Below are 57671 nucleotides of genomic sequence, written 5' to 3'. Positions count from 1 at the left end.
GCCCAGCGCCCACAGCTCGACCTTGGGCATGTCGTCACCGGCCAGCGGGAAGTGCGGATGGTCGAGCTGCGAGCCTTCGTCCGAACTGTCGGTTAGCAGCAGGGTGTTGGGGTCCAGGGCAAAGGTAAAGCTGTGCTGGCTTTCCGAGTACGCGCGAAGACGCAGGACGGTGTCGATCGCCAGCGGGTTTTCGAACAGTGCGATCGAGGAGATCGGCATTCGATTTTCCACGTTTTGCAGGATGTAGTCCGGCAATTGCGAGATATTGTTGGTACTCAAGTCCAGCAGTTCAAGCGGCAGCAGTTGCTCGCACCAACTCGGCCAGCTTTGCAGCCCCATGTTGCTGAGATTCAACGAGGTCAGGCCGCTGGCGAGGCTGGCGGGTACCTGGGTAATGACACCCGGTCGGTTACCGGAAACATCCAACGTCGTCAGTCGCGGGAGACGGCTAAGGGTTTCAACGACGGCCTGGTCGATCTCCAGCCCCAGGTTGCGAAACTCCAGGTGGGCCAGGCGTGGCAGGCGTAACAGGGCCGATGGCAGCGTGGACATTGCCGCCACGTGCGCATCGATGGTCAAGCGCGTGATATTGGGAAAACGGCTGAGCAAATGATCGAGTTGTGACGTGGAACCGCTCATGCGGATCAGGCTCAAGGCGCTCACACGCTCGGTGAAGAACGCTGGGAGGCGGCTGGGGAAATGATCGAGTGCGGCATCTTCCAATTGCAGGCGCAGGTACTGCAAGCCGCGCTCCTGGCTCAGCCAGAACCGGTTGATGGCCGATGCGATGCTTTCCCTGCCTTCGATCATGGCTTCAGTCAAGGGGGTGTTCGAACTCGAGGCATGCACCCAACCATCAACCGCCTCACGCAATAGCTGGCGTTCCCGGCTTATGCGATCGAGCCGTTCGACCAGCGCCGGTGAGCGGTCCACGCTGATGTGCGAAATCAGCCGGTTTTCGTTGAGCAACAGGCGCTGCAGGTGATCCTCGCTGAGGTCATTGCCCTCCAGCGAAATCACGGCGTGACGCAGCGCAACCTCGGTTTCGTTAAGCAAGAACGCGGGCAGCGAACGCAAGTTGTTATTGCGCAGCGAAACATGCGCGATCCGCTCCAGGGCATCGCTGCCCAGGCCGATGGGCCACTGACTCAGTTGCATGTTGTCCAGGCACAGGTAGTCCAGCGACAGCTCGTGGAGGCTGGGGCTGTTGTTCGGGGAAAAGCGGTTGCCTTGCAGGTCCAGCCGTCTGAGATCGGGAAGTCCGGCCAGTAAATTGATGTCGGTCGCAGTCAGCGCGATGTTCTGGTTGGCCATGGTCAACACGCGCAGGCTTGGCAGGTGCTCAGTGATCGTGGGCATGCTGAACAGGAAGGCCGAAGGGGTTGCCCGGGGGTTGTAGGGGCGATTGATTTCCAGCTCTTCGAGTTGCGCTAACTGGCGCAGTACGCGTTGCAGCAGACGCTCGTGCTGCGCCCAGCTGGCAAGGCTTTCCGGTGCCAGGTCGAGCAGGCGCAGCCTGCGCACACTGTGGGTAAAGAACTCGGGCAGGTTCAACGGAATATCAGCCAGGGACACCCGTTCGAGGCTCAGTACTGCGTTATGCTGATTGTCTTCATCCAGTGCGGTGTCGTACCAGTGTTGGGTAATGCCACTGCGCAAACGGTCGTGCTCACGCGCTGCCTGGTCCGACGCGGGCGACACTCCCTCACTCCAGTCTTCCAGCCTGCTTAGCAGGTCGTTGCGCTGCTCCAACAGCAGTTGTAGCCGTTCCAGCACTTGAAGCTGCGTGCGACCCCGGCTTGCGAGCGCCATCAGTATCTCGTCTGCCGTCCTGTTGGTGTGTTCGCTCAAGCCCGTGGCGGCCACCGCCTCAAGCAGCGCCTGGCGCGAGACGGGAGGGCTCGCGTGCTGGCCGCTACTCAGTGGGTAGCCCAGGCGGCCATCGGCGAGGCGCATGGGCGAGCGATAGCCGGGCCGAACCGCTTGCATGCCCAATGCCTTGCGCAAGTGGGGTCGTGGCAGAAGCGGGCGTTGTTGCAGCACTTGGCGCAATTGGCTTGCATGGGTGATGCCCAGTTGTTGCATTGTTTCGGGCAGTGCGCTGTACACGGCTGCATGAAGCGTAGGGTAGAGCATGACGGGGGTGTCTGCCTGGCCCGGGGCCTGGGCGATATAGCCCACATCGGCACGGGTGATGACGCTGTGCCGACCGGCCTGCGCTGACCCGATACTGGCGTGCTGGCTTGGCCAGTGCCGGCGTTCGCGCAGTTCGAGCCGGGTGTCCGCTGGCCAGCCGGGGAGCTGCTCCAGGGTATGGATGATCAGGCGATCGCTGTCCCAGCTCTGATTGGCGTCCAGGTAGAGCCCTTCGTAGGCGCGAGCCAGGCGAATCTGCTGCTGGTAGACGCGTATTTCTTCTGCCAGACGCAAGGACACTTTGCCTGTATTCAAAGTGATCAGTTCATCGCTGGCAGCGTTACGCAAGAGTTCATCGATGACCGTGCCGGGTAGTTGTGGATAGGCGATGCGTAGGCATACCGCCGCCGGTGCAATGCTCGAGGGCAGCTGCTGATAGCGCTTGAGGAATGCTGCGTGGCGAACCTTTGGCGATTCATGGGGCAATGTGCGGCTGACCTCCTGATCCAGCCTGAAACGCAGCAACATGTCCTCGAGGATCGCCGGCATTCGCTGGTTTTCAGCCAGTACCCGGCGTACAACGCCTTCCTCTATACCGCTGATGTCTAGGATTTGCCTGAGCGTTTGTTCGTCGAATGGATCGCTGAGTGGGCCAAGCCGGCGCAGCAAGCGGCTGCCCTGCCATTCCACGGGGCGGTCCAGATCATGCTGCCAGGCCCCGGCATCGTTGTGGCGCAGCCGCGGCTGATAACCACGCAGTCGGGTTGGGTGAACAATGCTGTAGTGACCGGCCGTGGCATTCCACTTGAGCGAATAGGTCTTGCCATCCAGGGTCAGCCAGAGCTTGCCAGCATGGCGATAAAGTCCAAGTTGATCCGGTTTGGCATCGGAGGGCAGGTAAACGTCGTGGGCGTATGGGGTCAGGTCGGGTTTCCAGAGACGCGTGCTGCCGTCGGGCAACTCGACCTCCACCAGCTCCTCAATGAACGAAGGCGTGTCGACCGACGGGGCAGCTGCCACGCCGGCCAATTCCGAATTGGCAACGTGTACCGTGGCCGCGCTGGCGGCGATGAGCGCCACGTTTTCCAGCACATCCAGCAGGTAGTCGAACGCCAGTTGCCGGTCGTCGTTGGCCCAGCTTTCGATCCCTTCGTAGACTTCATGGCCTAACTGCAGGACGGTCAGGGCCATCATCATGTAGCCGACTTCGGGTATCGCAAAGCCCACCAGGTTAAGGGCATTGATTGCCAGCGACTCGAAGTAGGCCAGCCGGTCATGGAAGGTCTTGGCGTCCATGGCCAGGGTAGGCACGGCGTGAAATCGGGCATCGTCGCGCAGGCGGGTAAATTGCTGATGGAGCACCTGTGCGCGAAAAGGGCGTTCGAAGGCCTGCGCGATGATCGGCAGCACGGCCGCCGGGTCTGCCACCCGTTCGTAGAGGTTCTTCAGGGTAAAGGTGAGAGGTAGCAGATGGTCTTGCAACTTGCCGAGCAGTTGCGCCTTGTGCGCATCGGGGATGTGCCCGGCAATGGCGGCCAGGTCGTTCTGGGTCGCATCTCTGAGGTAAAGCTTCATTGCTTCGAAAGACCCAAATTCCTTGAGCGACGCGTCACCGGCGTGGGGTGTATAGAGCACGACGGTCGGCATCTGCTTGAACTGGATCAGGACCATCCCCGTCAGTTCGATGCTCCACAGCCGTAGGAAACTGAATGTGGCGTGGCCGTGCTCGGGGTCAGGCAGGGTCTCGAGCGGCGTGATCGACAAGACGCCGTGCGCGTGGCTGCTGATGTTCGCGGTCAGCAACGCGGCGTGCAGTTGCTGCCTGAAGGCAGACAACTCGACCTCGCCGAGTGTGTCGAGCACCGGAGCCTGGGCTGCGAACCTGTCATGCCATGAAATCGGTGGGCCCGACTCAGCGGTTACGGACGGAAAGTAGATGCCATCGAGCAGTGCTTGGTATTGCCCGCCGATGTCCAGTTGGCGGCACAGGGCGGCGAATGCCGTTGGCTCGATCGCGACCACGTTGTCGAACGGTGGGCCATTGCCATAGCCGCGCTGATCGAGGATGACCGAGCGCATGTGGGGCGTGTCCACGTCCAGCCCTCCTGACTGCGTTGCCGATGCCTCGAAGTTCTGCAAGGCATGGTGCAGCAACGGCTTTACGAACTGTTCAGGGGCTGCTGCGCCCGCCTGACGACGATGGGCATAACCGACGGCATCGAAGAAATAGGTCTGGGCGACATCAAGATCGAGCTCAAACCTTTGCTTGATGCCTTCGCTCAACACGTGCGTGGCGAATGCCTGCAGAGCAGGCAAAGCGGAGAACAGGTTGGCTGCCTGCTTTTTGCTCGCCTGGAACTTGGCCTGTTCTTCGGCCAGCGTCTTGGCGGTACTGGGGTTCTCGAGGCAAGCTTTTGCAAGCGACGAAGGGGCTTGCCGGTGTGAGGTGCGCAGCGTGGCGAAGGTGGAGGGTGGAGCGTTGGTGATCCAGCTTGGCGCTTTGCCTTCGATCATCGTGTAGCGAGGGGAGAGCGTCGCTTGGGTGGTGGTCGGCATCTGCAGCTCCATGACGTAGGTAAGGGCCTTACTTTCGGCCGCTGCAGGCAGGGCAGGTGTTATCTATTTGTCCCGACAAGACATGGGGCATGCTCAAAGCGCAATTCAGGTTTATGATGGCCAACGGTCGAACCAAACCTCACACGGAGTGCGCAATGCAGACCCTGTACCCGCAGATCAAACCCTACGCCCGGCACGATCTGGCCGTGGAAGCGCCGCATGTGCTGTATGTCGATGAAAGCGGCTCGCCTGAAGGTTTGCCGGTTGTGTTCATCCATGGTGGGCCCGGCGCGGGTTGCGATGCCCAGAGCCGTTGCTATTTCGACCCCAACCTGTACCGCATTATCACCTTCGACCAGCGCGGCTGTGGCCGCTCCACACCGCATGCGAGCCTGGAGAACAACACTACCTGGCACCTGGTCGAAGACCTGGAGCGCATCCGCGAGCACCTTGGCATCGACAAGTGGGTGCTGTTCGGTGGTTCATGGGGCTCGACCCTGGCCCTGGCCTACGCCCAGACTCACCCCGAGCGGGTGCATGGCCTGATTCTGCGCGGCATTTTCCTGTGCCGCCCGCAAGAGATCGAGTGGTTCTATCAGGAGGGCGCCAGCCGCCTGTTCCCAGACTACTGGCAGGACTACATCGCGCCGATCCCGCCGGAGGAGCGAGGTGACCTGGTCAAGGCTTTCCACAAGCGCCTTACCGGTAATGACCAGATCGCCCAGATGCATGCCGCCAAGGCCTGGTCCACCTGGGAGGGGCGTACCGCCACCTTGCGTCCCAATCCGCTGGTGGTCGATCGTTTCTCCGAACCGCAGCGGGCGTTGTCGATCGCTCGCATCGAATGCCACTATTTCATGAACAATGCCTTCCTTGAGCCAGACCAACTGATCCGCGACCTGCCGAAGATCGCCCACCTGCCAGCGGTGATCGTGCATGGCCGTTACGACGTGATCTGCCCGTTGGACAACGCCTGGGCGCTGCACCAGGCTTGGCCGAACAGCGAGCTGAAGGTCATCCGCGACGCCGGCCACGCGGCCTCCGAGCCGGGCATCACCGATGCCCTGGTGCGTGCCGCCGACCAGATGGCCCGGCGCTTGCTTGATCTGCCCCTGGAAGAAGCATGAGGGGGCTGTTGCAGCGCGTGCGCGGCGCGCGGGTAGAAGTAGCCGGCGAGATCGTCGGCGCCGTCGACCAGGGTCTGTTGGTGCTGGTGGCCGTCGAGCCTGAAGATACCCGTGAACATGCCGATAAGCTGTTGCACAAGCTGCTCAACTATCGCGTGTTCAGCGATGAGCAGGGCAAGATGAACCTGTCGCTCAAGGATGTCGACGGCGGCTTGTTGCTGGTGTCCCAGTTCACCCTGGCGGCGGATACCCGCAGCGGCATGCGCCCGGGTTTTTCGACGGCCGCGCCGCCAGCACTGGGTGCCGAGTTGTTCGACTATCTTTTACAGCAGGCCCAGGGCCAACACCCCACGGTGGCGAGTGGGCGTTTCGGTGCGGACATGCAGGTCCATCTGGTCAATGATGGCCCCGTGACATTCTTGTTACAAATATGAGCAAAAAAACCCCTTGTTTATAGAGAAACAAGGGGTTTTGTACGATAAATAGTTGGTTCAGCCTGATGCGTTGTAACGCGACCTGCTGGATAATCGCGCGCTGCACGGACCTGCGTTCGTAGGTTCGTATTACTCTTACTCGAGCATTGTCTGACACCGTTTGGGGAATCATTACGCCCTCACGGGGTCCGAACAGTGCTCGCCAACCCGGCATTTGTCGCTGGCCGTTGGTTTCATGATCTGTTTTCGGCGAGGGTTGCTCGTGATTGTTAGTCCCCAAAAAGCATCAAGAATCCCCGGCACACGGCTACGCAAGGCCCTGATGGCCAGTGTGGCACTGGCAGGCCTGATGAGCGCGGGCCAGCTGTGGGCATTCAATCTTGACGATGTTGCAGCCAAGGCAAAGGATCTGGCCGGCCAGAAGTACGAAGCACCGAAAAGTAACCTGCCGGCGGTCTTCCGCGACATGAAGTTCGCCGACTACCAGAAGATTCACTTCCTGCAGGAAAAAGCCGAGTGGGCCAAGGACAAGACCCCCTTCAAGCTGTCCTTCTATCACCAGGGCATGCACTTCGACACGCCGGTTAAGATCAACGAAGTCACCGCCAGCAAGGTCGAGGAAATCAAGTACGACCCGAGCCGCTTCGAATTCGGTGACGTGCCGCACGATCCGGAGACCACCAAGAACCTCGGTTACGCCGGCTTCCGTGTGTTGTACCCGATCAACAAGGCCGACAAGCAGGATGAAATCATGACCCTGCTGGGGGCCAGCTATTTCCGCGTGGTCGGCAAGGGGCACGTGTATGGTCTGTCGGCCCGCGGCCTGGCCATCGACACCGCGTTGCCGTCGGGTGAAGAGTTCCCGCGCTTCACCGAGTTCTGGGTCGAGAAGCCCAAGCCGGCCGACAAGCACCTGGTGATCTATGCCCTGCTGGACTCGCCGCGCTCCACCGGTGCCTACAAGCTGATCCTGCGCCCGGGCAACGACACCGTGGTCGACGTGCAGTCGCGTGTATTCCTGCGTGACCATGTCAGCCGGCTGGGTGTTGCGCCGCTGACCAGCATGTACCTGTTCGGCCCTAATCAGCCGTCCAAGGTCATGAACTACCGTCCAGCCCTGCACGACTCCGAAGGCCTGTCGATCCATGCCGGCAACGGCGAGTGGATCTGGCGCCCGCTGAACAACCCGAAACACCTGGCCGTGAGCAACTTCAGCGTCGAAAACCCGCGTGGTTTTGGCCTGATGCAGCGTCATCGCGACTTCAAGGACTACGAAGACCTCGACGACAACTACCAGAAGCGCCCGAGCGCCTGGATCGAGCCTAAGGGCGACTGGGGCAAAGGCACCGTCGATCTGGTCGAGATCCCGACCGCCGACGAAACCAACGACAATATCGTTGCGTTCTGGAGCCCGGAAACCCTGCCGGAGCCAGGCAAGCCGTTCGAATACGCCTACCGCCTGCACTGGACCATCGACGAGGCCAAGTTCCAGGCCAAGGATGTGGGTTCGGTTACCCAGACCATGCGCTCTACCGGTGACGTCAAGCAATCCAACCTGATCCGCCAACCGGACGGCAGCGTGGCCTTCCTGGTCGATTTCGCCGGCCCAGCCCTGGCTGCCCTGCCAGAAGACGCTGCGGTACGCAGCCAGATCAGCGTGGGCGACAACGCCGAAGTGGTCGAGAACAACCTGCGCTACAACCCGGAGACCAAGGGCTGGCGCCTGACCCTGCGACTGAAGGTCAAGGAAGCCAACAAAGCCACCGAAATGCGCGCTGCGCTGGTGCGTGATGTGCCGGTCGAGCCGGCCAAGCCTGCCGAGGAAACCAAGCAGGACAAGGCCGCCGCCAAGCACGCCAAGCACGAAAAAACTGCCAAGGCACAGGAGCCAGCCAAGGCCGAACAACCTGCCGCCGACGCGGCGTCCACCAACGGGACCCCGGCCACCACCGAACAGGTGCTGACCGAGACCTGGAGCTATCAGTTGCCTGCCGATGAGTAACTCAAGCGTAAGGCCAGAATCGCTTGGCGAATACCTGGCCCACCTCCCACTGAGCGATGAGCAGCGCGCGGAACTCGCCAGTTGCTCCTCGTTCAGCGAGCTGCACCAACGCCTGGCGGCCAACCCGGCCGCCAACGCCGCCGAGGCCGTGCAGGCCTCGGTGGGCCCACGCCTGACCGTGGGCAGCGCCGCCGAGCTGGAGGACGCCGAGATGCTCGGCGTCGACGGCAGTGGCCGGCTGTGCCTGAAGATCGCTCCGCCGATCAAGCGTACCCGCGTGGTGCCTGAGCCGTGGCGCACCAACGTGCTGATTCGCATGTGGCGGCGCATGACCGGCCGTACCAATGCCCCGCAGCCCGAGAAACGTGAGCTGCCCAAAGCGCGCTGGCGCACGGTCGGTTCGATCCGCCGCTACATCCTGCTGACTCTGATGATCGGCCAGACCATCGTCGCCGGCTGGTACATGAAGGGCATTTTGCCGTACCAGGGCTGGTCGTTCGTCGACCTCAACGAAGTGGTCAACCAGCCGATCTGGGACACCGTGGTGCAGGTCTGGCCGTATGCCCTGCAGACGTCCATCCTGATCCTCTTCGGTATCCTCTTCTGCTGGGTCTCGGCAGGCTTCTGGACCGCACTGATGGGCTTCCTCGAGTTGCTCACCGGGCGTGACAAGTACCGTATCTCCGGCAGCAGTGCCGGCAGCGAGCCAATTGCACCCGAGGCGCGCACCGCCTTGGTGATGCCGATCTGCAACGAAGACGTGCCACGGGTGTTCGCCGGCCTGCGGGCGACGTTCGAGTCGGTCGCCGCCAGCGGCAACCTCGACCGTTTCGACTTCTTCGTGCTCAGCGACACCAACGACACCGACATCGCCGTGGCCGAGCAACAGGCCTGGCTGGACGTGTGCCGCGAAACCAAGGGCTTCGGCCGCATCTTCTACCGCCGTCGTCGCCGTCGTGTGAAGCGCAAGAGCGGCAACCTCGACGACTTCTGCCGTCGCTGGGGTGGCGAGTACAAGTACATGGTCGTGCTCGACGCCGACAGCGTCATGAGCGGCGAGTGCCTGAGCAGCCTGGTGCGCCTGATGGAGGCCAACCCGGACGCCGGCATCATCCAGACCGCGCCCAAGGCGTCGGGCATGGACACCCTGTATGCGCGCATGCAGCAGTTCGCCACCCGTGTGTACGGCCCACTGTTCACCGCCGGCCTGCACTTCTGGCAGCTGGGCGAGTCGCACTACTGGGGCCACAACGCGATCATCCGCATGAAGCCGTTCATCGAGCACTGCGCCTTGGCGCCGTTGCCGGGCAAGGGTGCGTTCGCCGGGGCCATCCTCTCCCACGACTTCGTCGAAGCCGCGCTGATGCGCCGTGCCGGCTGGGGCGTGTGGATCGCCTACGACCTGCCGGGCAGTTACGAAGAACTGCCGCCGAACCTGCTCGACGAGCTCAAGCGTGACCGCCGCTGGTGCCACGGCAACCTGATGAACTTCCGCCTGTTCCTGGTCAAGGGCATGCACCCGGTGCACCGTGCGGTGTTCCTCACCGGGGTGATGTCGTACCTGTCGGCGCCGTTGTGGTTCTTCTTCCTGGTACTGTCGACCGCGCTGCTGGCGACCAACACGCTGATGGAGCCGCAATACTTCATCGAGCCGTACCAGCTCTACCCGCTGTGGCCGCAGTGGCACCCGGAAAAGGCCGTCGCGCTGTTCTCCACCACCATCGTGCTGCTGTTCCTGCCCAAGCTGCTCAGCATCATCCTGATCTGGGCCAAGGGTGCGGTCGAGTTCGGCGGGCGCATCAAAGTCACCCTGTCGATGCTCATGGAGATGCTGTTCTCCATGCTGCTGGCGCCGGTGCGGATGATTTTCCACACCCGCTTCGTGCTGGCCGCGTTCCTCGGCTGGGCGGCGACCTGGAACTCGCCGCAGCGTGACGACGACTCCACGCCGTGGAGCGAGGCCGTGCGCCGTCATGGTCCGCAGACCTTGCTTGGCTTTGCCTGGGCCGCGCTGGTGGCCTGGCTGAACCCGAGCTTCCTGTGGTGGCTGGCGCCGATTGTCGGTTCGCTGGTGCTGTCGATCCCGGTGTCGGTGATCTCCAGCCGCACCCGTCTGGGCCTGGCGGCCAAGGACGAGAAGCTGTTCCTCATCCCCGAGGAGTACGCTACGCCGCAGGAACTGCTGGCCACCGACCAGTACACCCACGAGAACCGCTGGCACGCCCTGCACGACGGCTTCGTGCGGGCCGTGGTCGATCCGCGGCAGAACGCCCTGGCCTGTGCCATGGCCACTGCCCGTCATGGTCAAGCCGCACCGATCGAGGCATTGCGCGCCGAACGCGTGGCCAAGGCAATCGAGGTCGGGCCTAAAGGCCTGGACCTGAACACTCGCCTGGCCTTGCTCAGCGATCCGGTGGCGCTGGCACGCCTGCATGCGCAGGTTTGGGCCGAGCACAATGCCGCCTGGATCGACGTATGGCGTGCTTCGATCAACAACGACCCGCATTCGCCGTTGTTGCCGTTGCATCCGGAAAATGAAGGCCAGCCGGCACTCGTCGGCGCCTGACAGGGACTCTTCGCGGGGCAAGCCCGCTCCCACAGGTTAGCGCTATACCTGTGGGAGCGGGCTTGCCCCGCGAAGCTTTTAAAGGCCTATACCGATTTTGGCCAACAAAGTCCCCCCCGGCTCTAGGTCCCAGGGCCGCCATGCGTTAGCATCCCTCCCCGGTAAACCACGCCGGCCGCGAAGGCCGTGCCAACGATAAGATTCGCTACATTTCTTGCTAGGGGACTTGGTGATGATGAAGAAATACCTTTCGCGACTGCTGGTCGGCGTCACCGCGCTGGTTGCAGTGGCTTCGGCCCAGGCCGGCGCCATCGACGACGCGGTCAAGCGCGGCACACTGCGGGTGGGCATGGACCCAACCTACATGCCGTTCCAGATGACCAACAAGCGTGGCGAGATCATCGGCTTCGAAGTCGATATCCTCAAAGCCATGGCCAAATCCATGGGCGTCAAGTTCGAGGCTGTATCCACCGCCTACGACGGCATCATCCCGGCCCTGCTGACCGACAAGTTCGACATGATCGGCAGCGGCATGACCCTGACCCAGGAACGCAACCTGCGCCTGAACTTTAGCGAACCCTTCATCGTGGTCGGCCAGACCCTGCTGATCCGCAAGGAGCTGGCCGGCGAGATCAAGTCGTACAAGGACCTGAACAACGAGAAGTACCGCATCACTTCCAAGCTCGGCACCACCGGCGAGATGGTCTCCAAGAAGCTGATCGCCAAGGCCAAGTACCACGGCTACGACAACGAGCAGGAAGCGGTGATGGACGTGGTCAACGGCAAGGCTGACGCCTTCGTCTACGACGCGCCGTACAACGTGGTGGCGGTCGACAAGGCCGGTGCCGGCAAGCTGCTGTTCCTCGAAGAACCCTTCACCTACGAGCCGCTGGCCTTCGGCCTGAAGAAGGGTGACTACGACAGCATCAACTTCATCAACAACTTCCTGCACCAGATCAAGCATGACGGGACCTACGATCGTATCCACGACAAGTGGTTCAAGAACAAGGACTGGCTGAAGGAAATGGAATAAGCCCCAGGCCACAAGCCAAGGCTTTGACCCCGACGCGCAGGTAAACCCTGCGCGTTCGCATTTACGGAAGTACCCACGTGATCAAACACAAGAAAGCCCAGTGGCCCTGGCATGCGCTGACCGCGCTGGTCCTGGTCGGCCTGGCGATCAGCCTGTACTTCGCCACCTCGATGATGTCCTACGAGTGGCGCTGGAACCGCGTACCGCAATACTTCGCCTACCAGGCCGAGGAAGCGCAGCGCGCCAGCGGCTACGGCTCGGTGCAGGAAATCGTCGTTTCCGGCGACAACGCCCGCGTTACGCTGAAGGACGAGAACGGCGATGAGCAGGTGCTCGACGTGGCCAAGGACAGCCTGCAACTGAGCCGCGGTGACGACGTCGCCGAAGGCGACCAGATTGGCGTTACCCGTCACTGGGCAGCGGGCCCGCTGGCCTGGGGCCTGTGGACCACCTTGTGGCTGTCGGTGGTATCCGGTGCGCTGGGTCTGGTGATCGGCCTGTTCGCAGGCTTGTGCCGGCTGTCGAACAACCCGACGCTGCGCGACCTGTCGACCGTTTATGTCGAACTGGTACGCGGCACGCCGCTGCTGGTGCAGATCTTCATCTTCTACTTCTTCATCGGCACCGTGCTCAACCTGTCCCGTGAATTTGCCGGGGTGGCGGCGCTGGCGCTGTTCACCGGCGCCTACGTGGCCGAGATCGTGCGTGCCGGCGTGCAGTCGATTGCCAAGGGCCAGAACGAAGCGGCCCGCTCGCTGGGCCTGAATGCCGGCCAGTCGATGCGCCACGTGATCCTGCCGCAGGCCTTCAAGCGCGTGCTGCCACCGCTGGCCGGGCAGTTCATCAGCCTGGTCAAGGACACCTCGCTGGTCTCGGTGATCGCCATCACCGAACTGACCAAGAGCGGCCGCGAGGCCATCACCACCTCGTTCTCGACCTTCGAGATCTGGTTCTGCGTGGCAGGTCTGTACCTGCTGATCAACCTGCCGCTGTCGCACCTGGCCAGCCGGCTCGAGCGGAGGCTTGCGCAAAGTGATTGAAGTCCGTGACCTGCTGAAAGTCTTCGACACCCGTGGCCAAGTCGTGCGCGCGGTGGACAACGTCACCACCCAGGTAGCCAAGGGTGAAGTGGTGGTGGTGCTTGGTCCCTCGGGTTCAGGCAAGTCGACCTTCCTGCGCTGCCTCAATGGTCTGGAACATTTCGACCAAGGTTCTGTCGCCATCAACGGCGTGCAACTGGCCGACCCGAAGACCGATATCAACGCCTACCGCCGTGAAGTCGGCATGGTGTTCCAGCACTTCAACCTGTTTCCGCACATGACCGTGCTGGAAAACCTGTGCCTTGCGCAAAAGGTCGTGCGCAAGCGCGGTAAGGCCGAACGCGAGGCCAAGGCGCGGGCGCTGCTGGAGAAGGTGGGCATTTCGCAGAAGGCCAACGAGTACCCGTCGCGGTTGTCCGGTGGTCAGCAGCAGCGGGTGGCGATCGCCCGAGCGCTGGCGATGGAGCCCAAGGTGATGCTGTTCGACGAGCCGACCTCGGCGCTCGACCCGGAAATGGTCGGCGAGGTGCTGGACGTGATGAAGACCCTGGCCCAGGAAGGCATGACCATGGTCTGCGTGACCCACGAAATGGGCTTTGCCCGGGAAGTGGCGGACCGGGTGCTGTTCTTCGACCATGGCAAGCTGCTGGAAGACTCGGCGCCAGTGGCGTTCTTTGAATCGCCGAAGGATCCGCGGGCCCAGGCCTTCCTGCGCCAGGTGCTCTGACAGCGGTGACCCCTTCGCGGGGCGAGCCCGCTCCCACAAAGTATCCACATGCCTCAAGCCTGTGAAGTACCTGTGGGAGCGGGCTCGCCCCGCGAAGGGACCGCATAGCGGCCCTGACTATCTCAAAGTCTGAACCGCCCGACCAGGCCTTGCAGATGGGTGCCCAACCGAGCCAGTTCGACACTTGAACTCGCCGTTTCTTCACTCGCGGCCGAAGTCTGGTCGGAGATATCCCGCACATTCATCACGCTGCGGTTGATCTCTTCGGCTGTCGCGCTTTGTTGCTCGGCTGCGGTGGCGATCTGCTGGTTCATCGCCTGGATCGACGATACGGTGCGGGTGATGGTATCCAGCGAGCCACCGGCGCGGCGGGTCAGCTCGACACTGCTGTCGGTGAGCTGGCGGCTGGCGTCCATCACGCTGGCCACCCGCTGGGTACCGCTTTGCAGGCCGGCGATCAGCTCCTCGATCTCTTCGGTGGATTGCTGGGTACGCTGGGCCAGGCTGCGCACTTCGTCGGCGACCACGGCGAAGCCACGGCCGGCTTCACCGGCACGGGCCGCTTCGATGGCCGCGTTGAGCGCCAGCAGGTTGGTTTGCTGGGCCACCGACTTGATCACATCGAGCACGCTGCCGATCTTGTCGCTTTCGGCCTTGAGCTGGTTCATCGCTTCGCTGGAATTCACCACTTCGCGGGCCAGGCGCTCGATCTGCGTCACCGCCTCGCTGACCACCCGATCACCCTCGCGGGCTTGCTGGTCCGCCGCCAGCGCCGCTTCCGAGGCTTGCTCGGCGTTGCGCGCGACTTCATGCACGGTGGCGGTCATCTGGTTCATGGCGGTCGCCACCTGGTCGGTCTCAACCTTCTGATTGTTGACCCCGGCGCTGGTCTGTTCGGTCACGGCCGACAGCTCCTCGGCGGCGCTGGCGATCTGGGTGACGCCGTCGCCGATGCCGCCGATCAGTTCGCGCAGGCCTTGGGTCATGCGCTGCATGCTGGCTTGCAGCTGACCGAGCTCGTCGCGACGCGAGCTGTGCAGATCCTGGCGGAGGTCGCCGCTGGCGACCCGTTCTGCGGCTACCAACGTCTGGCGCAGGGGCAGGATGATCTGCCGAGTGATGACCCAGGCGGCGAGCAGGCCCAAAACCATGGCCAAGGCGGTTGCGCCGGCTAGCATGGCCTTGGCCTGGCTGGCGCCGGCGTCACGCACCTGGGTCTGCGAAGCGGTCATCGCCTGACTGGTCTGCAGCAGCACCGTGCCTTGGTCGGCCATGCGTTGCAGTGACTGTTCGACGGCGCCCTGCTTGAGCTCGTTGAACGCCTGGCGATAGAGGCGGATAGCCTCCATCTGTTGCTGTAGGCGCTGGTGGTCGGCAGGTTGTTCGATCTGACCGAGCATCAGCTGCACCTGACGCTCCAGCGTGCTGAGCGCCTGTTCCACCTCGTTGATTGCGCTTGGGTCCGGCTTACGCTCATAGTGCTGGCGGGCAATACGCAGGTCTTGGGTGTGTTGCTGGATGACAGAGATATTACCCAGCTTGTCGCCCCGTTCGATGATGCTATCCATGCCCATCCACCCGGTGAAGGTGATGGCCAAGGTCATCAGTAACACCAGGCCGAAGCCCAGCCCCAACTTGCGATTGACGCTTACATTCCCCAGCGATTGGGAAAACCATTGGTACATGTTCGACTCCCCGGCAACGTGGCAGCATGGCTTATTGTTGTGTTGCCATAACCATCGGCCTGCGCCGGGGAAACTTGATGGGTGAAAGCTGACCCGTTTGTCAGAAAATCCTTGAGAGCAGGGCAGTTACGGCAGTTTCCACCCGCAAGATGCGCTCGCCCAGCTGTACCGGCGCCAAGCCGGCCTTGCCCAGCAAGTCGACTTCGTAGGGGATCCAGCCACCCTCGGGTCCGATGGCCAGGGTTACGGGGCCTTCGACTGCACGCGGGCAGGCGGGGTAGGGGCCGGGGTGGCCGACCAGGCCGAGGGTGCCGTCGGCGATGGCGGGCAGGCGGTCTTCGACGAAGGGCTTGAAGCGCTTCTCGATGATCACCTCGGGCAACACCGTGTCGCGGGCCTGCTCAAGGCCCAGGATGAGGTTCTCGCGAATGCTTTCGGGGTTGAGAAACGGAGTCTGCCAGAAGCTTTTCTCGACCTTGTAGCTGTTGACCAGGATCAGTCGCTGCACACCCAAGGTGGCAACGGTCTGAAACAGCCGGCGCAGCATCTTCGGCCGTGGCACGGCCAGCACCAGGGTCAGTGGCAGCTTGGGCGGCGGCGGTTGGTCGAAGCCGACCTGCAGTTCGGCTTCGTGCTGTGCAAGGCGCATTACCGTGGCGCTGCCCATCAGGCCATTGATGCGGCCCACGCGCAGGCTGTCGCCCACCGCCACGCGGTGGATTTCCTGCATGTGGGTAAAGCGCCGATCGGCAAGGACGACGCGGTCGGCCGAGACGAAGTCGGCCTCTTCAAGAAGCAACAGGTTCACGATTGAGTCGCTGGCGGCTGGTCGTTGTGGTCGTTGGCCGCTTCATCGTCGCCGTGGCTGCGCTTGCGGATCAGGCTGCCACACAGCACGCCGATCTCGAACAACAACCACATGGGCACGGCAAGCAGGGTCTGCGAGAAGATGTCCGGCGGGGTGAGGATCATGCCGACCACGAAGCAGCCGATGATCACGTACGGGCGGATCTTCTTCAGGTACTGCACATCGACCACGCCGATCCACACCAGCAGCACCACCGCTACCGGGATCTCGAAGGCCACGCCGAAGGCGAAGAACAGGGTCATGACGAAGTCGAGGTAGTTGGCGATGTCGGTCATCATCGCCACGCCATCCGGGGTGGCCGCGGCGAAGAACTTGAACATCAGCGGGAACACCAGGAAATAGGCGAAGGCCATGCCGGCGTAGAACAGGAAGATGCTCGACACCAGCAGCGGGATGGCGATGCGCTTTTCGTGGCGGTACAGCCCGGGCGCGATGAAGCCCCAGATCTGCTGGAGGATGAATGGGATCGCCAGAAACAGCGAGACGATCATGGTCAGCTTGAACGGCGTCAGGAACGGCGAGGCCACGTCGGTGGCGATCATCGTCGCATTGGCCGGCAAGTGGTCGCGCAACGGCGCCGAAACCAACGTGTAGATCTGCTGGGCGAAGGAGAACAGCCCGGCGAAGATCAGGAAGATCGCGGCGACGCAGCGCAGCAGGCGGGTGCGCAGTTCGGTCAGGTGCGAGACCAGCGGCATCGGCTGGTCGTCTTGCGGTTTTTCGCTCATGGGGCTCGCGGCGGTTGAGGCGGGTCGGGCTGCTCAGGCGCTGGCGTGGCGGCAGGCTGTTCGGTGACCGCAGTGGCGGACGGCTGGGCCGGCGGCGTCAGCGGGTTGAGGATGCGCTTGGCTTCCTGTTCCATTTGCAGGATGTGCTCGTTGTGCAGCTGGCGGCGGATGTCGTCGGCACCAATTTCACGCTCGACCTCCATCTTGATCGCATTGAAGCTGCGCTTGAGCCGGCCGATCCACAGCCCCGCCGTACGCGCGGCGCCGGGCAGGCGCTCGGGGCCGAGCACCAGCAAGGCGACCAGGCCGACGAGTAGCAACTCACTGAAGCTGATGCCGAACATGGCTCAGTCTTTCCGCTGCGGCTCTTGGACCGGCTGGGCCTGGCCCTCGATGGTGTGGCCCTGCTGCGGCGCGGCGGCCTGCTGCTGGGTGGCCTGTACCGGCGGGACGGGCTGTGCAGGCGGCGGGGTTTGCTCGGCCGGCTTGGTCTCTTCGTCGTTCATGGCCTTGCGGAAGCCCTTGATCGATTCACCCAGGTCACCGCCCAGGTTCTTCAGCTTCTTGGTGCCGAATACCAGCACGACGACGACCAGCAGGACGATCCAGTGTTTCCAGTCAAAAATACCCATGGTGCTCTCCTAGAATTCTGTTTGCTCAAGCCGACGGCTGGCGCGCGGCCTTTTCATCGTGCCCGGAAAGGCCGAAACGGCGCTCCAGCTCGTCGAGCACGGCTTGTGGATGCTGGCCCAGTGCGCTGAGCATGACCAGGCTATGAAACCACAGGTCGGCGGTTTCATAGATGACATCGCTGTAATCCTTGCTGACCTCGGCATCCTTGGCAGCGATGATGGTCTCGACGGATTCTTCGCCGAGCTTTTCCAGAATCTTGTTCAGGCCCTTGTGGTACAGGCTGGCCACGTAGGAGCTGTCGGCGGCGGCGTGCTTGCGTTCTTCGAGCACTTCGGCCAGGCGGTTGAGGGTGTCGCTCATGTCAGTGTCCTGCGCTGTAGATGGCATCCGGGTCTTTCAACACCGGGTCGACGGTTTTCCACTGGCCGGCTTCGAAGACGCGGTAGAAGCAGCTTTCACGGCCGGTATGGCAGGCGATATGGCCCAGTTGCTCGACCATCAGGATGATCACGTCGGCATCGCAGTCCAGGCGCATCTCGTGCAGCTTCTGCACATGGCCCGATTCCTCGCCCTTGCGCCATAGCTTGCCACGCGAACGCGACCAGTAGATGGCACGTTGCTCGGCGGCAGTCAGCGCCAGCGATTCGCGGTTCATCCAGGCCATCATCAGCACGCGTCCGGTCTTGTGGTCCTGGGCGATCGCCGGTACCAGGCCATCGCTGTTCCACTTGATCTCGTCCAGCCAGTCTTTCATCGTCGACTCCAAAACCGGGCCCGCTTCAGTACCGGGCCCTTTGCGCTAGTGTGCCAGCCAGCCGCGCGGCTGGCTATTGGCGCACGATCAGGTACAGGCCGGCGGCCAACATCAGCCAGGCCGGCCACGCCGCCGGTGCGGCCAAGCTGGCGGCCCCGGCGGCGCTGGCGGCCAGCACCGCGCCGCCGCCGAGCAGGCTGGCACCGAGCAGGCGCAGCGGCCAGCGGTCGCCCTGGCGGCGGCGCTCAGGCAATTGCGGGTCGTGCAGGTGCGGTTGCGACAGGCGTTCGAGCAGGTCGCGGGTCATGCCAGCCAGGTGCGGCAGCTGCTCGGCCTGGCTGTAGATATTGCCCAGTACCGCCTTGGGGCTGTAACGCTCGCGCATCCAGCGTTCCAGGTAGGGCTGGGCGGTGCTCCACAGGTCAAGGTCGGGGTACAGCTGACGGCCCAGGCCTTCGATGTTGAGCAGGGTTTTCTGCAACAGTACGAGCTGCGGCTGCACTTCCATGTTGAAGCGCCGGGCGGTCTGGAACAGGCGCATCAGCACCTGGCCGAAGGAAATATCCTTTAACGGTTTTTCGAAGATCGGTTCGCACACGGTGCGGATCGCCGCTTCGAACTCGTTGACCTTGGTGTGCGCCGGCACCCAGCCGGAGTCGATGTGCAACTGCGCCACGCGGCGGTAATCACGCTTGAAGAACGCAAACAGGTTGCGCGCCAGGTAGTCCTGGTCTTCGGCGGTGAGGCTGCCGACGATGCCGCAGTCGATGGCAATGTATTGCGGGCTCCACGGCTTGACCGTGCTGACGAAGATGTTGCCGGGGTGCATGTCGGCATGGAAGAAGCTGTCGCGGAACACCTGGGTGAAGAACACCTCGACGCCGCGCTCGGCCAGCAGCTTCATGTCGGTGCGCTGGTCGGCGAGGGTTGCCATGTCGGTCACCGGCACGCCGTAGATGCGCTCCATCACCAGCACCTTGGGGCGGCACAGGTCCCAGTACACCTGGGGCACGTACATCAGCTCCGAGCCTTCGAAGTTGCGTCGCAGCTGGCTGGCGTTGGCCGCCTCGCGAAGCAGGTCGAGCTCGTCGTAGATGGTCTTTTCGTAGTCGCCGACGATTTCCACCGGGTGCAGGCGACGGGCATCGGCCGAGGCGCGCTCGGCGGCCTTGGCGATCAGGAACAGCCAGGCCAGGTCCTGAGCGATCACAGGCTTGAGGCCCGGGCGCACCACCTTGACCACCACCTCCTCACCGCTTTTAAGGCGTGCGGCATGCACCTGGGCCACCGAGGCGGAGGCCAGGGGTTCGACGTCGAAGCGGCTGAACACTTCACCGACCTTGGCACCCAGCTGTTCTTCGATCAGCGCCACCGCCTGCTGTGGGTCAAACGGCGGTACACGGTCCTGCAGCCCCATCAGCTCGTCGGCGATGTCGGTAGGCAGCAGGTCGCGGCGGGTCGACAACAGCTGGCCGAACTTGATGAAGATCGGCCCCAGGTCCTGCAGCGCCAGGCGCAGGCGGGCGCCGCGGGTCAGCTCGGACGGCTTGCGCGGCAGCCAGCGCCAAGGCATCAGCAGGCGCAGGCTGCGCAGCCACCAGGGCAGCGGCAGGTCGAACAGCAGGTCATCCAGGCGGTAGCGGATCACTACGCGCTGGATGCGGAAGAGACGGCGGACGGCGAGCAGCTTCATGCGTTATCGCTGGTATCGAGGGATCGGGAGAGGCGCTGTAGGCGCGCCACGAGGCGTTCTATGTCGACCTTCAGGCTGTCGAGCTCGCTGAAGGCGGCTTCGGCTTCGCGTTTACCCACCAGGGTGCGCGACTCTTCGGCCAGGTATTCGGAGAGGTTCTGGCTGAAGCGTGCCAGGCCCTGGCGGGTCCAGCGCGCGCGCAGGCGCACGTGGCCGGCGAGCAACGCCGTGGCAACCGGGCCGAGCCAGCGTTGCAGCTCGTGCTCCCAGTCCAGTTCCAGGTCCTGCACCACACCGAACAAATCGAGCAACACGGCGCTGTCGCCATGCAGCTCGACCTGCGGGCTGTGCAGCACGGCGCTCTTGTCCTTGGCCACGGCCAATTGCAACAGGCTCCCAGCTGGGGCGCGCAGGCTGCAGTCGACCTCGCCCTCCCAGTGGGCGGCGAGCATCAGGCCCTCTTCATCGGGCAGGATGAACACCTGCAGGGCCGGCTGGCGGCAGTCGATTTCAATGACCTTGCCTTCCAGCGCGGCCAGCCGCGGCAGCGCCGTGCTGTCCATGCGCAGGACGCGGTTCAGGCCATGTTCGACGCTGGCGAGCAGCCCTGCCAGCAGCATCAGGGCTTGATTCCCCGGTGCACGGCAACGATGCCGCTGGTCATATTGTGGTAGGTGACGCGGTCGAAACCGGCGTCGACCATCATGCTCTTGAGCGTTTCCTGGTCGGGGTGCATGCGGATCGACTCGGCGAGATAGCGATAGCTTTCGGAATCATTGGTGATCAGCTTGCCGGCCAGTGGCATGAAGGCGAACGAGTAAGCGTCGTAGGCCTTGGACATCAGTTTGTTGGTCGGCTTGGAGAATTCCAGGATCAACAGGCGGCCACCGGGCTTGAGCACGCGCAGCATCGAGCGGATGGCTTCGTCCTTGTGGGTGACGTTGCGCAGGCCGAAGGCGATGGTCACGCAGTCGAAGTGGTTGTCCGGGAACGGCAGTTTTTCAGCGTCGGCCTGGACGAACTCGATGTTGCCGGCCACGCCGCGGTCGAGCAGGCGGTCGCGGCCGACCTTGAGCATCGACTCGTTGATGTCGGCCAGCACCACCTGGCCGGTCGGGCCGACCAGGCGCGAGAACTTGGCGGCCAGGTCGCCGGTACCGCCGGCGATATCCAGCACGCGGTTGCCGCTGCGCACGCCCGACAGCTCGATGGTGAAGCGTTTCCACAGGCGGTGCATGCCGCCGGAGAGCACGTCGTTCATCAGGTCGTACTTGGCGGCCACCGAGTGGAACACTTCGGCGACTTTCTTCGCCTTCTGGCTCTCAGGCACGTCCTGATAGCCAAAATGCGTGGTGGGTTCGGCGTGTTCGCCTTTGCGCTGGTCGTTCATATCGCTTCACCGGAAAAAATTACCGCCATTCTAGGGCGAACCGGCGGATTTGTCTTGGCGGGGTGTGCCCTGCGGCAGGGGCGGGCATAATGACGATTATGTCTTCATACCCAGGATCACCCGCATGACCCAGATCAGCGTCGAACGCAAACATACCCTCGGCCGCGAGGCCGCCCGCGCCAAAGCCGAAGCGCTGGTGGACAAGCTGAGTCGCGAATACGACCTCAAGGCCACCTGGAACGGTGACCGTGTGGACGTGGCCCGCAGCGGCGCCAATGGCAGCGTGCACATTGGCGAAGACAGCATCCGCGTCGAACTGAAGCTGGGCATGATGCTGTCGATGATGGGCGCCAGCATCAAGAGCGAGATCGAGCGCGCGCTGGACAAGGCGCTGGCCTGAGTGGGGCGCGACGGTCAATCGGCCGGGAACGGAATGATGTCTGCCACCTCTTCAAGCTTGAGATCCCCCCGGTAGATCTGGATGCGTTCAGCGTTGGTGGCGCTCTTGAGCTGCGCTTCACGCTCCAGGCTGCGGGGCTCCCAGAACTTCAAGTGGCCTTTGATGAAGCTTCTGGCGTTTGCCTGTTTGTCGGGATAATGAAAATGCGCCTCCCAGAGCACTTCGGGGGCCTGCCTATCGCGGATTTCATACACATCCAGATAATCATCAGCGCGGCGCGTCGGCTTTCGCACCACGGTGCGCCTGATCTGCAGGCGTTGTTGGTCGTGCAGGTAACGCAGTGCAGTGCCATCGGGATGTCGCGTGCTGAAGTAGGCTTGGGTCAGCAGGCGTTTTTTTTCTGCTTCCACATAGCGCGCCGCGTCACCCAGCTCGCGGGTCAGTTCCCGCAGCCGGGGCGTGTCCTCGGCGGCCTTGATCTTAGTCGTGGTTTGCAGAATGTCCTGCGCATGCCAGTCCATGAGATCTGCCAGGGCGTTCGGTTCGTTGAGGTGACGAGCGGCCTTGGCGATGCGCACGTCTCGGTTGGCGAGCAGGTGGTTCGCGCGTTGGCGAAGTCCGGACAGATCGAGTGCTGTCGGACGCTCCGGGGCTGGCAGCTCGAACCACGTGCCGTCCCGCTGCTCGAAGGTACTGGCAGGTTGCTGGGTGACCGGGTCATGCTGAACCGCCTGATTGCTGCCTTGCGAGCGGCTCACCAACAGCCTGCGACCTTGTGCGGTCCTGATGACGGTGCTTTTGCGCGGTTGGACACGGTACATCACCGGCGCCGGCGCCGGGCTCGCGCCGCTGTCGAGGTTGGCGAGCGTGCGGGCCAATTGCGTTTCGGTGATGCGGGTCAACATCGACAAACCATCGACGTACGCCTGCAACAGGGGCTGGTCCAGGGCCGGGTCATCGAAGGACTGCAGGTACTGAGCCTTGCCGAGCGTGGCTTGATACTCGCGCAACGCGTCGCCAAGCAATTCCGCTTGCTCGGCTTGGGTCAGGTTTGCCGTTGCGATGCCATCGTGGGTCCAGATGATTTGAGAAAACTGCCTGTTGCTCAATGTCTGCTGCAAAGGCAACAGGTCGACGGCCGCCTGTTCGGTCAACCGCGTCTTGTCCAGCATCAGGTAGGCCTGGTCACTGAGTTTCTGTGCGCGAATGATCAGCGTCGAGTAGGGGCGTAGGGCCACGGCTTCTTCGACCTTGGTTTTCTTGTCCTTGGTTTGGAAGGCAATCTGCGGGTCATCGAGCGTTTCGGGCAGGAGGCTGTCGAGGCGTTCGCTGACATCCAGCAGGCGGCCCACGATGGCGAGCGTGTCGCTGATCGTTGCGCGGAAAGTCGTATGGCGTCGTACCTGCTCATCGGTGGTGGGTATCTGTTTCAGCCCCACCGCCTGCTGTTGAATGCCTTCGTTATCCAGTTGTTCCAGCAGGCGGCGGAGCAGGAGGATGTCCGTTTCCATCAATGTTTCGGTCCACAGCCCCATGCTGCGTCGGGCGCCACCTTGCTGGTCGAACTTGACGAAACGAGGCTCCATCAACTGACGGAAGAGCGCGACATTCTTCTGCAGCAGCGACGACTGTTTTTCCAGGCACAGCGATACCGTGCGCAGTTGCGGGCGTAGCACCAGGCGCTCGGCCGCCAGTTCCAGGCTCTGTTGCTTGAGCGAGTCGTCCATGGCCGCCACACCGCCCAGCCTGGCTAATGCCACCCCGAATGCACTCGCTTTGTCATCGTACCCTTGCAGCAACTGCTGGTTCGATTCCAGCAGCGGTTTGATCTTCTTGAGCTCGACGTGATTCGCATCCACGGCTTGGCGCAGGCTGTCGTACTGCTGACGGTTTTCTGCGGTGACCTGCTGCCGGGTCCTGGGCATGCCACCTGCCAACGCCAGGTCCACAACCCAGGCACCGTGCCTACGCGTCAGCCACGGGCCGTAACGGCGCTGACGGCCGATAATATGATAGCCATCCGGGTCGCCACCCCACTGGGTTTGCCACTCATCCGGGCCTTGCGGCGGGCCGATGATGCGCAGGCCGGTCTGGCTTTCCTGTACTTCATACACGCCATCTTGCAATTTCACGTAGTGGCGGCCGCCGATGGCATACAACCCGCGCAGGCGGCCTTGGCGCTGCGGCGCATGCCCCTCCAGAGCAAGGGTCGCCTGCAGTTGGCCAAGTGACTGGCGATTCTGTGGGGTAAGGTTGCCCACGCGCTGGTTATCATTCCAGTTCATGACCGTAAGGTGGGTCTGACGGTGGGCCGGCGCCTGCCAATCCCCTTGATTTGGCGCTTCGCGTAGAACCGCAGTAGCCGATGCCCGGGCTTGCAGGCCCTCAAGTGGGGGTAACGGACCCTGGCGCCGCACCGAGGGTGCCTCATGCGGCGCGCCAGCCCCGTCATGAATCAGCAACATGGCGATATTGGCCAGCAGGTCAGTGAGGGCCAGGGCCTGCTCCTGCAGAGTGCCCCCCGTGAGCGCGGACAGGTCATCCTTTGCTTCTGCCACGGCTGCAACCAGCCACGCCACGACTGCTGCAGGGCCGCGCAGCAAGGGGGTGGTGGCGTTGAACAGCATCCACCCCAGCCGGCAGGCGAGCGCCCAGCGCTGCTGTGAATTCGAGAGCGTCTGGCGGGAGGCGAGCAGCAACAGCGCCTGAACTCTGGCGGCGTGTACCTTACGGTCCAGGTCGCTGCGCCAAGGTTCATGCACAAGGGTCACCGGCGTTCGCAGGCGCTCCAGCGCAGCGTCTGTCCACTCTGCGCCGCCGCCCAGCAGATGCGCCAACTTCGACATGCGTGGGTGCAGGTGGGGCCGCAGGAAACCACCGTTGTGATAAACCGCGCGGTGCTCATCATCGATCCAGTCCAACACGTTTTCCTGCAATTGCGCGTTCGTGCGCAGCTCTACCATCAGTGCATCCAGGCTGGCGTGCTCGACCAACGGACGGTCGGCAAAAAATGGGCGGTAGAGCAGATAGCTGCCGGCCATCGGGACATGCAGCAGGAACATGCCATGCACCTGGTCGCCTTCGGTAGCGCCAGTGAAGGGTTGCAGCACCAGTGGAGAAAAGGTCAGCGGTTCGGTTGGCAATGCCTTGTCCAGGCAGAAATCAACGATGGTCTGACAGGCGAGCTCGCCGATGTGGCTGTCGATCTTGGCCTTGAGGGCGGTGAATGCGAGGTTGGCACGCCATTCTCTGGCGAAGCGCTGTACGCGCTCGGGCTCCTTGTCGAACGCCCGAAGCTCACGGGCAACATACACGGGGTACTGGCCACCAATATCGGTGTCTTTGAGCAGTGCTTGCAGGTAATCGAGGGTCATCCAGGCTGCGTCCGGCTTGCCGCCTTGGTAGGTCAGGGCCGATGCCACCTCATTGGAGCCGATGTGCAGGCGCGTTATGGCCAACTCGGTCAGGGAGATGCTTTTGAGATACTGCAGCTCGGAGGTGCCTTGCGACGACAGCTGGATAACCACGGAGATCTCGACAGTCAGCAGATCCGGGTCCAGTGGCGTCTGCCCTGGATGGTCGGCTTGCATCTGCTCGCGCAGACGGCGCCTGGTGTAAGCGTCCAGCGCTTCGATGTCGTCCAGTGAGCCCGTGCTGGCGGCTTGCGCCTGGCGTGCGCAAAGCTGCATCAAGGCAGCGCTGTAGTGCAGGCGGTCATCGGTTGCGGCCGAAGCTAGCCAGGCCGGTAGGGCGATGTCTGGTTGGTCAACATTGGGCAGCAACTGGTCAGAGATCTCGCAGGACGGATCCGTCAGCACGTCGAGTGTTTGCTCCAGCGCCTCGACGTTTGCACGCGAGGCGATAGCCACGCGGTCGAGCCGTTCCAGGACGCCATTGAGCAGGGCGCTGGCCTGGTGTTCGAAGGGGGCGATCGTCAATGGGCGATGCGCCCAACCGAAAGCGTCAAAACGATAAGCTTGCGCCAGCTCAGCGCGCAGGGCACTGGCAAACGTGGTCGCATCGTCAAAGCTGCGTACTTTGCCCGACGGGTTGCACCACAACACGCGTTCGGGGCTGATGAGCAGCAGGTCTGCAAGCGTGAACGACTGGGTAGTGCCCGAACTGCCCAGTGAGATCTGCAGTCCACTGACCGGGGGCATCCCCGCGCCGCCTTCGAGCAGGCGATAAAGCGTGTTTTTGGCAGGCTCATCCAGTCCTTGCCGTTCCACGCTGTTCAACAAGGACGCTTTCAGGATGTGCCCCAGCCAGCGCAGCGTGGAAACCTCGGACGTGCTTTCGCTGCCCGCCCAGAAGCTGATCTGAGCTTGCTGCAAGGCATCGTTCATGGCCGGCAGCAGCACGTCGAAATCGTGATTGAGGTGCGCCATGTTCAGTGTGATTCTCGGCTGCCTGGCGGGGTCGGCACCTTGCTCCTGTGCGTGGAATGGCTGTGGCGGGGCCAGGCTGAGCTGATCCTGAGCAGCCAGACTCATGGGTTGGCCGCTGAGCAGGTGCTCCAGCAGCAGTTGTACCAGCGGCTGCTGCGAGGGCTGTGCAGGTGCTGCTTTGAGCAGCGTGAAAGGGTCGAGGCTGTTCAGGTGTGGATAGTTGTCAACGATCCACGGGTAGCGATCGGTAAGCACGCTGAAGCCTTCGGTAGCCAGCAGCTGTCGTAGCGTGGGGCGTTCGGCGAAGCGGGTCGCCACAAGTTGGCGATAGGAAAGGGTGGGCGAGGTGGAAACCGTCATGTCAGTCGAGCTCCGGTTAGCAAATGAGCGCGAACGGTAGAAGCCACTGTGCTGCCTGGTGAGGTAAATAGGTCCTGAAGCGCGTTGTTAGGGTGAGGTTTCTAACTTTCTTCCCTACTTTAAGCATCAGCCCAGCTTTCATGGGCGCATCCTCCCTCCACTGATGAACATGAGGCACAGAGCATGGCCAAAGTGAATGTGAAGAAAAAGGACGACGCCCAGAGCGCGCTGGGTGAAGTGCGCGGTTACGCGCGCAAGATCTGGCTGGCTGGCATTGGCGCATACGCACGCGTCGGCCAGGAAGGTTCCGACTACTTCCAGGAACTGGTAAAAGCCGGTGAAGGTGTCGAGAAGCGTGGCAAGAAACGCATCGACAAAGAGCTCGACGCGGCCAACAACCAGATCGACGAAGCCACCGAAGAAGTCAGCCGCGTACGCGGCAAGGTCGAAGTTCAGCTCGACAAGATCGAAAAAGCTTTCGACGCGCGGGTCGGTCGCGCCTTGAATCGCCTCGGCATTCCGTCTAAACATGACGTTGAGGCGTTGTCCATCAAGCTTGAACAGCTGCATGAGCTGCTCGAGCGCGTCGCGCACAAACCATAAGGAGAGCAGGATGGCTGGCAAGAAGAATTCCGACAAAGAAAGCAGCTCCTGGATCGGCGGGATCGAGAAGTACTCCCGCAAGATCTGGCTGGCTGGGCTGGGTATCTATTCGAAAGTCGACCAGGACGGCCCGAAGCTGTTCGACTCTCTGGTAAAGGATGGTGAGAAGGCCGAGAAGCAGGCGAAGAAGACCGCTGAAGATGTGGCCGACAGCGCCAAGGCTTCGACCACTTCGCGCGTTTCGGGCGTGAAAGACCGCGCGCTGGGCAAGTGGAACGACCTCGAAGAGGCCTTCGACAAGCGCCTGAACAGCGCCATCTCGCGCCTTGGCGTGCCGAGCCGCAACGAGATCAAGGCCCTGCACCAGCAGGTCGATAGCCTGACCAAGCAGATCGAGAAACTGACCGGTGCATCGGTTACGCCGATCTCCTCGCGCGCTGCTGCCAAGCCGGCTGCGAGCAAGACTGCGGCCAAACCGCTGGCCAAGGCAGCCACCAAGCCTGCGGCTAAAACCGCTGCGGCCAAGCCTGCGGCCAAGACCGCTGCGGCCAAGCCTGCGGCCAAGACCGCTGCGGCCAAACCGGCAGCCAAGCCTGCCGCCAAACCCGTTGCCGCCAAGCCGGCAGCCAAACCTGCCGCGGCGAAAAAGCCTGCGGTGAAAAAGGCCCCGGCCAAACCCGCCGCTGCCAAACCGGCAGCACCAGCGGCCAGCGCCGCCCCGGCCGCTACCGCAGCGCCAGCGCCAAGCGCCGCGCCGGCCAGCAACGCGCCGTCGGCACCAGTGGCTACCGGCACACTGATCTGACAGCCGCATAGGGCCATTCGCGGGGCAAGCCCGCTCCCACAGGATTTTCATAGGCCTTCAGAGCTGTGTAAATCCTGTGGGAGCGGGCTTGCCCCGCGAAGAAGCCACCGCCGAAACTACAGACTTATCCCTCCAAGTACCGCACCGCCAACTGCTCCGCCGCCTCCCGCGCCGGTGTTTGCAGATGCGGCGCCACCAGCATCATCACCTGGTACACCACGATCCCCACGTCGCCCTCGCGCCCCAGCACCCGCTGGTAGTCCAGCGAGAACATCAGGGTCAGGGTGATCTGCTCCACCAGTTGCCCCAGTGCCTGGGTTTCGCTGACCACCTGGCCCTGGCCCTTGAGGCTGGCCAGCAATGCTGCGAGCGTGCGCTTGAGTGCATTGATCAGGCTGCGCATGCCGCGCGCCAGCTTCGGCAGGCGCCCGGTCAGGTTCGACAGATCCTGAAACAGGAAGCGGTACTGGGCCATGCGCTCGACGATCAGGTGCAGGAACAACCAGTAGTCCTCGGCGTCCAGGCGCACCTCCAGCGGCGGGTCGAGCAGCGGCATCAGTGCTTCTTCGAAGCGCTCGAACAGGCCAATGACCAGGGGCTCTTTGCCATGGAAGTGGTAGTACAAGTTGCCAGGGCTTATCCCCAGTTCGTTGGCGATTTCAAGCGTCGAGACATTCGGCTCGCCCTGCTGGTTGAACAGCTGCAGGGCGCATTCGAGGATACGGTCGCGGGTCTTCATCCAGTCGTGGTGCTCATCGGGTCAGGACATAGGTGCCTGGCGCGGGGCCCAGCGGTGGGTAGGTGGCGTTGCCCAGCGCCTCGCGCGGCGCCTTCAGCGGGCCGGAGCGCGGGGTGATCCAGTCGAGCCACAGCGGCCACCAGCTGCCGTCGTTGCGTGTGGCGTCGTGGAACCAGGCGCGTGGGTCGCTCGACAGTTTGGGGTTGTCCAGGTAGTAGGCCTTGGGGTTGCCGGGCGGGTTGATGATGCTCTGGATATGCCCGCTGTTGGCCAGCACGAAACGCCGCTCGCCACCCAGCAGCATCGCTGAGCGGTACACGGCATCCCACGGGGTGATGTGGTCGTTGCTGCCGGCCACGGTGAAGCTGTCCAAATCGACCTGCTTGAGGTCGATGGGGGTGCCGCAGACTTCCAGGCCGTTGGAATGGGTCAGCGGGTTGTGCTTGAAAAAATCCAGCAGGTCGCCATGCAGGGCGGCAGGCAGGCGGGTGCTGTCGGCGTTCCAGTAGAGGATGTCGAAGGCAGGTGGCGTCTTGCCGAGCAGGTAGTTGTTGACCCAGTAGTTCCAGATCAGGTCGTTGGGCCGCATCCAGGCGAAGATCCGCGCCACTTCGCCGCCATCGAGCACACCGCGTTGGTACGAGCGGCGTTTGGCCGCCTCGATGGTCTGTTCGTCGGCGAACAGGCTGGCGGGGCTGTCGAACTTGCTGTCGAGCAGGCTGACCAGGTAGGTGGCGCTGCGCACTCGACGCAGCTGGTGTTTGGCCTGCAGGTGGCCCTGCAGCGCGGCCATGGTCAGGCCACCTGCGCAGGCACCCATCAGGTTCGGGTCGCGGTTGCCGCTGATGCTGCGGCAGGCGTTCAATGCCTCTTCCAGGGCCTGCACGTAGCTGGACAGACCCCACTCGCGGTGGCGCGGGTCGGGGTTGCGCCAGCTGACCATGAACACCTGCAAGCCATTCTTGAGCATGTACTGGACGAAGCTGTTGTTCGCCTGCAGGTCGAAGATGTAGTACTTGTTGATCTGCGGCGGTACCACCAGCAACGGCCGGGCGTGCTGTTTCTCGCTCATCGGCGTGTACTGGATCAACTCCAGCAGCTCGTTGCGAAACACCACCGCGCCAGGGGTCGAGGCCAGGTTGCCGCCGACCTCGAAGGCGCGCTCATCCACCTGGCGCGGCAGGCCGTCGTTGTGGCGCAGGTCGTCGAGCAGATGGGCCACGCCCCGCACCAGGCTCTGTCCGCCGGTATTGAGCAGTTCCTTGACCGCCAAGGGGTTGAGCAGTGAGTTGCTCGGCGCCAAGGCGTCGTTGATCAGGTTGAACAGAAAATGCGCACGGGCCCGGTCATCATCGTCCAGGTGGCTTTCCTCGATCCACAGGCGGGTCTGCTTCTGCCAGGCCAGGTAGGCCTGCAAGCCACGGCGGTAGAACGGGTTCTGGCTCCACGTCGGGTCATTGAAACGCGCGTCGCGTGGGTTGGGTTGATAAGGTGTGTCTCCGAGCATCACCCGGCCCAGCTGGCCGCTCAGGGCCAGCAGGTGGCGGGCGGTGTGCAGCGGGTTGCGCAGGCCGTGGCGGCCGACGTTGCGCAGCGTGGAAATCAGGTCGCGACCGCGCAGGCCGAGGATGGCGTTCTGCACGTTCATGCTGGTGGCGGGAAGCGTTGTCGTTCCTTTGGCCGGTTTGTCTTTCATGGCAGCACTCCTTCGTCAGGCCATGGTCAGGTCGAAACGACAGCAAACTGCACCCTAGCCGCCGGAGGCTGGGCGGGGGTGCATGACTGCACGCTGACGTTCTTGCTGGAGGAACTTCATGATGATCGGGGCGACGGCCTCGGCCCGGGTGATCAGGAACAAATGGCCGTCGTCGATAATGTGTAGCTGGGCATTGGGAATCCGCCAGGCCAGCAGGCGCATGTTGATCAGCGGGATCAACGGGTCGTCGTCACCGGCCAGCACCAGGGTGGGCTGCTGGATCTTGTGCAGCCAATGGATGCTGGTCCAGCCGAGGCCGGCGAACAGCTGCCAGTAGTAGCCCATCTTGCCGCCGGAGCGCACTTTGGACGCGTGGTGCATGGCAAGGTCGGGATCGCGCCGAAAGCCACCGCCGTAGATCAGCGGGGCGATGCGGATCACATGCGAGGGTTGGATGTAGCGCCGCGGGCTGGCCATCATCCACAGCACCTTGGGCTTGCCTGGCACCATCACCGCACCAGCGGCGGTGGCGGCCAGCACCAGCTTCTTGCAGCGCTCCGGGTAGTCATGGGCGAACTGTTGGGCCAGGGCACCGCCCCAAGACACGCCGATGGCGTTCACCTGACCGTAGTCCAGGTAATCGAGCATGCGCGCGGTCAGCTTGGCCAGGCCGGGGAAGCGATAGGGATGGCGCGGGGTGGAAGAGCCGCCTACCCCCGGCACATCGAAGGCGATGACTTCCAGGTCTGGGTCCAGCGCCTCAATGAACGGGAACACCAGCTCCAGGTTGGCGCCGATGCCATTGAAAATCAGCAGCGGCGTGAGGTGCGGCTTGCCCGGCCGGACAGCAGTGCGGATGGACTGCTCGTCCAGTTCGACGGTCCTGAATATGTAGGGTAGCGGCATGCGCATGGCTCTGTGGTGAATGAAGCGCCGTGGCCCCTCCTTGGGTAACCACGGCGTTGCAACTCAACGTTCGTGAACGTAAGTCCCCGGGGCGGCCTCACCTGCGGCATAGGCCCGGTTGCCCAGGCGTGTCGGGGCCTTTTTCAAGTCACCGGCGCGCTCGCCCAGCCACTTCTGCCAGTGCAGCCACCAGGAGTCGGCATGCTTGTCGGCGTTCTCCTGCCAGGCCACCGGATCGCCTGGGCGGTCGGCACCGGTCATGAAGCGTGACTTGGGGTTTCCTGGCGGGTTGAGGATGCTCTGGATGTGGCCGCTGTTGGACAGCACGAACTCGATCTTGCCGCCAAACAGGTGCGCCGAGCGGTAGCACGATTGCCACGGGGTGATGTGGTCGTTGGTGCCGGCGACGCTGAAGATGTCGCACTGGACCTTCTTCAGGTCGATCGGGGTGCCGCACACTTCCAGTGCATCGGAGCGGGTCAGTGGGTTGTTCTTGAACATTTCGATCAGGTCGCCGTGGAAGGCCGCCGGCAGGCGTGTGGTGTCGTTGTTCCAGAACAGAATATCGAATACCGGCGGCTCATTTCCCAGCAGGTAATTGTTGACCCAGTAATTCCAGATCAGGTCGTTGGGGCGCATCCAGGCGAACACCTTGGCCATGTCGCTGCCTTCAAGCACACCGGCCTGATACGAGTGGCGCTTGGCCGATTCGAGGGTCTGCTCGTCGACGAACAACGCAACCTGGGTGTCCATGGTGGTGTCCAGCACGCTGACCAGCAGGGTCAGGGCATTGACCTTGTTCTCGCCGAGCGCGGCGTAGTGCCCGACCAGCGCGGTGCAGGTGATGCCGCCGGAGCAGGCACCGAGCATGTTCAGGTCCTTGCTGCCGGTAATCGCCAGCACCGCGTCGACTGCTTCCTTGAGCGCGTCGATGTAGGTCGAAAGGCCCCACTCGCGTTGGGTCTTGGTCGGGTTGCGCCAGCTGATGATGAAGGTCTGCTGCTGCGAACGCAGGCAGAAGCGCGCCAGGCTCTTTTCCGGGCTTAGGTCAAAGACGTAGAACTTGTTGATCTGTGGCGGCACCACCAGCAGCGGGCGGGCATGCACCTGCTCGGTGATGGGGCTGTACTGGATCAGCTCCAGCACATCGTTGCGGTAGACCACGGCGCCCTCGCTGGTGCCGAGGTTCTTGCCCACTTCGAACGCGTCCATGTTGACCTGGCTGGGCATGCCACCGTTGTTGACCATGTCCTTGGCCAGGTTGGACAGGCCGTCGAGCAGGCTCTTGCCACCGGTTTCGAAGAAACGTTTGACCGCTGCCGGGTTGGACAGGGTATTGGTCGGGGCCATGGCCTCGGTCATCAGGTTGATGACAAATTGGCCGCGGCTGATGTCCTGGGGTGACAGGTCGCTGTCGCCGATCCAGTCCTGCAGTTCCTTGCGCCAGGCCAGGTAGGTTTGCAGGTAACGGCGGTACAGCGGGTTCTTGCTCCAGGCCGGGTCGACGAAGCGACGGTCGTCGCCCTCGGGGGCCAGGCTCGACTTGCCCAGCAACACGTTCTTCAGCTCCAGGCCGAAATGCGCCACGTGCTTGGCGCTGTGCAGCGGCTGGCGCACGGCCTGACGCAGCACGGTACGCGCAGAGCTCAGCAGGTCCTTGCGGCGGATGCCGATGACCGGGTTCAGCCCCAGGGTGTTGTCCGAGGCTTGCCGCTGCAACTCATCGTTGTTCTTGTTACTCATCTACGACGCTCCGTTGTCCTGAGACGAGTACCGGTTCGACAGCCCGGTACTGCTACTCGGGTGACCAGTGATAAGGAACAGCGGTGCTGCGGGCCGGATGCATTCGGCGATGAGCTGCGGGGGAATCTGCGTGTGAAGACTGCCTGCTTTCGCTCGCGACCTCTACAAACCGGCCTGGTCCTGATTGCCTGAAAAGCAATGCAGGGAACTTGCCAGCCCCATTGGTAACCCGACTTCATGTAATGCGCAAGACAGCTCTGTGTCGAACTGTCTATCAGGCATTCAAACAGATGAGATTAGAAAATGCGCTCTAACTCTTGGATGGCTTGTACTAGAGCATCAGTTTGACCACGGATTCGGCAGGATCGCGGGCTTTTCCGGCCTTGTGCAGTTCGTCCAGATACTCAGCCCAGAGTTGTTCCTGGCGCAGGCACAGTTGCTCGAGGTATTCCCAGGTGAACAGGCCGCTGTCATGGCCGTCATCGAAGGTCAGTTTCAGTGCGTACTGGCCGGCGGGTTCTAGACCGACAAGGCCGACGTTGATCTTGCCGAATTGCAAGATGGGATTGCCGTGGCCCTGGACCTCGGCGGAGGGGGAATGCACGCGCAGGAACTCGGCGGGCAGGTGGTAGACCTCGCCGGGGGCGTAGGTGAGGCTGAGGGTCTTTGAGGCTTTGTGCAGGTTGATGGCGGTGGGCAGGCGGGCCATGGGCTGAATCTCTCAGGAGCTGATCAGCTAGCTTCGAGGTTCTCAGGCAGGTATTCAAGGGCCTCTTCGCGGGCAAGCCCGCTCCCACAGAATCAGCGCAACCTACGAAAGCTGCGTTGTATCAGTGGGAGCGGGCTTGCCCGCGAAGCGAACGACGCTGGTCTTACAGGATGTAACGCGACAGGTCTTCGTTCTGCGCCAGCTCACCCAGGTGGCTGTTCACATAGGCTGCATCGATCTGAATCGGCGTTTCATCATGGGCGCTGGCCAGGTCGCCGGCACTGAACGACACCTCTTCGAGCAGGCGCTCAAGCAGGGTGTGCAGGCGACGGGCACCGATGTTTTCAGTCTTCTCGTTGACCTGGTAGGCAATCTCGGCCAGGCGCTTGATGCCGTCGGCCTGGAACGCGATGTTCAGCCCTTCGGTCTTGAGCAGCTCGCGGTACTGTTCGGTCAGCGAAGCATGCGGCTCCTGCAGGATGCGCTCGAAGTCTTCCGGGGTCAGCGCCTTGAGCTCGACACGAATCGGCAAACGACCCTGCAGCTCTGGCACCAGGTCGCTCGGCTTGCTCAGGTGGAACGCGCCCGAGGCGATGAACAGGATGTGGTCGGTCTTGACCATGCCCAGCTTGGTATTCACGGTGCAGCCTTCGATCAGCGGCAGCAGGTCGCGCTGCACACCTTCGCGGGACACATCGGCGCCGCCGACGTTGCCACGCTTGGCCACCTTGTCGATTTCATCGATGAACACGATGCCATGCTGCTCAACCGCTTCCAGGGCCTTGGCCTTGAGCTCGTCGTCGTTGACCAGGCGGCTGGCTTCTTCGTCGCGCACCATCTTCAGCGCTTCCTTGACCTTGAGCTTGCGCGCCTTGCGCTTGCCTTTGCCCATGTTGGCGAACAGGCTCTGCAGCTGGTTGGTCATCTCTTCCATGCCGGGTGGCGCGGCGATTTCTACGCCCGCAGTGTCGGCTACTTCGATCTCGATTTCCTTGTCGTCCAGCTGGCCTTCACGCAGGCGCTTGCGGAACAGCTGACGGGTGTTGGAATCGCTGCTGGTCTGCGCGGCCTCTTCGCTGAAGCTGGTGACCCGCGCCTGCGGCAGCAGGGCGTCGAGAATGCGGTCTTCGGCTGCATCTTCGGCGCGGTGGCGCACGCGGATGATTTCCTGCTCGCGCAGCATCTTCAGTGCGGCATCGGCCAGGTCGCGAATGATCGATTCGACATCACGGCCGACGTAGCCCACTTCGGTGAACTTGGTCGCTTCCACTTTAAGGAACGGCGCGTTGGCCAGCTTGGCCAGGCGACGGGCGATTTCGGTCTTGCCGACGCCGGTCGGGCCGATCATCAGGATGTTCTTCGGGGTCACCTCGGCACGCAGCTCGGCCGGCAGCTGCATGCGCCGCCAGCGGTTGCGCAGGGCGATGGCCACGGCGCGCTTGGCGTCGTCCTGGCCGATGATGTGGCGGTTGAGTTCGTGGACGATTTCGCGGGGGGTCATGGACATGATTTATAGGGTCCTTTGGCAGATGAAGTCAGCGTGGGAAAGCCCCGCCACTGGAGCGGGGCGCCAGAACAGCTGATCAGTCGGCCAGGTCCTGCTCCTCGATGGTCAGGTTGTGGTTGGTGAACACGCAAATGTCACCCGCGATGTTCAGGGCGGTCTCGGCGATTTCACGGGCCGAGAGGTCGGTCTTGTTCAGCAGGGCGCGGGCTGCGGCCTGGGCGTAGGCGCCGCCGGAGCCCATGGCGATAAGGCCATCTTCTGGTTCGACCACATCACCGTTGCCGGTGATGATCAGGGATGCGTCCTTGTTGGCCACGGCCAGCATGGCTTCCAGGCGGCTCAGGGAGCGGTCGGTACGCCATTCCTTGGCCAGCTCGACGGCGGCGCGGACCAAGTGGCCCTGGTGTTTCTCCAGCTGGCCTTCGAAGCGCTCGAACAGGGTGAAGGCATCGGCGGTGGCACCGGCGAAGCCGGCGATGACCTGCCCGTGGTACAGGCGACGAACCTTCTTGGCGTTGCCTTTCATCACGGTGTTGCCGAGGGATACCTGGCCGTCGCCGCCCATGACGACTTTGCCGTTACGGCGGACAGAAACGATGGTGGTCAAGGGAGAGTCTCCACGCAGCGGGGCAAAATTGCCTGATGCAGACTCATATGGGGGTGGGGGGAAGGATTTCAACCTTGGAGGATCAGTGGTCGTGCTTGGCAGGTTATTTGTGTTGACCCCTTCACGGGGCAAGTCGGATCGCCGCACCGCCGCTCCCACATGGGGCCTGCATATGCCGACCCGTGTGGGAGCGGCGGTGCGGCGATCCGACTTGCCCCGCGAAGAAGGTTACTCAGCCCTCGTGGCAGACATGCCCATCCACCAGGGTATACCGCACCGCTCCAGGCAGGCAGTGGCCGATGAACGGGCAGTTGTCGCCACGCGAGAACCACTGTTCACCGGCAACGGTCGAGGCCTTGGCATCGAACAGCACCAGGTCGGCCGCGCCACCCACCTTCAGCTCACCCGCCGGTAGGCGCATGGCAGAGGCCGGGCCGCTGGTCAGGCGGGCCAGCAGGGTCGGCAGGTCGAGCAGGCCATCGTCGACCAGGGTCATGGCCAGTGGTAGCAGCAGTTCGACACTGCTGATGCCTGGCTCCGTCGCACCAAACGGTGCCAGCTTGGCATCACGCTCGTGCGGCTGGTGATGGCTGGAGATCGCCTGGATCACCCCCGATTTCACGGCTTCGCGCAAGCCGTCGCGGTCAGCTGGGCTGCGCAGCGGCGGCTGCACGTGGTACAGGCTGGAGAAGTCGCGCAGCGACTCATCGGTGAGGATCAGCTGGTACAGCGCCACATCGGCAGTCACCGGCAATCCAAGCTGCTGGGCCTGGGCAATCAGTCGGGCGCCGCGGGCGCTGGTGATCTGGGTGAAGTGCGCGCGCACGCCGCTTTGTTCCACCAGCAGCAGGTTGCGCGCCAAGGCCACGGTCTCGGCGCTTTCCGGGATGCCGGGCAGGCCGAGGAAGCTGGCCGTGGCGCCTTCGTGGGCCAGGCCGCCCTGGGCCAGGTCACGGTCCTGGGAGTGGAACACCACGGTCAGGTCGAAGGTGGCGGCGTATTCCAGGGCGCGGGCCAAGGTACGGTTGTTGGGGATTTCCTTGAGGCCATTGCCGAAGGCCACGCAGCCGGTGTCGCGCAGGGCCACCAGTTCGGCCAGTTGCTCGCCTTCCAGGCCCTTGGTCAGGGCGCCGATCGGGTAGACCTTGCTGTTACTGGCTTCACGGGCACGGTCGAGGATCAGCTCGGCCACTGCCGAGGTGTCCAGTATGGGTTTGGTCTGCGGCGGGCAGCACAGGCTGGTGACGCCGCCGGCCACGGCCGCGCGGGTTTCGCTGGCGATGCTGCCTTTACGGCTGTAACCCGGCTCACGCAGGGATACGCCGAGGTCGACCAGGCCGGGCGCGGCGATCAGGCCGTCGGCCTGGATCGTGCGGCTGGCGCTGAACCCGGCCGGGGCCGCGCCGATGGCGGCAATGCGGCCGCCGTCCAGGTGCAGGTCGGTGACCTGGTCCAGGCCACTCTTGGGGTCGATGACCCGGGCGCCAAGAATGCTGAGGGTCACTGGGCGTTCTCCTGGTCGAGTTGACGTTGCGCGTTCTGCCCGCTCATGGCCATGGACAGTACTGCCATGCGCACGGCGATGCCGTAGGTGACCTGGTTGAGGATCACCGAGTGTTTGCCATCGGCCACTGCCGATTCGATCTCAACGCCGCGGTTGATCGGCCCCGGGTGCATGACGATGGCGTCAGGCTTGGCGCCTGCCAGGCGCGCGGTGGTCAGGCCGAACAGGCGGTAGAACTCACCTTCGCTGGGCAGCAGGCCGCCAGCCATGCGCTCGCGCTGCAGGCGCAGCATGATCACCACGTCGACATCCTTGAGGCCTTCGGCGAGGTCGGTGTAGACCTTCACCCCATACTGCTCGATGCCGATCGGGATCAAGGTTTTCGGGCCGATCACGCGGATGTCCGGGCAGCCCAGCGACTTGAGTGCGAGCATGTCGGAGCGGGCCACGCGCGAGTGCAGGATATCGCCGACGATCGCCACCGAGAGGTTCTCGAAGCTGCCTTTGTGGCGGCGGATGGTCAGCATGTCGAGCATGCCCTGGGTCGGGTGCGCATGGCGGCCGTCGCCGCCGTTGATCACCGCAACATCCGGGCACACGTGCTCGGCGATGAAGTGCGCGGCGCCCGAGTCGCTGTGGCGCACGACGAACATGTCGGCGGCCATGGCTTCGAGGTTGCGCAGGGTGTCGAACAGGGTTTCGCCCTTGCTGGTCGAGGAGGTCGACACATTGAGGCTGATCACGTCGGCCGACAGCCGCTGGGCGGCCAGTTCGAAGGTGGTGCGGGTACGGGTCGAGTTCTCGAAGAACACGTTGCACACGGTCTTGCCGCGCAGCAACGGGACTTTCTTGACGGCCCGGGCGCCGACTTCGAGGAACGAGTCGGCGGTGTCGAGGATCTCGGTGAGCAGTTCGCGGGGCAAACCGTCGAGCGAGAGGAAGTGGCGCAGCTGGCCCTGATCATTGAGCTGCAGCGGGCGCTTGGCGTCGATTGGCGTCATCGCGAGTGGACTCTTAAAGGGCGGAAGCGGTGGCGAGGTCCTGGCGCTCAAGGGCGAGCGGGGCGGGGCCGGTCAATTTTACCCGTTCATGGGCGGCCAGCGACAGGGTGGCGCCAAGCACATTGGGGCGTATCGGCAGTTCGCCGGCATCCAGGTCGAGCAGGCAGACCAGGGTCACGCTGGCCGGGCGGCCGTAGTCGAACAATTCGTTGAGTGCGGCGCGAATGGTGCGGCCGCTCATCAGCACGTCGTCGATCAGCACCAGGTGCTGGCCTTCGACTTCGAACGGCAACTCCGACGGGCGCACTTGCGGGTGCAGGCCGTTCTGGCTGAAGTCGTCGCGGTAGAAGGACACGTCCAGGGTGCCCAACGGGCTTTGATCGGCCATTTCCGCCTGCAGGGCCTGGGCAACCCAGACACCACCAGTGCGAATGCCAATGAAGCGCGGCTCGCTGATGCCGCGGCGGGCCAGATGGGCGCGAAGGTCGACAGCCATCTGCCGGATCAGCTCGGCGGGATTGGGTAGGCTCATTGCGTGTCTCCTGGAGGGCGGCGCCGGGTTGGCCCGACGGCAAAGCGGAAAATTAGGTATTGGCCTCCAGCCACCCTTGCAGCAGCAGGGCAGCGGCGATGGCATCGACCGGGTTGTCACGGTAGCTGCCGCGCTGGCCGCCACGGGCCATGCGCTCGCCCTTGGCCTCGAAGGTGGTCAGGCGTTCATCGTGGGTGTGTACTGGCAGGTTGTAGCGGCCGTTAAGGCGGCGGGCGAACTTTTCGGCGCGCTCGCTCATCTCGCTGGGCGTGCCGTCCATGTTCAGTGGTAGGCCGACGACAATGGCGTCTGGCTTCCACTCGTTGATCAGTTTCTCCACCTGAGCCCAGTCCGGTACGCCGTTCTGGGCTTTCAGGGTGCAAAGCTCGCGGGCCTGGCCGGTGATCACCTGGCCAACGGCCACGCCAATCTGTTTGCTGCCGTAGTCGAAGCCCAGCAGTAGGCGCAATTCGGCCATCAGGCGTGGCCCGCCTGGCTGGTCAGCAGGCTGAGGTTGATGCCCAGGCTGGCGGCTGCGGCGCCCAAGCGCTGTTCGCTGGCCAGGCCAAAGAGGATGTCCGCGTCGAACGGGCAGTTGAGCCAGGCGTTGTCGGCCAGCTCCGCTTCCAGTTGGCCTGCTTCCCAGCCGGCATAGCCGAGGGTGATGAGGCTCTGTTTCGGGCCGACCCCGGCAGCGATGGCAAGCAACACATCCTGGGAGGTGCTGAGCGACAGCCCCTCCAGCGCAACGGTGGCCTGGAAGCTGCATTCGCTGCTGTGCAGCACAAAGCCGCGATCAGTCTGCACCGGTCCGCCTTGGTAGATCGGCACCTGCAGGGTGCTGGCCGGTGGTTCTTCGTCCGGGCGCAACTGCTCAAGAATGTCCGCCAGGTTCAGCTCCTGAGGTCGATTGACCACCAGGCCCATGGCGCCATTGGCGTTGTGCTCGACGATGTACGTGAGGGTCTGGGCGAAGTTCGGATCGGCCATGTGCGGCATGGCGATCAGGAACTGATGCTTGAGGTAGCTCGGGGCGAGGGTTTTCATGGGGGATAGTGTGGCGCCAGGTGGCGAGGCTGACAAGGTGGTTGTGTGTCGCTTGTGCCGGCCTCTTCGCGGGCAAGCCCGCTCCCACAGATGCGGCGCCAAGGTCGAAGGTGGCGCTGTTCCTGTGGGAGCGGGCTTGCCCGCGAAAGGGCCGGAACAGTCAAAATATCAGTTACTGGACAACCGATCCCCACGCGCAAACCGCCAGGTCCGAATGATCTCCAGCCGGTCATATTCCGCCAGATCCCCGGTAAACGGCGCAAACGGCGCGGCCAGCCTTACGATGCGCTGCGCCGCCTGGTCCAGCACCGCTTGCCCGGACGACTCCAACACCAGCACTTCATACAGCGAACCATCGCGGTTGATCGACACCATCATGCGCAAATTGCCGTAGATCTGCTGTCGACGCGCTTCGTCGGGATAGTTGAGGTTGCCCACCCGCTCGACCTTCTTGCGCCACTCTTCCTTGTACCAGGCGCCCTTGTCGCGCATGGTCGAGGCCGCGTTCAGGCGGTGGATACGCGGGCGTTTGGCATACATCTGCTGTTCGTTGGACAGCTCCGCCTCAAGGCTGGCGATCTGGCTCGACAGCTGCGAGCTGTCGAAATCAGGCGTGGCCGCGGGCTTGGGCTGCGGCTTGCTTTCCTTGGGCTTGGGTTCGACCTTCTGCGCCTTGGGCGCTTGGGTAGCCACGGCGGACTTTTGCGGGGCCGGCTGCACCACTTCGGGCTTGGCCGCAGGTGGCGGGGTGACCTTGTTGATCTTGCTGTCCTGGAACGGCGCCACTTCGGTGGTGGTCGGCACCGCCTTCTTATCCAGCGTGCCGCTGCCCTGCTGGTTAGCCTGGGCTTGGTAGTCGGCCTTCGCGGGCGCTTTTTCGCTTTTGAAGGTGGCCAGGGTGATGTCCATGGTCTGACGGACTTCCGCCGGTTTGACCATGGTAAAGCCCACGCCAAGGATCAGCGCCAGGTGCACCAGCGCAGCCAGGAACAGGGTAAAGCCAAGCCGATCCACCGGGCGAACGCGGGGTGGCAGCAAGTCGGCGGGGATGTCGGCGGGGAGCGTCATCGGGTATCCAGCAACCGCAGGGCGGGGCAGCAGCTCAGTCGAATAGGACTGGCATCATACCCCACTCCGCGGGATTGCTTCGCGTCGGCGGTCAGCGCGCCTGCAACTGGCGATCAATGGCGTCCATCAATTTGCCACCGATATCGGTGTTGTAGGCCGCGTCGATCTCGCGGATGCAGGTCGGGCTGGTGACGTTGATCTCGGTGAGGTAGTCGCCGATCACGTCCAGGCCGACGAACAGCAGGCCTTTTTCACGCAGGGTCGGGCCGACTTGGGCGGCGATCCAGCGGTCGCGCTCGCTCAAAGGACGGGCTTCGCCACGGCCACCGGCAGCCAGGTTGCCACGGGTTTCGCCGCTGGCCGGGATGCGCGCCAGGCAGTAGTCAACCGGCTCGCCGTCGATCATCAGGATGCGCTTGTCGCCGTCCTTGATCGCTGGCAGGTAAGCCTGCGCCATGATCTGCTGGGCGCCCAGCGCGGTCAGGGTTTCCAGGATCACCGAGAGGTTGGGGTCGCCGGCCCGGTGGCGGAAGATCGAGGTGCCGCCCATGCCGTCCAGTGGCTTGAGGATCACGTCGCCGTGCTGGGCGGCAAACGCGCGGATGATGTCCGGGCGGCGGCTGACCAGGGTCGGCGGCGTGCACTGCGGGAACAGAGTGGCGAACAGTTTCTCGTTGCAGTCGCGCAGGCTCTGGGGGCGGTTGACTACCAGCACGCCTTCGGCTTCGGCCTGCTCCAGCAAGTAGGTGCTGTAGACGAACTCCATGTCGAATGGTGGATCCTTGCGCATCAGGATCACGTCCAGTTCAGCCAGCGGGCTGTCCTGTTCGTCGCCCAGCTCGAACCAGCGCGCCGGGTCGGCGAACACGTCCAGCGGGCGCATCCGCGCGCGGGCCTTGCCTTCGGCCTGGTACAGGTCGCGCTGCTCCATGTAGAACAGGCTCCAGCCGCGGGCCTTTGCAGCCAGCAGCATGGCCAGCGAGCTGTCCTTCTTGTAGGAGATGGACGCGATGGGGTCCATGACAATGCCGAGGCGAACGCTCATGGGGGTGGTTCCTCTTGGCGGCCGGTGGCCGCGACGAATCGAAAGAAAAGTGGCTCAGGGTGGCGCCGCGAACGCCGCGGGTCAAGGGGCGCAGTAGATGGAATGCCCCCCCGGAGTGTGCTAAAAATGCCCTCAGCATCAAGCTGCAAGCCCTCCGCGGCAGGCAGCCCACAATCTGCAGCGATGGTAGCGCAACTTATGGAACAGCCCCTGAAGGTGATGGTGATCGACGACTCACGCACGATCCGCCGCACCGCGCAGATGTTGCTCGGCGAAGCGGGCTGCGAGGTGATCACCGCCAGCGACGGTTTCGATGCCCTGGCCAAGATCGTCGACCACCAGCCGCAGATCATCTTCGTCGACGTGCTGATGCCGCGCCTGGATGGCTACCAGACGTGCGCCGTGATCAAGCACAACAGTGCCTTCAAGGACATCCCGGTGATCTTGCTGTCGTCGCGCGATGGGCTGTTCGACAAGGCCCGCGGGCGGGTGGTCGGCTCCGACCAGTTCCTGACCAAGCCTTTCAGCAAGGAAGAACTGCTCGACGCGATCAGGGCCCATGTGCCCGGTTTCGCCGCGCACGAACAACACGCACCCTGACCGCGCCCGAGGTGGCACGGCCTTTATTTTCCTGATGGGGAAACCGCATGGCCCGAGTTCTGATTGTCGACGACTCGCCGACAGAGATGTACAGATTGACCGAATGGCTCGAGAAGCATGGCCACCAAGTGCTCAAGGCCAACAACGGCGCCGACGCTGTGGCCCTGGCCCGCCAGGAAAAGCCCGATGCAGTGCTGATGGATATCGTCATGCCCGGCATGAACGGCTTCCAGGCTACCCGGCAATTGAGCAAGGACCCGGAAACCAGTGCCATTCCGGTACTTATCGTCACCACCAAGGACCAGGAAACCGACCGCATCTGGGCGCAGCGCCAGGGCGCACGTGGCTTCGTCACCAAACCGGTGGAAGAACAGGCGCTGATCGCCAAGCTCAACGAAGTGCTGGGCGCTTGACCACCCGCCCCCAGGGTGCGTCGCTGACCGCCTTCGAGCTGTTGCTGGACATCGATCGGCGCTGCCGCCTGCTGGTGGCCGACCAGCCGCCACAGGACACTCGCCTGCAGCAGTGGAGCGGTATCGGTTTTCGCGTTGCCGGGCAGTGGTTCGTCGCGCCGATGGGCGAGGTGGCCGAAGTGTCGCGCGAGCCGCGTAGCAGCCGCGTACCGGGTGTGCAACCCTGGGTCTGCGGGGTGGCTAACCTGCGCGGCCGCTTGCTACCGGTGATGGACCTGAGCAGTTTTTTCGGCCTTGGCCCGGTGGCACCGGGCAAGCAGCGGCGGGTGCTGGTGCTGGACCACGAGGACCTGTTCGTCGGCCTGCTGGTCGATGAGGTGCTGGGCCTGCAGCACTTTGCCCTGGACACCCTGGAGCTGGCGCCGCCGCAGCCGCTGATCCGCGCTGCGGCGCGGTTTGTCCAGGGGCATTTCCCGCGTGAACGCAACTGGGCGATCTTCAGCCCCTTCGCCCTGGCCCAGGCGCCGGGCTTTCTCGATGTGGCGCTATAAGGATTTTCGACCGTGAACAAGCCGGCCACTCCAGTCCCTCCCGCCAGCATGACCCCGCGCACGCGCAGCATCGTGCAGATCAGCGTGCTGTTCATCATCTTGATCCTGTCGATCATCCTGCTGTTCGCCAATTTCGCCTACCTCAATACCCAGGCCAACCACGACAAGCAGTACATCGGCCATGCCGGCGAGCTGCGCGTGCTGTCCCAGCGCATCGCCAAGAACGCCACCGAGGCGGCGGCCGGCAAGGCGCTGGCGTTCAAGTTGCTGTCCGATGCGCGCAACGATTTCGAGCGGCGCTGGAGTTACCTGCGCGAAGGTGACACGTCCACCGGGCTGCCTGCGGCGCCGGTCGCGGTGAAGGACGAAATGGAGGCGGTGCTTCAAGACTGGGAAAACCTGCGCAAGAACACCGACACCATCCTCGCCAGCGAACAGACCGTGCTCTCACTGCACCAGGTAGCGGCGACCCTGGCCGAAACCGTGCCGCAACTGCAGGTCGAGTACGAGAAGGTGGTCGAGATCCTGTTGCAGAGCGGCGCCCCGGCCAGCCAGGTGGTGGTTGCCCAGCGCCAGCTGTTGCTTGCCGAGCGCATTCTGGGTTCGGTCAACACTGTGCTGGCCGGCGACGACACGGCCGCGCAAGCCGCCGATACCTTCGGCCGCGATGCCAGCCGCTTCGGCCAGGTGCTCGAAGGCATGCTGGCGGGCAACCCCGCCATACAGGTTACCCGCGTCGAAGATGCCGATGCCCGCGCGCGCCTGGCCGAAATCGCCGAGTTGTTCCAGTTCGTCGCAGGTTCTGTGGATGAAATCCTCGAAACCTCGCCCGAGCTGTTCCGCGTCCGCGAAGCGGCCGGCAACATTTTCAGCTTGTCGCAGACCCTGCTCGACGAAGCCTCGCACTTGGCCAACGGCTTTGAGAATCTCGCCGCCGGGCGGACGCTGGATACGGTCGGTGGCTATGTGCTGGGCCTGCTGGCGCTGGCCTCGATCATTCTCATCGGCCTGGTGATGGTGCGCACCACGCACCGTCAACTGCACGAAACCGCCGAGAAGAACGAACGCAATCAGCAGGCGATCATGCGCCTGCTCGACGAAATCGAAGAGCTCGCCGACGGTGACCTGACCGTGACCGTGTCGGTAACCGAGGACTTCACCGGGGCCATTGCCGACTCGATCAACTACTCCGTCGACCAGTTGCGGGATCTGGTGGCCACCATCAACCACAGTGCCGAACAGGTGGCCGCTGCCGTGCAGGACACGCAGAACACGGCGCGCCAGCTGGCCAAGGCGTCCGAACACCAGGCCGACCAGATCAGCGAAGCATCGGAGGCGGTGGGCGATATGGTCGAGTCGATCGACCGGGTATCCGCGCATGCCTACGAGTCGGCCAAGGTGGCCGAGCGTTCGGTGGCGATCGCCAACAAGGGTAACGAAGTGGTGCACAACACCATCAATGGCATGGACAACATCCGCGAGCAGATCCAGGACACCGCCAAACGGATCAAGCGATTGGGCGAGTCTTCCCAGGAGATCGGCGATATCGTCAGCCTGATCGACGACATTGCCGATCAGACCAACATCCTCGCCCTCAACGCGGCCATCCAAGCTTCGCTGGCCGGTGAAGCTGGCCGTGGCTTTGCCGTGGTGGCCGACGAGGTCCAGCGCCTGGCCGAGCGTTCTTCTTCGGCGACCCGGCAGATCGAGGCTTTGGTGCGGACCATTCAGGCCGACACCAATGAGGCCGTGATTTCCATGGAGCAGACCACCGCCGAAGTGGTGCGCGGCGCGCGCCTGGCGCAGGACGCCGGGGTGGCACTGGCGGAAATCGAAGGGGTTTCACAGAACCTCGCCGAACTTATCCACAGCATCTCGGACGCTGCCCAGTTGCAGACGTCGTCTGCAGGGCAGATTTCCCACACCATGGCCGTCATTCAGCAGATCACCGCGCAGACCTCCGCAGGCTCCGGCGCCACCGCCGACAGTATTCGCCACCTGGCGCGGATGGCCAGCGAGATGCGCCGCTCGGTGTCTGGTTTTACCCTGCCGGCACCCGCCGAGCGGCGCTGAGGAATGGTCATGGCAGCAGCAGTGAGCCCCGAACGCCACGATACCGTGGCCCTGGCCTGGACCCGAGCAGCCATCCTCGACTGCCTGGGCCAGGCGCGCCAGGCCCTGGAGCGCTTTGCCGGGGACACCGACGACTTGTCCATGCTGGCGTTCGTGGTGGACAACCTGCACCAGGTGCACGGTTGCCTGCGCATGCTCGAACTGCGCGGCGCCACACGCCTGGCCGAAGAGCTGGAGCTGCTGGCCAAAGCCCTGGCCGAGGGCCAGGTCAGCCCGCGTGGTGACTGCCTGGGGCCGCTGTTCCGGGGCCTGGAGCAACTGCCGTCGTACCTGGAGCGGCTACGCGGTGCGCGGCATGACTTGCCGTTGGTGATGCTGCCGCTACTCAACCAATTGCGTGCCTGTCGCGGTGTCGAGCCCTTGGCCCAGGGCAGCCTGACCAGCGGCGCGGCGCAGCGGTTTGCGGGCTCCGACGATCTGGCCAACCTCGACTTGTCGCTGGGCAACTGGCGTGAGCAAGTCCAGGCCGGACCTGGGCGTGATGCCTTGCGCTCGGTGATCAGTGCCTTGTGCGACGACCTGAGGCGCATCAAGGAGCGCCTGGACCAGTTCGTGCGCGGGGATCGCCAGCACCGCGAGGAGCTGGACAGCCTGTTGGCGCCGTTGCGCCATGTGGCCGACACCCTCGCGGTACTGGGCTTTCAGCAACCCCGGCGGGTGATCATCGACCAGGTATTGGCCCTGCAGGCTCTGGCCCAGGGTGAGCGCGCGGCGGATGACGCGGTGCTCATGGATGTGGCGGGGGCCTTGCTCTACGTGGAAGCCAGCCTCAACGGCATGGTCGGCCCGCTGGAGGAAGGTGGGCAGGGCGGTTTGCCTGGCTCGGACCTGGCCGAGATACGCCAGCTGGTGCTGAACGAATCGCTGAACGTGCTACAGCAGGCCAAGGACCTGATCGGCGATTGCCTGGAGTCCGGTTGGCCGCGCCAGCGCCTGCAACCCTTGCCGGGGCTGGTGCAGCAGGTACGCGGGGCGTTGGCGATGCTGATGCTGCCGGCCGCCGCCGAGGTCTTCGCGGGTTGCGCGGGCTATGTGCAACGCTGGCTGCAGCATCTGGACGTGGAACCGCCGGTGGATGAGCTGAACCATCTGGCTGATGCCCTCAGCGCCGGCGAGTGTTACCTGCAATGGCGGGTCGCCGACCCTTTGGCCGATGGCCAACCCTTCCTCGACATGGCCCGCGCCAGCCTGGCGGCGCTGGGGGTGCAATGCTCGCTTGGCGAATCCGACATCGCCCAGGATGGCAGTAGCGACGGCATCGATGATGAATTGCGTGAAGTATTCCTGGAAGAGGCCGGCGAGCTGCTGCCTGAGATCGAGCGCCACTGGCTACGCTGGCGCGCCGACAACACCCTGCGCGATGCCTTGCTGGAGGTGCGCCGCGACCTGCATACGCTCAAAGGCAGTGGGCGCATGGTCCATGCCCAGGCGGTGGCCGAGTTGGCATGGGGTGGTGAGCATCTGCTCAACCGGGTGCTCGAAGGGCGCATGGCGCTGACCCCGGAGGGGGCGGTGGCGCTGCAGCGGGTGGTGGTGCACCTGCCCGACTTGCTGGCCGACTTCGCTGCCGGCCAGATGCCGCAGGTGACCGAGATCGAGCAATTGGCCAGCCACCTGCATGCACTGGCGGAAAACGATGCGCCGACCAGTGCCGAAATCGATGGCCTCGACCCGCTGTTGCTGGATATCTTCCGCAACGAGGCGCAGGGCCATTTGGCCGCCCTGGAGTCGTTTCTACAGGGTGCCAGCGGCCAGGATAGCGAGGTCAGCGATGGCCTGCAGCGTGCCCTGCACACGCTCAAAGGCAGCGCCGCCATGGCGGGCGTGTTGCCGATCGCCGAGCTGGCCACGGCATTCGACCGCTTGGTGCGCGAGTATCGCAGCCATCAATTGCCGTTGCAGATGGCCGAGATCGCGTGGCTGGAGGCGGCGCGAGCCTTGTTCCATCTAGGCCTGGCGCAACTGGGCAGTACGCCGTTGGCGGCCATCGCCGGTGCGGCCCAGCTGATCGAGCAAGTCGGCGAGGCTGTTGATGCACGGCTGGCCAGCCTGCATGGGGATTCGCAACCTGCGCGACGGGGCAAGCGCGATCCACAACTGATCGCCAACTTCCTGACCCAGGCCATGGATATTCTGCTGGATGCCGAGTCGCTGCTGTCGCGCTGGCAGGAGCAACCGGGGCAGCGCCAGTCTCTGGATCCCCTGCTCGATGAGCTGACCACCCTATGCCACGGCGCTCACCTGGCCGACCTGCGACAGATGGACGACGTTTGCGAAGCGCTGCTGGACCTGTACGGTGCGGTAGAGGAAGGCAGCCTGGCCGCCGATGCACGCTTCTTCGCCCAGGCCCGGCAGGCCCACGAAGTGCTCCTCGACATGCTCGACGAGGTGGCCGCAGGCCAGGAGCTGACAGCCCGCCCCGACTGCATCGATGGCCTGCGCGATTTGCTCGACGACGCCTTGGCACCCGATGCCACCGGCCTGGTGGCGCCTGGCTCGATCACACGGCTGGACGCACCGCTTGAGCTGGCCGAAGAAACCGACAACCCAGGGGACAAGGAGCTGCTGGAGGTTTTCCTCGAAGAAAGCTCGGACATCGTCGAAAGTGCGGGCGCTGCGTTGGCACGCTGGCAAGCCGATCCGCGCAACAGTGTTGAGGTGGACAACCTGCTGCGCGACCTGCATACGCTCAAGGGCGGTGCGCGTATGGTCGAGATTACCGCTATTGGTGACCTGGCCCATGAACTGGAATTCCTCTACGAGCTGCTGGCCGCCGGGCGCTTGCCGCCCAGTGCGCCACTGTTCGCCCTGCTGCAGAACTGCCATGACCGCCTGGCGCACATGCTCGATGCCGTACGCCTGGGCCAGCCGCTGCATGCTGCTACCGCGCTGATCGACTACATCCGCAATTTCAGCAGCGCTGCGTTGACCGATAGCGCTGCCGGACAGTCCCAGGCCGAGGCGATACCCGCCGAGGTGCCTGCTGCAGCGCCGGAGCGGGTGCCTGGCGACATGGTCAAGGTGGACGCCGAGCTACTTGATGACCTCGGTAACCTGGCCGGCGAACACTCGGTAATCCGTGGGCGCATCGAGCAGCAGGTCAACGACGCCCAGTTTGCCCTGAACGAGATGGAGACCACCCTGGAGCGCATGCGCGACCAGCTGTTACGCCTGGACATGGAGACCCAGGGCCGACTCAGCAGCCGGCAGCCGTTCGAGGGCGATGCCTATGAAGATTTCGATCCGCTGGAAATGGACCGCCACTCCCAACTGCAGCAATTGTCCCGGGCGCTGTTCGAGTCGGCCTCCGACCTGCTCGACTTGAAAGAAACCCTGGCCCAGCGCGCGCAGGAGGCCTACAGCCTGCTGCAGCAGCAGGCGCGGGTGAACAGCCAGTTGCAGGAAGGCCTGACCGCCACTTTGATGGTGCCGTTCGAACGGCTGGTGCCGCGCTTGCAGCGGGTGGTGCGCCAGGTGGCCAGCGAGCTGGGCAAGCAGGTCGAGCTGGTGGTCGGTAACGCCGAGGGCGAGCTTGACCGCAGCGTGCTCGAACGCATGGTGGCGCCGCTCGAGCACATGCTGCGCAATGCCGTCGACCATGGCCTGGAGGCCCGCGAAGTGCGACTGGCTGCCGGTAAGCCGGAGCAGGGCACCATTCACCTGAATCTGCTTCACGAGGGCGCCGACATCGTCATCGAGATGACCGACGATGGCGCCGGTGTGCCACTGGAGGCCGTGCGACGCAAGGCGATCAAGCGCGGCCTGCTGGATCCGCAGGCGCACCTGAGTGACCACGAGATCCTGCAGTTCATCTTGCGCCCGGGCTTCTCCACGGCCGAGAAGATCACCCAGATTTCCGGGCGCGGCCTGGGCATGGACGTGGTGCACGAAGAGGTCAAGCAGCTGGGCGGTTCGATGAGTATCGAGTCGGCCCAGGGCAAGGGCGCGCGCTTCATGATTCGTCTGCCGTTCACCGTGTCGATCAACCGTGCGGTGATGGTGCACCTGGGCGATGAGCAGTACGCCATCCCGCTCAACACCATCGAGGGCATCGTGCGCGTGCCGCCGACCGAACTTGCCGCCTGCTATCAGCTGGAGCAACCGCGCTATGCCTATGCCGGCCACGCATACGAGCTGCGCTACCTGGGCGAATTGCTGCAAGGGCTGCCACGCCCCAGCCTACTGGGTCAAAGTGTGCCGCTGCCGGTGCTGCTGGTGCATTCGCAGGAGCACGCGTTCGCCATTCAGGTCGACAGCCTGTCGCCCAGCCGCGAAATCGTGGTGAAGAGCCTTGGCCCGCAGTTCGCCGCCGTGGCCGGGCTGTCAGGCGCGACCTTGCTCGGCGATGGCCGGGTGGTACTGATTCTCGACCTGCTTGGCCAGCTGCGTGGCCAGCAGCGACGCCTGGCGCGGCTGCCAGGCGGCAGTGGGGTACAGCGCACGCTGTTCGGGCCGGCGCCGCGCAAAGCGTCGCTGGTGATGGTGGTGGACGACTCGGTGACCGTGCGCAAGGTCACCAGCCGCCTGCTCGAACGCCACGGCATGAGCGTGTTGACCGCCAAGGACGGTGTCGATGCCATGGCTTTGCTGGAAGAACATCGCCCCGACGTACTGCTGCTGGACATCGAGATGCCGCGCATGGACGGCTTCGAGGTGGCCACCCGCATTCGCCGCGACGAGCGCCTGAAGGACTTGCCGATCATCATGATCACCTCACGCACCGGGCAGAAGCACCGCGACCGGGCCATGGCCATCGGCGTCAATGACTACCTGGGCAAGCCCTATCAGGAGTCGGTGTTGCTGCAGAGCATCGCCCACTGGAGCCAGACCCATGCTTGAACTGATTGCAGGCCAACGCAGCAGCCTGACCGGCCTACTGCTGCCGCTGGGGGACCGCACGCTGGTGCTGCCCAATGTGGCGGTGGCGGAATTGATCGGCCAGCGAAACTTGCTGTGCCAACGCGGCGAACCGGCCTGGCACCTGGGCTGGATCGACTGGCGTCAGCAACACTTGCCCTTGATCGGTTTCGAGGCGGCGTGTGGCGGCGACACCCCCTGCGGCGAGCGGGCGCGCATCGTCGTGCTGAACGCCCTGGGGGATACCGGGCTGCGTTACCTGGCGGTGTTGCTGCAGGACATTCCGCGGTCGTGCAAGCTCGACAGCCAGCTCAATTACGTGGATGTGGCGCTGGGTTGCCTGGAGCTGGCGGCGGTGCAGGTGGGCGACCAGGTGGCGCGAGTGCCCGACCTGGTTGGGCTGGAAAGGCTGGTGCGTGACGCGCAATTGCAACCTGTGCTTGGGTAGGATGGTGTTTGTTAGGGCCTCTTCGCGGGGCAAGCCCGCTCCCACAGAGGTCTTCACCGTCCTTGTGGGAGCGGGCTTGCCCCGCGAAAGGGCCGTCACTGACACAATGAGGAACCCAGCCCGCCACAGGAGGTCTGTGTCTGCATGTATTATGGTGAACGCTTCAACGCCTGGACCCACCTGGTCGGTGCTGTCCTGGCCAGCATCGGTGCCATCTGGCTGATCGTCGTCGCGGGCCTGCAGGGTGACCCTTGGAAGATCGTCAGTTTCTCCATCTACGGCGGCACACTGCTGCTGCTCTATAGCATTTCAACCCTCTACCACAGCACTCGCGGCCGAGCGAAAGTGATCATGCGCAAGCTCGACCACCTGTCGATCTACCTGCTGATCGCCGGCAGCTACACGCCGTTCTGCCTGGTGAGCCTGCGCGGGCCCTGGGGCTGGAGCCTGTTCGGGGTGGTCTGGGGGCTGGCGGTGATCGGCATGTTGCAGGAGATCAAGCCGCGTTCGGAGGCGCGGGTCCTGTCGATCATCATTTACGCGGTGATGGGCTGGATCGTGCTGGTGGCGGTCAAGCCGCTGCTGCATAGCCTGGGCACCGCCGGCTTCGCCTGGTTGGCGGCCGGCGGGGTGTTCTACACCGTGGGTATCATCTTTTTCGCCCTGGACAGCCGCTTGCGCCATGCACATGGTATCTGGCACCTGTTCGTGATCGTGGGCAGCCTGATGCACTTCGTGGCGGTGTCGCTTTACGTACGTTAGCTGTTTACGAAAAGTCACCCCACAACTGCTGCGCCACCGACAGCGCCACCACCGGCGCGGTCTCGGTGCGCAGTACGCGCGGGCCGAGGCGGGCGGCGTGGAAGCCGGCGCCCTTGGCCTGCTCGACCTCGGCATCGCTCAAGCCACCTTCTGGGCCGATGAGGAAGGCCAGGCGCGCCGGCTTGTCGTGGCTGGTCAGCGGCTCGGCGACCGGGTGCAGCACCAGCTTGAGGTCGGCATCGCTGCCCTTGATCCAGTCGGCCAAGGTCACGGGCGGGTGGATCACCGGCAAGGTCGAACGGCCGCACTGCTCACAGGCGCTGATCGCTACCTGGCGCCAATGGGCCAGGCGTTTGTCGGCGCGCTCGTCCTTCAGCCGCACTTCGCAGCGCTCGCTGACGATCGGGGTGATTTCGTTGGCGCCAAGCTCAGTGGCCTTCTGGATTGCCCAATCCATGCGCTCGCCACGGGACAGACCTTGGCCAAGGTGGATATGCAGCGGCGACTCGGCCTGGCCGGCGAGGGCCTGGTCGAGGCTGACGCGCACGGTTTTCTTGCCCACTTCCAGAAGCTGGCCGAGGTATTCCTGGCCGCTGCCGTCGAACAGCTGCACGGCATCGCCGGCAGCCATGCGCAATACGCGGCCGATGTAGTGGGCTTGGGCTTCGGGCAGGTCGTGCTCGCCAAGGCTCAGGGGGGCATCGATGAAGAAACGGGACAGTCTCATGTGTTTGCTCGGTTCAAAAGAGGCACAGATCCCCTGTGGGAGCGGGCTTGCCCGCGAAGCCGGCACCACAGTGTCTGGCAAGGGCTTCGCCCTTGTTCGCGGGCAAGCCCGCTCCCACAGGGGTTGTAGTGTGGCGAATCTCGGGGGTTAGCCCGGATCGCGGAAATCGGGGTGGAAATTGGCCGGTACGGCAACGCTGACGCAATCGCGTGTCGCGATATCGATCCCTTCGGTCGCCACTTCGGCCAGGAAGTCGATCTGCTCTGGGGTGATCACGTACGGCGGCAGGAAGTACACCACGCTGCCCAGCGGGCGCAGCAGGGCGCCTCGCGTCAGAGCGTGCTCGAACACCTTCAGGCCGCGGCGTTCTTGCCACGGGTAGGCGACCTTGCCGGCCTTGTCCTGGACCATCTCGATCGCCAGGGCCATGCCGGTCTGGCGGATTTCCGCGACATGCGCGTGATCAGCCAAATGTGCCGTGGCGCTGGCCATGCGCGCGGACAACGCCTTGTTGGCCTCGATCACGTTGTCCTGTTCGAAGATATCCAGGGTCGCCAACGCCGCCGCGCAGGCCAGCGGATTGCCGGTGTAGCTGTGCGAATGGAGGAACGCGCGCAGGGTCGGGTAGTCGTCGTAGAACGCCTGGTACACCGTGTCTGTAGTCAGGCAGGCGGCCAGCGGCAGGTAACCGCCGGTCAACGCCTTGGACAGGCACAGGAAGTCCGGGCGGATGCCAGCCTGTTCGCAAGCGAACATCGTGCCGGTGCGGCCGAAGCCCACGGCGATTTCGTCGTGGATCAGGTGCACGCCATAGCGGTCGCAGGCTTCGCGCAGCAGCTTGAGGTAGACCGGGTGGTACATACGCATGCCGCCGGCGCCCTGGATCAACGGCTCGATGATCACAGCGGCAATGGTTTCGTGGTGTTCGGCCAGGGTCTGTTCCATGGCCTGGAACAGGTTGCGCGAGTGTTCTTCCCAGCCCATGCCTTCAGGGCGCAGGTAGCAGTCGGGGCTCGGCACTTTGATGGTATCGAGCAGTAACGCCTTGTAGGTCTCGGTGAACAACGGCACATCGCCGACCGACATGGCGGCGATGGTTTCACCGTGGTAGCTGTTGGTCAGGGTGACGAAACGCTTTTTCGCCGGTTTGCCGATGTTCAGCCAGTAGTGGAAGCTCATCTTCAGCGCCACTTCGATGCACGACGAGCCGTTGTCGGCATAGAACACTCTGTCCAGCCCGGCCGGAGTCATGGCCACCAGGCGCTCGGACAGTTCGATCACCGGTTGATGGCTGAAGCCGGCCAGGATCACATGTTCGAGCTGGTCGACCTGGTCCTTGATGCGCTGGTTGATGCGTGGGTTGGCGTGGCCGAACACATTGACCCACCAGCTGCTGACCGCATCCAGGTAGCGCTTGCCTTCGAAATCTTCGAGCCATACGCCTTCGCCACGTTTGATCGGGATCAGCGGCAGCTGCTCGTGGTCTTTCATCTGGGTGCAGGGGTGCCACAGGACCTTGAGGTCGCGCTGCATCCACTGATCGTTGAGGCCCATCGGCACTTCTCCTGGCGTTACGGCTTGGTTTGACCGCGTAAGCCTAAGCAATGCTGGGGGGCAGGACAACCGCTGCGGTTCAATGGCGGCAGGTGCGGGTCCATTTGAGCTTACGGATATGCACGGTGCCGGCTTGCGACGTGGAGATGGTCAGCCGGCGGAATGGCCCGGCCAGATGTTGATAGTAGGGTTGGGTGGAAATCGGACCTGGCATGAATTCGGTATAACCGCTGCCGGTAAGGGTTAACCAATAAAAGTTGCGCGGCGCTGGGGTGAATGGGTCCATGTCGTAACCATCGGTATCGAGCAGCATCTGTACATCGTCAAAATGCTGGTCGCTGACCACGTAGTATTCGATCAGCAGACTTTCGACCTCCTGCGTAAACGCGATTTCCACATCGCTGTGCTCGCCGATCACCAGTTCAATACCGTCTTCGCCTTTGAATGCGTCATGAAAACCCGTCAAGGATGTGCCGTTTGCGCGGATACTCAATCCTGAAGGCATAACAAATGGCCTTTTATAGGACAGAGGCTGCCGTTGGACGTGGGCGAAGTGCTCTTCATAGGTCATGTGCAGTTCCTTTTGTCGGTTTGTCCCCCGCTCGCAACAGCTTTACCCAGCGCCTCGGTCTTGCGCTACTGACAAAAATGCCAGTTGCCAAAGGCACTTGTTGCTGCTGTGGTGGCAGGGTGCCCAGACCTGACGTATTCTTAACACATCATCGCTCGGGGCAGTCCTGCCTCTTCCCATTTCTGCAAGTCAACTCGGAGTTCGCCATCATGGCTGCTGCTTGGGTGCGCCTGTGCGCGTTGGTATTGATCGGTGTGTCCAGCGGCGCCGCGCTGGCAAAGGACAAGACACCTACGGCAATCGTGGTGGGTGGTGGCCTGGCGGGCCTGACCGCGGCTTACGAGCTGCAGAACAAAGGCTGGCAGGTGACCTTGCTGGAAGCCAAGGCGGGCATGGGTGGCCGCTCGGGTCTGGCGACCAGTGAATGGATCGGCAACGGCAAGGCCCAGCCGGTGCTTAACCAGTACCTCGACCGTTTCAAGCTGGATACACTGCCCGCGCCCGAATTCGTGCGTACTCCGGGTTACCTGATCGACGGTGAATACTTCAGCGCAAGCGACCTATCCACCAAGCAGCCAGCCACCGCAGAGGCGCTCAAGCGCTACGAAAAAACCCTCGACGACCTGGCCCGTTCGATCGATGACCCGCTCAAACCACAGGCCACCAGCACGCTGTTCGCCCTCGACCAGATGAACGTGTCGACCTGGCTCGACAAGCTGCAGCTGCCGAGCACCGCGCGGCAGTTGGTCAACCAGCAGATTCGCACCCGCTACGATGAGCCATCGCGTCTCTCTCTGTTGTATTTCGCCCAACAGAACCGTGTCTACCGCGGCGTCAGCGACCGCGACTTGCGTGCTGCACGCTTGCCAGGCGGCAGCCCGGTGCTGGCCCAGGCCTTCGTCAAACAGCTGAAAACCATCAAGACCAGCTCGCCGGTCACCGCCATCGTGCAGGACAAGGACGCTGTGACGGTCAAGGTCGGCAGCACCAGCTACCAGGCCGATTACCTGGTCATGGCTGTGCCCCTGCGTGCCCTGGCCAAGATTCAGATCACCCCGGGTCTGGATACCCAGCACGTGGCGGCGCTTAGAGCCACCAACTACGGTTGGCGTGACCAGCTGATGCTCAAGTTCAAGCAGCCGGTGTGGGAAAGCCGGGCGCGGATGTCGGGTGAAATCTTCAGCAACACCGGCCTGGGAATGCTGTGGATCGAGCCGGCGCTCAAGGGCGGTGCCAACGTGGTGATCAACCTTTCGGGTGACAACGCCCGCCTGTTGCAGGCATTCGGCGACAAGCAGATGGTCGACCAGGTGCTGATCCGCCTGCATGCTTTCTATCCACAGGCCCGCGGTGCGTTCACTGGCTATGAGGTCAAGCGCTACAGCGCCGATGCGGGTATGGGCGGTGCCTACCTGGCCTATGGGCCAGGCCAGATCAGCAAATACTGGCGTCTGTGGGAGCGTCCGGTGCAGCGTATTGCGTTTGCCGGTGAGCATACCGACGCGCTGTACCCAGGTACCCTCGAAGGTGCCCTGCGCAGCGGTCAACGTGCTGCCGGTCAGGTGCAGGAGCTGCTGGCTGGCAAGTCGTTCGACCTGTTCAAAGCCCCGACTGCTGCGGCTCCGGCTGCGCCGTCGAAGAAAGAAGGCGGCTTCTTCTCGAACCTGTTCGGGGGTGGGGCAGACAAGGGTGAAAAGGCCGATGCAGTGCCTGCCAAGGCTGAGCCGGTGAAGGCCGAAGCGTCTGCTCAGGAAAAGCCTGGGTTCTTCTCGCGCCTGTTCGGTATGGCGGGCTGAACGTGTATCAGTACCGGTCTATTCGCACGTTGGCCTGTGCACAGGCCGGTACTGACAACTGCAAGGTCTCCTACTATGGTTAATGTTTCCTTAATAGCGAACAAGCACACTAATTATCGGATTTGTCGATAATCCAAAGCAGTTTTTTCTGCTTTTATTCGATACGTTACACGTTAGTCTGTGCACAGCTTTCACGGGGAAACATTGCATCATGCAACTGCGCAACTCACCTTCTCGCTACGGCGTGGTCAGCATTGTCCTGCACTGGGGCGTTGCGCTGGCAGTCTTCGGCCTGTTCGGCCTGGGCCTGTGGATGGTCGGTCTCGACTATTACAGCCCTTGGCGCAAATCCGGCCCGGACCTGCACAAAAGCATCGGCCTGGTGTTGCTGGCTGTCATGCTGTTGCGTGTACTGTGGCGGTTCATCAGCCCACCGCCTCCGGCGCCGGCCAACCACGGGGCAATTACCCGCATGGCCGCCAAACTGGGGCACCTGGCGCTGTACCTGGGGCTGTTTGCAGTCATGATCGCCGGTTACCTGATTTCCACCGCAGACGGTGTCGGTATCCCGGTATTCGGCCTGTTCGAAGTGCCTGCGTTGATCAGCGACCTGCCTGATCAGGCGGACCTGGCTGGCGTGATTCATCTGTGGCTGGCCTGGGGCCTGGTGATCTTCGCCGTGCTGCATGGCCTGGCCGCCCTGAAACATCATTACCTCGACCGTGACGCGACCCTGACCCGCATGCTGGGCCGCAAAGCTTGACTCTCAACCTCAATTGCAAGGAATAGAAAGGATGTTGAAAAAGACTTTTGCCGCTCTGGCGCTCGGTACCGCACTGTTCACCGCTGGCCAGGCCATGGCCGCCGACTACAAGATCGACAAGGAAGGCCAGCACGCCTTCGTCGACTGGAAGATCAGCCACTTGGGCTACAGCTTCATTCACGGTACGTTCAAGGACTTCGATGGCGCCTTCACCTGGGACAGCGCCAAGCCTGAAGCCAGCAAGATCAACGTCGACCTGAAAACCGCCAGCCTGTGGTCGAACCACGCCGAGCGTGACAAGCACATCGCCAGCGCTGACTTCCTGGACGTGAAGAAGTATCCAGAAGCCAAGTTCGTGTCCACCGCCGTCAAATCGACCGGTGAAAAGACTGCCGACGTGACCGGCGACCTGACCCTGCACGGTGTGACCAAGCCGGTCACCTTCAAGGCCACCTTCAACGGTG

General features: G+C 63.4%; 48 protein-coding genes and 1 pseudogene (2 of these 49 cut by a window edge). 20 read left to right on the top strand and 29 right to left on the bottom strand.

Annotated elements, in window-relative coordinates; all coding sequences use genetic code 11:
* Positions 1-4692, bottom strand: partial view of a dermonecrotic toxin domain-containing protein gene (locus ACZ6YA_RS09985; RefSeq protein WP_465896918.1) — the 5' portion only. It extends 813 nt beyond the left edge of the window; the window shows 4692 of its 5505 coding nt (coding positions 1-4692); the start codon lies at positions 4690-4692; its stop codon lies off the left edge, out of view.
* A gap of 155 nt (positions 4693-4847) precedes the next feature.
* On the opposite strand from ACZ6YA_RS09985, the gene pip reads away from it, so the two are divergent.
* From pip to ACZ6YA_RS09950, 7 genes are all read left to right on the top strand, one after another.
* Positions 4848-5819, top strand: a complete 972-nt coding sequence (gene pip / locus ACZ6YA_RS09980; protein WP_016489576.1) for a prolyl aminopeptidase — start codon at positions 4848-4850, stop codon at positions 5817-5819.
* Positions 5816-6253, top strand: coding sequence for a D-aminoacyl-tRNA deacylase (gene dtd, locus ACZ6YA_RS09975; protein ID WP_465896917.1), 438 nt, complete (start codon positions 5816-5818; stop codon positions 6251-6253). Before pip ends, dtd begins: the two co-directional genes overlap by 4 nt.
* Positions 6254-6515: 262 nt before the next feature.
* Entirely contained in the window at positions 6516-8255 is a 1740-nt protein-coding gene (locus ACZ6YA_RS09970; RefSeq protein WP_465896916.1) for a glucan biosynthesis protein G, read from the top strand.
* Positions 8248-10821: a glucans biosynthesis glucosyltransferase MdoH gene (gene mdoH / locus ACZ6YA_RS09965; RefSeq protein ID WP_465896915.1), complete on the top strand. Its 2574-nt coding sequence runs from the start codon at positions 8248-8250 to the stop codon at positions 10819-10821. The genes ACZ6YA_RS09970 and mdoH overlap by 8 nt, the downstream gene beginning before the upstream one ends.
* Positions 10822-11056: 235 nt before the next feature.
* A complete protein-coding gene (locus ACZ6YA_RS09960) occupies positions 11057-11854 on the top strand; it encodes a transporter substrate-binding domain-containing protein (protein ID WP_465896944.1) in 798 nt (265 codons plus the stop codon).
* 77 nt (positions 11855-11931) lie between these two features.
* Complete coding sequence (locus ACZ6YA_RS09955; RefSeq protein ID WP_465896914.1) at positions 11932-12894, top strand: amino acid ABC transporter permease; 963 nt, start codon at positions 11932-11934, stop codon at positions 12892-12894.
* Positions 12887-13621, top strand: a complete 735-nt coding sequence (locus ACZ6YA_RS09950) for an amino acid ABC transporter ATP-binding protein (RefSeq protein ID WP_465896943.1) — start codon at positions 12887-12889, stop codon at positions 13619-13621. The genes ACZ6YA_RS09955 and ACZ6YA_RS09950 overlap by 8 nt, the downstream gene beginning before the upstream one ends.
* Positions 13622-13743: 122 nt before the next feature.
* Here ACZ6YA_RS09950 and ACZ6YA_RS09945 read toward each other — a convergent pair whose 3' ends face one another.
* The 10 genes from ACZ6YA_RS09945 to ubiE all read right to left on the bottom strand — a co-directional run bounded on the left by ACZ6YA_RS09945 (position 13744) and on the right by ubiE (position 21372).
* Positions 13744-15306, bottom strand: coding sequence for a methyl-accepting chemotaxis protein (locus tag ACZ6YA_RS09945; RefSeq protein WP_465896913.1), 1563 nt, complete (start codon positions 15304-15306; stop codon positions 13744-13746).
* A 100-nt stretch (positions 15307-15406) separates the two neighbouring features.
* A complete protein-coding gene (locus ACZ6YA_RS09940) occupies positions 15407-16114 on the bottom strand; it encodes a 16S rRNA (uracil(1498)-N(3))-methyltransferase (protein ID WP_465896912.1) in 708 nt (235 codons plus the stop codon).
* Positions 16111-16902: a twin-arginine translocase subunit TatC gene (gene tatC, locus ACZ6YA_RS09935; RefSeq protein WP_465896911.1), complete on the bottom strand. Its 792-nt coding sequence runs from the start codon at positions 16900-16902 to the stop codon at positions 16111-16113. Before tatC ends, ACZ6YA_RS09940 begins: the two co-directional genes overlap by 4 nt.
* Positions 16899-17246, bottom strand: a complete 348-nt coding sequence (tatB, locus tag ACZ6YA_RS09930) for a Sec-independent protein translocase protein TatB (RefSeq protein WP_465896910.1) — start codon at positions 17244-17246, stop codon at positions 16899-16901. Before tatB ends, tatC begins: the two co-directional genes overlap by 4 nt.
* 3 nt (positions 17247-17249) lie before the next feature.
* Entirely contained in the window at positions 17250-17534 is a 285-nt protein-coding gene (locus tag ACZ6YA_RS09925) for a twin-arginine translocase TatA/TatE family subunit (RefSeq protein WP_465896909.1), read from the bottom strand.
* Between the two features lie 25 nt (positions 17535-17559).
* Positions 17560-17895: a phosphoribosyl-ATP diphosphatase gene (locus ACZ6YA_RS09920; RefSeq protein WP_401079456.1), complete on the bottom strand. Its 336-nt coding sequence runs from the start codon at positions 17893-17895 to the stop codon at positions 17560-17562.
* Between the two features lies 1 nt (position 17896).
* A complete protein-coding gene (gene hisI, locus ACZ6YA_RS09915; protein ID WP_159412421.1) occupies positions 17897-18289 on the bottom strand; it encodes a phosphoribosyl-AMP cyclohydrolase in 393 nt (130 codons plus the stop codon).
* Positions 18290-18362: 73 nt separating this feature from the next.
* Positions 18363-19982, bottom strand: coding sequence for a ubiquinone biosynthesis regulatory protein kinase UbiB (gene ubiB / locus ACZ6YA_RS09910; protein WP_465896908.1), 1620 nt, complete (start codon positions 19980-19982; stop codon positions 18363-18365).
* Positions 19979-20602 (bottom strand): ubiquinone biosynthesis accessory factor UbiJ, encoded by a 624-nt coding sequence (locus tag ACZ6YA_RS09905; protein ID WP_465896907.1) that lies wholly within the window; start codon positions 20600-20602, stop codon positions 19979-19981. The genes ubiB and ACZ6YA_RS09905 overlap by 4 nt, the downstream gene beginning before the upstream one ends.
* On the bottom strand, positions 20602-21372 hold the full coding sequence (ubiE, locus tag ACZ6YA_RS09900) for a bifunctional demethylmenaquinone methyltransferase/2-methoxy-6-polyprenyl-1,4-benzoquinol methylase UbiE (protein ID WP_400796561.1): 771 nt from the start codon (positions 21370-21372) through the stop codon (positions 20602-20604). Before ubiE ends, ACZ6YA_RS09905 begins: the two co-directional genes overlap by 1 nt.
* Before the next feature lie 124 nt (positions 21373-21496).
* On the opposite strand from ubiE, the gene ACZ6YA_RS09895 reads away from it, so the two are divergent.
* Positions 21497-21772: a polyhydroxyalkanoic acid system family protein gene (locus tag ACZ6YA_RS09895; protein ID WP_465896906.1), complete on the top strand. Its 276-nt coding sequence runs from the start codon at positions 21497-21499 to the stop codon at positions 21770-21772.
* A gap of 14 nt (positions 21773-21786) precedes the next feature.
* Here the strand turns inward: ACZ6YA_RS09895 and ACZ6YA_RS09890 are convergent, their stop codons facing one another.
* On the bottom strand, positions 21787-26520 hold the full coding sequence (locus ACZ6YA_RS09890; RefSeq protein ID WP_465896905.1) for a hypothetical protein: 4734 nt from the start codon (positions 26518-26520) through the stop codon (positions 21787-21789).
* Between the two features lie 183 nt (positions 26521-26703).
* Here ACZ6YA_RS09890 and ACZ6YA_RS09885 point away from each other — a divergent pair, with 183 nt between their 5' ends.
* Complete coding sequence (locus ACZ6YA_RS09885) at positions 26704-27123, top strand: phasin family protein (RefSeq protein ID WP_465896904.1); 420 nt, start codon at positions 26704-26706, stop codon at positions 27121-27123.
* A 10-nt stretch (positions 27124-27133) separates the two neighbouring features.
* Entirely contained in the window at positions 27134-27928 is a 795-nt protein-coding gene (locus ACZ6YA_RS09880) for a phasin family protein (RefSeq protein WP_465896903.1), read from the top strand.
* A gap of 124 nt (positions 27929-28052) precedes the next feature.
* Here ACZ6YA_RS09880 and ACZ6YA_RS09875 read toward each other — a convergent pair whose 3' ends face one another.
* The 14 genes from ACZ6YA_RS09875 to gshB all read right to left on the bottom strand — a co-directional run bounded on the left by ACZ6YA_RS09875 (position 28053) and on the right by gshB (position 42032).
* Positions 28053-28667 (bottom strand): TetR/AcrR family transcriptional regulator, encoded by a 615-nt coding sequence (locus ACZ6YA_RS09875; RefSeq protein ID WP_465896902.1) that lies wholly within the window; start codon positions 28665-28667, stop codon positions 28053-28055.
* 13 nt (positions 28668-28680) lie between these two features.
* Positions 28681-30363: a class II poly(R)-hydroxyalkanoic acid synthase gene (gene phaC, locus ACZ6YA_RS09870; protein ID WP_465896901.1), complete on the bottom strand. Its 1683-nt coding sequence runs from the start codon at positions 30361-30363 to the stop codon at positions 28681-28683.
* Positions 30364-30417: 54 nt separating this feature from the next.
* The gene (phaZ, locus tag ACZ6YA_RS09865) at positions 30418-31269 is read right to left on the bottom strand and encodes a poly(3-hydroxyalkanoate) depolymerase (RefSeq protein ID WP_465896900.1); all 852 of its coding nucleotides are present in this window, start codon (positions 31267-31269) and stop codon (positions 30418-30420) included.
* 63 nt (positions 31270-31332) lie between these two features.
* On the bottom strand, positions 31333-33012 hold the full coding sequence (gene phaC, locus ACZ6YA_RS09860; RefSeq protein ID WP_465896899.1) for a class II poly(R)-hydroxyalkanoic acid synthase: 1680 nt from the start codon (positions 33010-33012) through the stop codon (positions 31333-31335).
* Between the two features lie 331 nt (positions 33013-33343).
* The gene (locus ACZ6YA_RS09855) at positions 33344-33721 is read right to left on the bottom strand and encodes a gamma-butyrobetaine hydroxylase family protein (RefSeq protein ID WP_400796585.1); all 378 of its coding nucleotides are present in this window, start codon (positions 33719-33721) and stop codon (positions 33344-33346) included.
* A 163-nt stretch (positions 33722-33884) separates the two neighbouring features.
* Positions 33885-35228 (bottom strand): ATP-dependent protease ATPase subunit HslU, encoded by a 1344-nt coding sequence (hslU, locus tag ACZ6YA_RS09850; protein WP_465896898.1) that lies wholly within the window; start codon positions 35226-35228, stop codon positions 33885-33887.
* 76 nt (positions 35229-35304) lie between these two features.
* Positions 35305-35835, bottom strand: coding sequence for an ATP-dependent protease subunit HslV (gene hslV / locus ACZ6YA_RS09845; RefSeq protein WP_003249309.1), 531 nt, complete (start codon positions 35833-35835; stop codon positions 35305-35307).
* A 232-nt stretch (positions 35836-36067) separates the two neighbouring features.
* A complete protein-coding gene (locus tag ACZ6YA_RS09840; RefSeq protein ID WP_465896897.1) occupies positions 36068-37339 on the bottom strand; it encodes a dihydroorotase in 1272 nt (423 codons plus the stop codon).
* The gene (locus ACZ6YA_RS09835; RefSeq protein WP_465896896.1) at positions 37336-38340 is read right to left on the bottom strand and encodes an aspartate carbamoyltransferase catalytic subunit; all 1005 of its coding nucleotides are present in this window, start codon (positions 38338-38340) and stop codon (positions 37336-37338) included. The genes ACZ6YA_RS09840 and ACZ6YA_RS09835 overlap by 4 nt, the downstream gene beginning before the upstream one ends.
* A gap of 13 nt (positions 38341-38353) precedes the next feature.
* Positions 38354-38872, bottom strand: coding sequence for a bifunctional pyr operon transcriptional regulator/uracil phosphoribosyltransferase PyrR (pyrR, locus tag ACZ6YA_RS09830; RefSeq protein WP_465896895.1), 519 nt, complete (start codon positions 38870-38872; stop codon positions 38354-38356).
* Between the two features lie 52 nt (positions 38873-38924).
* Complete coding sequence (gene ruvX, locus ACZ6YA_RS09825) at positions 38925-39350, bottom strand: Holliday junction resolvase RuvX (protein ID WP_465896894.1); 426 nt, start codon at positions 39348-39350, stop codon at positions 38925-38927.
* Entirely contained in the window at positions 39350-39919 is a 570-nt protein-coding gene (locus tag ACZ6YA_RS09820; protein ID WP_465896893.1) for a YqgE/AlgH family protein, read from the bottom strand. Before ACZ6YA_RS09820 ends, ruvX begins: the two co-directional genes overlap by 1 nt.
* Positions 39920-40087: 168 nt before the next feature.
* Entirely contained in the window at positions 40088-40987 is a 900-nt protein-coding gene (locus tag ACZ6YA_RS09815) for an energy transducer TonB (protein ID WP_465896892.1), read from the bottom strand.
* 91 nt (positions 40988-41078) lie between these two features.
* A complete protein-coding gene (gshB, locus tag ACZ6YA_RS09810; RefSeq protein ID WP_465896891.1) occupies positions 41079-42032 on the bottom strand; it encodes a glutathione synthase in 954 nt (317 codons plus the stop codon).
* Positions 42033-42230: 198 nt separating this feature from the next.
* On the opposite strand from gshB, the gene ACZ6YA_RS09805 reads away from it, so the two are divergent.
* The 7 genes from ACZ6YA_RS09805 (at position 42231) to trhA (ending at position 51796) form a co-directional block, all read left to right on the top strand.
* Positions 42231-42632, top strand: a complete 402-nt coding sequence (locus ACZ6YA_RS09805) for a response regulator (RefSeq protein WP_039602038.1) — start codon at positions 42231-42233, stop codon at positions 42630-42632.
* Between the two features lie 47 nt (positions 42633-42679).
* Positions 42680-43045 (top strand): twitching motility response regulator PilH, encoded by a 366-nt coding sequence (pilH, locus tag ACZ6YA_RS09800; protein ID WP_400796611.1) that lies wholly within the window; start codon positions 42680-42682, stop codon positions 43043-43045.
* Positions 43042-43596 carry a chemotaxis protein CheW gene (locus ACZ6YA_RS09795; protein WP_465896890.1) on the top strand — a complete coding sequence of 185 codons (555 nt, stop codon included), beginning with the start codon at positions 43042-43044 and terminating at the stop codon, positions 43594-43596. Before pilH ends, ACZ6YA_RS09795 begins: the two co-directional genes overlap by 4 nt.
* A gap of 48 nt (positions 43597-43644) precedes the next feature.
* Complete coding sequence (locus tag ACZ6YA_RS09790; protein ID WP_465896942.1) at positions 43645-45669, top strand: methyl-accepting chemotaxis protein; 2025 nt, start codon at positions 43645-43647, stop codon at positions 45667-45669.
* 9 nt (positions 45670-45678) lie between these two features.
* Complete coding sequence (locus ACZ6YA_RS09785) at positions 45679-50568, top strand: hybrid sensor histidine kinase/response regulator (protein WP_465896889.1); 4890 nt, start codon at positions 45679-45681, stop codon at positions 50566-50568.
* Positions 50561-51034: a chemotaxis protein CheW gene (locus ACZ6YA_RS09780; protein WP_465896888.1), complete on the top strand. Its 474-nt coding sequence runs from the start codon at positions 50561-50563 to the stop codon at positions 51032-51034. Before ACZ6YA_RS09785 ends, ACZ6YA_RS09780 begins: the two co-directional genes overlap by 8 nt.
* 144 nt (positions 51035-51178) lie before the next feature.
* Positions 51179-51796: a PAQR family membrane homeostasis protein TrhA gene (trhA, locus tag ACZ6YA_RS09775; protein WP_465896887.1), complete on the top strand. Its 618-nt coding sequence runs from the start codon at positions 51179-51181 to the stop codon at positions 51794-51796.
* A gap of 4 nt (positions 51797-51800) precedes the next feature.
* Here the strand turns inward: trhA and ACZ6YA_RS09770 are convergent, their stop codons facing one another.
* The 3 genes from ACZ6YA_RS09770 to ACZ6YA_RS09760 form a co-directional block, all read right to left on the bottom strand.
* Positions 51801-52523 (bottom strand): 16S rRNA (uracil(1498)-N(3))-methyltransferase, encoded by a 723-nt coding sequence (locus ACZ6YA_RS09770; protein ID WP_465896886.1) that lies wholly within the window; start codon positions 52521-52523, stop codon positions 51801-51803.
* Between the two features lie 147 nt (positions 52524-52670).
* Positions 52671-54077 carry an adenosylmethionine--8-amino-7-oxononanoate transaminase gene (locus ACZ6YA_RS09765; protein WP_465896885.1) on the bottom strand — a complete coding sequence of 469 codons (1407 nt, stop codon included), beginning with the start codon at positions 54075-54077 and terminating at the stop codon, positions 52671-52673.
* Between the two features lie 79 nt (positions 54078-54156).
* The gene (locus ACZ6YA_RS09760; RefSeq protein WP_465896884.1) at positions 54157-54648 is read right to left on the bottom strand and encodes a hypothetical protein; all 492 of its coding nucleotides are present in this window, start codon (positions 54646-54648) and stop codon (positions 54157-54159) included.
* Between the two features lie 209 nt (positions 54649-54857).
* On the opposite strand from ACZ6YA_RS09760, the pseudogene ACZ6YA_RS09755 reads away from it, so the two are divergent.
* The 3 genes and pseudogenes from ACZ6YA_RS09755 to ACZ6YA_RS09745 form a co-directional block, all read left to right on the top strand.
* Positions 54858-56438, top strand: a pseudogene (locus tag ACZ6YA_RS09755) (flavin monoamine oxidase family protein); the annotation flags it as partial.
* A gap of 217 nt (positions 56439-56655) precedes the next feature.
* Positions 56656-57207, top strand: coding sequence for a cytochrome b (locus ACZ6YA_RS09750; RefSeq protein ID WP_465896883.1), 552 nt, complete (start codon positions 56656-56658; stop codon positions 57205-57207).
* 31 nt (positions 57208-57238) lie between these two features.
* A protein-coding gene (locus ACZ6YA_RS09745) for a YceI family protein (RefSeq protein ID WP_465896882.1) crosses the window boundary here: on the top strand, positions 57239-57671 show its 5' portion. 146 nt of this gene lie beyond the right edge of the window; the window shows 433 of its 579 coding nt (coding positions 1-433); its start codon is at positions 57239-57241; its stop codon lies beyond the right edge, outside the window.

This window comes from Pseudomonas sp. NPDC090752 (genome assembly GCF_055584805.1).
This window is presented reverse-complemented; position numbering and strand designations above follow the sequence as displayed.

Excerpts from the sequence above, each read along its gene's own strand:
- pip (WP_016489576.1), top strand. The coding sequence starts at position 4,848 with ATGCAGACCCTGTACCCGCAGATCAAACCCTACGCCCGGCACGATCTG.
- dtd (WP_465896917.1), top strand. The coding sequence starts at position 5,816 with ATGAGGGGGCTGTTGCAGCGCGTGCGCGGCGCGCGGGTAGAAGTAGCC.
- mdoH (WP_465896915.1), top strand. The coding sequence starts at position 8,248 with ATGAGTAACTCAAGCGTAAGGCCAGAATCGCTTGGCGAATACCTGGCC.
- ACZ6YA_RS09960 (WP_465896944.1), top strand. The coding sequence starts at position 11,057 with ATGAAGAAATACCTTTCGCGACTGCTGGTCGGCGTCACCGCGCTGGTT.
- ACZ6YA_RS09945 (WP_465896913.1), bottom strand. The coding sequence starts at position 15,306 with ATGTACCAATGGTTTTCCCAATCGCTGGGGAATGTAAGCGTCAATCGC.
- tatC (WP_465896911.1), bottom strand. The coding sequence starts at position 16,902 with ATGAGCGAAAAACCGCAAGACGACCAGCCGATGCCGCTGGTCTCGCAC.
- tatB (WP_465896910.1), bottom strand. The coding sequence starts at position 17,246 with ATGTTCGGCATCAGCTTCAGTGAGTTGCTACTCGTCGGCCTGGTCGCC.
- ACZ6YA_RS09925 (WP_465896909.1), bottom strand. The coding sequence starts at position 17,534 with ATGGGTATTTTTGACTGGAAACACTGGATCGTCCTGCTGGTCGTCGTC.
- ACZ6YA_RS09920 (WP_401079456.1), bottom strand. The coding sequence starts at position 17,895 with ATGAGCGACACCCTCAACCGCCTGGCCGAAGTGCTCGAAGAACGCAAG.
- hisI (WP_159412421.1), bottom strand. The coding sequence starts at position 18,289 with ATGAAAGACTGGCTGGACGAGATCAAGTGGAACAGCGATGGCCTGGTA.
- ubiB (WP_465896908.1), bottom strand. The coding sequence starts at position 19,982 with ATGAAGCTGCTCGCCGTCCGCCGTCTCTTCCGCATCCAGCGCGTAGTG.
- ACZ6YA_RS09905 (WP_465896907.1), bottom strand. The coding sequence starts at position 20,602 with ATGCTGCTGGCAGGGCTGCTCGCCAGCGTCGAACATGGCCTGAACCGC.
- ubiE (WP_400796561.1), bottom strand. The coding sequence starts at position 21,372 with ATGAACGACCAGCGCAAAGGCGAACACGCCGAACCCACCACGCATTTT.
- ACZ6YA_RS09895 (WP_465896906.1), top strand. The coding sequence starts at position 21,497 with ATGACCCAGATCAGCGTCGAACGCAAACATACCCTCGGCCGCGAGGCC.
- ACZ6YA_RS09890 (WP_465896905.1), bottom strand. The coding sequence starts at position 26,520 with ATGACGGTTTCCACCTCGCCCACCCTTTCCTATCGCCAACTTGTGGCG.
- ACZ6YA_RS09885 (WP_465896904.1), top strand. The coding sequence starts at position 26,704 with ATGGCCAAAGTGAATGTGAAGAAAAAGGACGACGCCCAGAGCGCGCTG.
- ACZ6YA_RS09880 (WP_465896903.1), top strand. The coding sequence starts at position 27,134 with ATGGCTGGCAAGAAGAATTCCGACAAAGAAAGCAGCTCCTGGATCGGC.
- ACZ6YA_RS09875 (WP_465896902.1), bottom strand. The coding sequence starts at position 28,667 with ATGAAGACCCGCGACCGTATCCTCGAATGCGCCCTGCAGCTGTTCAAC.
- phaC (WP_465896901.1), bottom strand. The coding sequence starts at position 30,363 with ATGAAAGACAAACCGGCCAAAGGAACGACAACGCTTCCCGCCACCAGC.
- phaZ (WP_465896900.1), bottom strand. The coding sequence starts at position 31,269 with ATGCCGCTACCCTACATATTCAGGACCGTCGAACTGGACGAGCAGTCC.
- phaC (WP_465896899.1), bottom strand. The coding sequence starts at position 33,012 with ATGAGTAACAAGAACAACGATGAGTTGCAGCGGCAAGCCTCGGACAAC.
- ACZ6YA_RS09855 (WP_400796585.1), bottom strand. The coding sequence starts at position 33,721 with ATGGCCCGCCTGCCCACCGCCATCAACCTGCACAAAGCCTCAAAGACC.
- hslU (WP_465896898.1), bottom strand. The coding sequence starts at position 35,228 with ATGTCCATGACCCCCCGCGAAATCGTCCACGAACTCAACCGCCACATC.
- ACZ6YA_RS09835 (WP_465896896.1), bottom strand. The coding sequence starts at position 38,340 with ATGACGCCAATCGACGCCAAGCGCCCGCTGCAGCTCAATGATCAGGGC.
- pyrR (WP_465896895.1), bottom strand. The coding sequence starts at position 38,872 with ATGAGCCTACCCAATCCCGCCGAGCTGATCCGGCAGATGGCTGTCGAC.
- ruvX (WP_465896894.1), bottom strand. The coding sequence starts at position 39,350 with ATGGCCGAATTGCGCCTACTGCTGGGCTTCGACTACGGCAGCAAACAG.
- ACZ6YA_RS09820 (WP_465896893.1), bottom strand. The coding sequence starts at position 39,919 with ATGAAAACCCTCGCCCCGAGCTACCTCAAGCATCAGTTCCTGATCGCC.
- ACZ6YA_RS09815 (WP_465896892.1), bottom strand. The coding sequence starts at position 40,987 with ATGACGCTCCCCGCCGACATCCCCGCCGACTTGCTGCCACCCCGCGTT.
- gshB (WP_465896891.1), bottom strand. The coding sequence starts at position 42,032 with ATGAGCGTTCGCCTCGGCATTGTCATGGACCCCATCGCGTCCATCTCC.
- ACZ6YA_RS09805 (WP_039602038.1), top strand. The coding sequence starts at position 42,231 with ATGGAACAGCCCCTGAAGGTGATGGTGATCGACGACTCACGCACGATC.
- pilH (WP_400796611.1), top strand. The coding sequence starts at position 42,680 with ATGGCCCGAGTTCTGATTGTCGACGACTCGCCGACAGAGATGTACAGA.
- ACZ6YA_RS09790 (WP_465896942.1), top strand. The coding sequence starts at position 43,645 with ATGACCCCGCGCACGCGCAGCATCGTGCAGATCAGCGTGCTGTTCATC.
- ACZ6YA_RS09785 (WP_465896889.1), top strand. The coding sequence starts at position 45,679 with ATGGCAGCAGCAGTGAGCCCCGAACGCCACGATACCGTGGCCCTGGCC.
- ACZ6YA_RS09780 (WP_465896888.1), top strand. The coding sequence starts at position 50,561 with ATGCTTGAACTGATTGCAGGCCAACGCAGCAGCCTGACCGGCCTACTG.
- trhA (WP_465896887.1), top strand. The coding sequence starts at position 51,179 with ATGTATTATGGTGAACGCTTCAACGCCTGGACCCACCTGGTCGGTGCT.
- ACZ6YA_RS09770 (WP_465896886.1), bottom strand. The coding sequence starts at position 52,523 with ATGAGACTGTCCCGTTTCTTCATCGATGCCCCCCTGAGCCTTGGCGAG.
- ACZ6YA_RS09765 (WP_465896885.1), bottom strand. The coding sequence starts at position 54,077 with ATGGGCCTCAACGATCAGTGGATGCAGCGCGACCTCAAGGTCCTGTGG.
- ACZ6YA_RS09760 (WP_465896884.1), bottom strand. The coding sequence starts at position 54,648 with ATGACCTATGAAGAGCACTTCGCCCACGTCCAACGGCAGCCTCTGTCC.
- ACZ6YA_RS09750 (WP_465896883.1), top strand. The coding sequence starts at position 56,656 with ATGCAACTGCGCAACTCACCTTCTCGCTACGGCGTGGTCAGCATTGTC.